At 70.5% G+C, this 55,584-nt stretch carries 54 protein-coding genes, 2 tRNA genes and 1 pseudogene; 30 read left to right on the top strand and 27 right to left on the bottom strand.

The window, feature by feature from the left end; all coding sequences use genetic code 11:
- The first annotated feature begins 55 nt into the window (after positions 1–55).
- Positions 56–505 carry an NfeD family protein gene (locus KUG39_RS00285; RefSeq protein ID WP_216911961.1) on the top strand — a complete coding sequence of 150 codons (450 nt, stop codon included), beginning with the start codon at positions 56–58 and terminating at the stop codon, positions 503–505.
- A 25-nt stretch (positions 506–530) separates the two neighbouring features.
- Here the strand turns inward: KUG39_RS00285 and KUG39_RS00280 are convergent, their stop codons facing one another.
- Entirely contained in the window at positions 531–1,043 is a 513-nt protein-coding gene (locus KUG39_RS00280; RefSeq protein ID WP_094583973.1) for a DNA recombination-mediator protein A, read from the bottom strand.
- Between the two features lie 39 nt (positions 1,044–1,082).
- A complete protein-coding gene (locus tag KUG39_RS00275; RefSeq protein ID WP_216911959.1) occupies positions 1,083–2,189 on the bottom strand; it encodes a phosphotransacetylase family protein in 1,107 nt (368 codons plus the stop codon).
- A gap of 63 nt (positions 2,190–2,252) precedes the next feature.
- Between KUG39_RS00275 and KUG39_RS00270 the strand changes: the two genes are divergently transcribed.
- Positions 2,253–2,984: an NAD-dependent epimerase/dehydratase family protein gene (locus KUG39_RS00270; RefSeq protein WP_216911957.1), complete on the top strand. Its 732-nt coding sequence runs from the start codon at positions 2,253–2,255 to the stop codon at positions 2,982–2,984.
- A 27-nt stretch (positions 2,985–3,011) separates the two neighbouring features.
- Here the strand turns inward: KUG39_RS00270 and map are convergent, their stop codons facing one another.
- Positions 3,012–3,872 carry a type I methionyl aminopeptidase gene (gene map, locus KUG39_RS00265; RefSeq protein ID WP_094583970.1) on the bottom strand — a complete coding sequence of 287 codons (861 nt, stop codon included), beginning with the start codon at positions 3,870–3,872 and terminating at the stop codon, positions 3,012–3,014.
- Positions 3,873–4,015: 143 nt separating this feature from the next.
- On the opposite strand from map, the gene KUG39_RS00260 reads away from it, so the two are divergent.
- The 6 genes from KUG39_RS00260 to gltX all read left to right on the top strand — a co-directional run bounded on the left by KUG39_RS00260 (position 4,016) and on the right by gltX (position 6,960).
- Entirely contained in the window at positions 4,016–4,297 is a 282-nt protein-coding gene (locus KUG39_RS00260; RefSeq protein ID WP_190612165.1) for a peptidase, read from the top strand.
- A gap of 42 nt (positions 4,298–4,339) precedes the next feature.
- Entirely contained in the window at positions 4,340–4,816 is a 477-nt protein-coding gene (gene rplS / locus KUG39_RS00255) for a 50S ribosomal protein L19 (protein WP_286191169.1), read from the top strand.
- Positions 4,817–4,882: 66 nt separating this feature from the next.
- Positions 4,883–4,955 (top strand) — tRNA-Trp (locus KUG39_RS00250).
- Positions 4,956–4,991: 36 nt separating this feature from the next.
- Positions 4,992–5,180, top strand: a complete 189-nt coding sequence (locus KUG39_RS00245) for an SH3 domain-containing protein (RefSeq protein WP_006043540.1) — start codon at positions 4,992–4,994, stop codon at positions 5,178–5,180.
- Between the two features lie 239 nt (positions 5,181–5,419).
- A tRNA-Asp gene (locus tag KUG39_RS00240) sits at positions 5,420–5,493 on the top strand.
- 24 nt (positions 5,494–5,517) lie between these two features.
- On the top strand, positions 5,518–6,960 hold the full coding sequence (gene gltX / locus KUG39_RS00235; protein WP_216911955.1) for a glutamate--tRNA ligase: 1,443 nt from the start codon (positions 5,518–5,520) through the stop codon (positions 6,958–6,960).
- A 3-nt stretch (positions 6,961–6,963) separates the two neighbouring features.
- On the opposite strand, the gene KUG39_RS00230 is transcribed toward gltX, so the two are convergent.
- Complete coding sequence (locus KUG39_RS00230; protein WP_190612129.1) at positions 6,964–7,206, bottom strand: hypothetical protein; 243 nt, start codon at positions 7,204–7,206, stop codon at positions 6,964–6,966.
- Positions 7,164–7,763, bottom strand: coding sequence for a DUF1643 domain-containing protein (locus tag KUG39_RS00225; protein WP_216911953.1), 600 nt, complete (start codon positions 7,761–7,763; stop codon positions 7,164–7,166). Before KUG39_RS00225 ends, KUG39_RS00230 begins: the two co-directional genes overlap by 43 nt.
- A gap of 62 nt (positions 7,764–7,825) precedes the next feature.
- On the opposite strand from KUG39_RS00225, the gene polA reads away from it, so the two are divergent.
- Genes polA through KUG39_RS00200 form a run of 5 tightly spaced genes read left to right on the top strand, consistent with a single transcriptional unit; the run spans position 7,826 to position 15,667 of the window.
- Positions 7,826–10,783, top strand: a complete 2,958-nt coding sequence (polA, locus tag KUG39_RS00220; protein WP_216911952.1) for a DNA polymerase I — start codon at positions 7,826–7,828, stop codon at positions 10,781–10,783.
- A gap of 43 nt (positions 10,784–10,826) precedes the next feature.
- The gene (gene rfbD / locus KUG39_RS00215; RefSeq protein WP_286192801.1) at positions 10,827–11,726 is read left to right on the top strand and encodes a dTDP-4-dehydrorhamnose reductase; all 900 of its coding nucleotides are present in this window, start codon (positions 10,827–10,829) and stop codon (positions 11,724–11,726) included.
- A 29-nt stretch (positions 11,727–11,755) separates the two neighbouring features.
- Complete coding sequence (rfbB, locus tag KUG39_RS00210) at positions 11,756–12,919, top strand: dTDP-glucose 4,6-dehydratase (protein ID WP_216911951.1); 1,164 nt, start codon at positions 11,756–11,758, stop codon at positions 12,917–12,919.
- Entirely contained in the window at positions 12,916–14,415 is a 1,500-nt protein-coding gene (gene cysS, locus KUG39_RS00205; protein ID WP_216911950.1) for a cysteine--tRNA ligase, read from the top strand. Before rfbB ends, cysS begins: the two co-directional genes overlap by 4 nt.
- Before the next feature lie 4 nt (positions 14,416–14,419).
- Positions 14,420–15,667, top strand: coding sequence for a glycosyltransferase family protein (locus KUG39_RS00200; protein ID WP_216911949.1), 1,248 nt, complete (start codon positions 14,420–14,422; stop codon positions 15,665–15,667).
- A gap of 20 nt (positions 15,668–15,687) precedes the next feature.
- Here KUG39_RS00200 and KUG39_RS00195 read toward each other — a convergent pair whose 3' ends face one another.
- From KUG39_RS00195 to KUG39_RS00160, 8 genes are all read right to left on the bottom strand, one after another.
- On the bottom strand, positions 15,688–16,557 hold the full coding sequence (locus KUG39_RS00195) for a beta-1,6-N-acetylglucosaminyltransferase (RefSeq protein ID WP_216911948.1): 870 nt from the start codon (positions 16,555–16,557) through the stop codon (positions 15,688–15,690).
- Between the two features lie 41 nt (positions 16,558–16,598).
- Positions 16,599–17,477, bottom strand: a complete 879-nt coding sequence (locus tag KUG39_RS00190) for a polysaccharide pyruvyl transferase family protein (protein ID WP_216911947.1) — start codon at positions 17,475–17,477, stop codon at positions 16,599–16,601.
- 42 nt (positions 17,478–17,519) lie between these two features.
- Entirely contained in the window at positions 17,520–18,215 is a 696-nt protein-coding gene (locus KUG39_RS00185) for a hypothetical protein (protein ID WP_216911946.1), read from the bottom strand.
- Entirely contained in the window at positions 18,212–19,510 is a 1,299-nt protein-coding gene (locus KUG39_RS00180) for a glycosyltransferase (RefSeq protein WP_216911945.1), read from the bottom strand. Before KUG39_RS00180 ends, KUG39_RS00185 begins: the two co-directional genes overlap by 4 nt.
- A complete protein-coding gene (locus tag KUG39_RS00175; protein ID WP_216918172.1) occupies positions 19,507–21,261 on the bottom strand; it encodes a glycosyltransferase in 1,755 nt (584 codons plus the stop codon). Before KUG39_RS00175 ends, KUG39_RS00180 begins: the two co-directional genes overlap by 4 nt.
- Positions 21,262–21,676: 415 nt before the next feature.
- Positions 21,677–22,555: a methyltransferase domain-containing protein gene (locus KUG39_RS00170; protein ID WP_353617255.1), complete on the bottom strand. Its 879-nt coding sequence runs from the start codon at positions 22,553–22,555 to the stop codon at positions 21,677–21,679.
- Positions 22,556–22,914: 359 nt separating this feature from the next.
- Positions 22,915–23,244, bottom strand: a complete 330-nt coding sequence (locus KUG39_RS00165) for a hypothetical protein (RefSeq protein WP_143593990.1) — start codon at positions 23,242–23,244, stop codon at positions 22,915–22,917.
- Positions 23,241–25,181 carry a hypothetical protein gene (locus KUG39_RS00160; RefSeq protein WP_216911943.1) on the bottom strand — a complete coding sequence of 647 codons (1,941 nt, stop codon included), beginning with the start codon at positions 25,179–25,181 and terminating at the stop codon, positions 23,241–23,243. Before KUG39_RS00160 ends, KUG39_RS00165 begins: the two co-directional genes overlap by 4 nt.
- A 55-nt stretch (positions 25,182–25,236) precedes the next feature.
- Here KUG39_RS00160 and KUG39_RS00155 point away from each other — a divergent pair, with 55 nt between their 5' ends.
- The 5 genes from KUG39_RS00155 to KUG39_RS00135 are packed head-to-tail and all read left to right on the top strand — an operon-like array spanning position 25,237 to position 33,773.
- Complete coding sequence (locus tag KUG39_RS00155) at positions 25,237–28,164, top strand: glycosyltransferase (RefSeq protein ID WP_286192800.1); 2,928 nt, start codon at positions 25,237–25,239, stop codon at positions 28,162–28,164.
- Positions 28,164–28,994, top strand: a complete 831-nt coding sequence (locus tag KUG39_RS00150; RefSeq protein ID WP_216911942.1) for a peptidylprolyl isomerase — start codon at positions 28,164–28,166, stop codon at positions 28,992–28,994. The genes KUG39_RS00155 and KUG39_RS00150 overlap by 1 nt, the downstream gene beginning before the upstream one ends.
- Positions 28,991–31,948 (top strand): ABC transporter transmembrane domain-containing protein, encoded by a 2,958-nt coding sequence (locus KUG39_RS00145; RefSeq protein ID WP_216911941.1) that lies wholly within the window; start codon positions 28,991–28,993, stop codon positions 31,946–31,948. The genes KUG39_RS00150 and KUG39_RS00145 overlap by 4 nt, the downstream gene beginning before the upstream one ends.
- Complete coding sequence (locus KUG39_RS00140) at positions 31,948–33,501, top strand: beta-barrel domain-containing protein (protein WP_216911940.1); 1,554 nt, start codon at positions 31,948–31,950, stop codon at positions 33,499–33,501. The genes KUG39_RS00145 and KUG39_RS00140 overlap by 1 nt, the downstream gene beginning before the upstream one ends.
- Positions 33,498–33,773, top strand: coding sequence for a hypothetical protein (locus KUG39_RS00135; RefSeq protein WP_094583944.1), 276 nt, complete (start codon positions 33,498–33,500; stop codon positions 33,771–33,773). The genes KUG39_RS00140 and KUG39_RS00135 overlap by 4 nt, the downstream gene beginning before the upstream one ends.
- Positions 33,774–33,812: 39 nt before the next feature.
- Here the strand turns inward: KUG39_RS00135 and KUG39_RS00130 are convergent, their stop codons facing one another.
- Positions 33,813–34,829, bottom strand: a complete 1,017-nt coding sequence (locus tag KUG39_RS00130; RefSeq protein ID WP_216911939.1) for a hypothetical protein — start codon at positions 34,827–34,829, stop codon at positions 33,813–33,815.
- Between the two features lie 147 nt (positions 34,830–34,976).
- On the opposite strand from KUG39_RS00130, the gene KUG39_RS00125 reads away from it, so the two are divergent.
- Positions 34,977–36,173, top strand: coding sequence for a glycosyltransferase (locus tag KUG39_RS00125; protein WP_216918170.1), 1,197 nt, complete (start codon positions 34,977–34,979; stop codon positions 36,171–36,173).
- Here the strand turns inward: KUG39_RS00125 and KUG39_RS00120 are convergent.
- The gene (locus KUG39_RS00120) at positions 36,151–37,524 is read right to left on the bottom strand and encodes a glycosyltransferase family protein (RefSeq protein WP_216911937.1); all 1,374 of its coding nucleotides are present in this window, start codon (positions 37,522–37,524) and stop codon (positions 36,151–36,153) included. The two genes, KUG39_RS00125 and KUG39_RS00120, sit on opposite strands and share 23 nt — an antisense overlap.
- A gap of 226 nt (positions 37,525–37,750) precedes the next feature.
- On the opposite strand from KUG39_RS00120, the gene KUG39_RS00115 reads away from it, so the two are divergent.
- Genes KUG39_RS00115 through KUG39_RS00105 form a run of 3 tightly spaced genes read left to right on the top strand, consistent with a single transcriptional unit; the run spans position 37,751 to position 40,746 of the window.
- Positions 37,751–38,515, top strand: coding sequence for a hypothetical protein (locus KUG39_RS00115; protein ID WP_216911935.1), 765 nt, complete (start codon positions 37,751–37,753; stop codon positions 38,513–38,515).
- A gap of 18 nt (positions 38,516–38,533) precedes the next feature.
- Positions 38,534–39,577: a glycosyltransferase family 2 protein gene (locus tag KUG39_RS00110; RefSeq protein WP_216911933.1), complete on the top strand. Its 1,044-nt coding sequence runs from the start codon at positions 38,534–38,536 to the stop codon at positions 39,575–39,577.
- Positions 39,574–40,746, top strand: a complete 1,173-nt coding sequence (locus tag KUG39_RS00105; protein ID WP_216911931.1) for a glycosyltransferase family 9 protein — start codon at positions 39,574–39,576, stop codon at positions 40,744–40,746. Before KUG39_RS00110 ends, KUG39_RS00105 begins: the two co-directional genes overlap by 4 nt.
- A gap of 32 nt (positions 40,747–40,778) precedes the next feature.
- On the opposite strand, the gene KUG39_RS00100 is transcribed toward KUG39_RS00105, so the two are convergent.
- Positions 40,779–41,003, bottom strand: a complete 225-nt coding sequence (locus tag KUG39_RS00100; protein WP_094583937.1) for a hypothetical protein — start codon at positions 41,001–41,003, stop codon at positions 40,779–40,781.
- Positions 41,004–41,096: 93 nt separating this feature from the next.
- On the opposite strand from KUG39_RS00100, the gene KUG39_RS00095 reads away from it, so the two are divergent.
- Both KUG39_RS00095 and KUG39_RS00090 read left to right on the top strand, forming a co-directional pair.
- Positions 41,097–42,347 (top strand): 1-deoxy-D-xylulose-5-phosphate reductoisomerase, encoded by a 1,251-nt coding sequence (locus KUG39_RS00095; RefSeq protein WP_216911973.1) that lies wholly within the window; start codon positions 41,097–41,099, stop codon positions 42,345–42,347.
- Entirely contained in the window at positions 42,344–42,694 is a 351-nt protein-coding gene (locus KUG39_RS00090; RefSeq protein ID WP_216911929.1) for a (2Fe-2S) ferredoxin domain-containing protein, read from the top strand. Before KUG39_RS00095 ends, KUG39_RS00090 begins: the two co-directional genes overlap by 4 nt.
- Here KUG39_RS00090 and KUG39_RS00085 read toward each other — a convergent pair.
- From KUG39_RS00085 to KUG39_RS00070, 4 genes are read right to left on the bottom strand one after another with little or no spacing between them, the layout of a single operon-like run.
- Entirely contained in the window at positions 42,669–43,700 is a 1,032-nt protein-coding gene (locus tag KUG39_RS00085; RefSeq protein ID WP_216911927.1) for a YheT family hydrolase, read from the bottom strand. The two genes, KUG39_RS00090 and KUG39_RS00085, sit on opposite strands and share 26 nt — an antisense overlap.
- A gap of 16 nt (positions 43,701–43,716) precedes the next feature.
- On the bottom strand, positions 43,717–45,147 hold the full coding sequence (locus tag KUG39_RS00080; protein ID WP_198960033.1) for an NAD(P)(+) transhydrogenase (Re/Si-specific) subunit beta: 1,431 nt from the start codon (positions 45,145–45,147) through the stop codon (positions 43,717–43,719).
- A complete protein-coding gene (locus KUG39_RS00075) occupies positions 45,144–45,437 on the bottom strand; it encodes an NAD(P) transhydrogenase subunit alpha part 2 (RefSeq protein ID WP_015108787.1) in 294 nt (97 codons plus the stop codon). Before KUG39_RS00075 ends, KUG39_RS00080 begins: the two co-directional genes overlap by 4 nt.
- On the bottom strand, positions 45,434–46,591 hold the full coding sequence (locus tag KUG39_RS00070) for an NAD(P) transhydrogenase subunit alpha (RefSeq protein ID WP_199297209.1): 1,158 nt from the start codon (positions 46,589–46,591) through the stop codon (positions 45,434–45,436). Before KUG39_RS00070 ends, KUG39_RS00075 begins: the two co-directional genes overlap by 4 nt.
- Positions 46,592–46,707: 116 nt before the next feature.
- Here KUG39_RS00070 and KUG39_RS00065 point away from each other — a divergent pair, with 116 nt between their 5' ends.
- Both KUG39_RS00065 and KUG39_RS00060 read left to right on the top strand, forming a co-directional pair.
- Entirely contained in the window at positions 46,708–48,189 is a 1,482-nt protein-coding gene (locus KUG39_RS00065; protein ID WP_198960032.1) for a DEAD/DEAH box helicase, read from the top strand.
- 139 nt (positions 48,190–48,328) lie between these two features.
- The gene (locus KUG39_RS00060) at positions 48,329–48,619 is read left to right on the top strand and encodes a DUF8673 family protein (RefSeq protein WP_094583933.1); all 291 of its coding nucleotides are present in this window, start codon (positions 48,329–48,331) and stop codon (positions 48,617–48,619) included.
- Positions 48,620–48,682: 63 nt separating this feature from the next.
- On the opposite strand, the gene infA is transcribed toward KUG39_RS00060, so the two are convergent.
- Positions 48,683–48,952, bottom strand: coding sequence for a translation initiation factor IF-1 (gene infA, locus KUG39_RS00055; RefSeq protein ID WP_015108791.1), 270 nt, complete (start codon positions 48,950–48,952; stop codon positions 48,683–48,685).
- Between the two features lie 257 nt (positions 48,953–49,209).
- Here infA and KUG39_RS00050 point away from each other — a divergent pair, with 257 nt between their 5' ends.
- A complete protein-coding gene (locus KUG39_RS00050) occupies positions 49,210–49,830 on the top strand; it encodes a pseudouridine synthase (protein ID WP_216911925.1) in 621 nt (206 codons plus the stop codon).
- Here KUG39_RS00050 and KUG39_RS00045 read toward each other — a convergent pair.
- The 4 genes from KUG39_RS00045 to KUG39_RS00030 all read right to left on the bottom strand — a co-directional run bounded on the left by KUG39_RS00045 (position 49,799) and on the right by KUG39_RS00030 (position 52,387).
- Positions 49,799–50,017, bottom strand: coding sequence for a DUF8669 family protein (locus KUG39_RS00045; RefSeq protein WP_094583931.1), 219 nt, complete (start codon positions 50,015–50,017; stop codon positions 49,799–49,801). The two genes, KUG39_RS00050 and KUG39_RS00045, sit on opposite strands and share 32 nt — an antisense overlap.
- Before the next feature lie 51 nt (positions 50,018–50,068).
- Positions 50,069–51,031: an NAD(P)H-binding protein gene (locus tag KUG39_RS00040; RefSeq protein WP_190612155.1), complete on the bottom strand. Its 963-nt coding sequence runs from the start codon at positions 51,029–51,031 to the stop codon at positions 50,069–50,071.
- A 64-nt stretch (positions 51,032–51,095) separates the two neighbouring features.
- On the bottom strand, positions 51,096–51,194 hold the full coding sequence (gene petM / locus KUG39_RS00035; RefSeq protein WP_015108796.1) for a cytochrome b6-f complex subunit PetM: 99 nt from the start codon (positions 51,192–51,194) through the stop codon (positions 51,096–51,098).
- Between the two features lie 26 nt (positions 51,195–51,220).
- Positions 51,221–52,387, bottom strand: coding sequence for a N2,N2-dimethylguanosine tRNA methyltransferase (locus KUG39_RS00030; RefSeq protein WP_353617290.1), 1,167 nt, complete (start codon positions 52,385–52,387; stop codon positions 51,221–51,223).
- 25 nt (positions 52,388–52,412) lie between these two features.
- Here KUG39_RS00030 and KUG39_RS00025 point away from each other — a divergent pair, with 25 nt between their 5' ends.
- Together KUG39_RS00025 and ilvN are read left to right on the top strand one after the other, a co-directional pair.
- Entirely contained in the window at positions 52,413–53,372 is a 960-nt protein-coding gene (locus KUG39_RS00025; RefSeq protein WP_190612156.1) for an alpha/beta fold hydrolase, read from the top strand.
- A gap of 88 nt (positions 53,373–53,460) precedes the next feature.
- Positions 53,461–53,991 carry an acetolactate synthase small subunit gene (gene ilvN, locus KUG39_RS00020; protein ID WP_094583928.1) on the top strand — a complete coding sequence of 177 codons (531 nt, stop codon included), beginning with the start codon at positions 53,461–53,463 and terminating at the stop codon, positions 53,989–53,991.
- Positions 53,992–54,019: 28 nt separating this feature from the next.
- Here the strand turns inward: ilvN and KUG39_RS00015 are convergent, their stop codons facing one another.
- Both KUG39_RS00015 and KUG39_RS00010 read right to left on the bottom strand, forming a co-directional pair.
- On the bottom strand, positions 54,020–54,751 hold the full coding sequence (locus KUG39_RS00015; protein WP_216911924.1) for a peptidylprolyl isomerase: 732 nt from the start codon (positions 54,749–54,751) through the stop codon (positions 54,020–54,022).
- Between the two features lie 2 nt (positions 54,752–54,753).
- A complete protein-coding gene (locus KUG39_RS00010; RefSeq protein ID WP_094583926.1) occupies positions 54,754–55,320 on the bottom strand; it encodes a photosystem I assembly protein Ycf4 in 567 nt (188 codons plus the stop codon).
- A 153-nt stretch (positions 55,321–55,473) separates the two neighbouring features.
- Here KUG39_RS00010 and KUG39_RS00005 point away from each other — a divergent pair.
- Positions 55,474–55,584: pseudogene (locus tag KUG39_RS00005) on the top strand (photosystem II D2 protein (photosystem q(a) protein)); the annotation flags it as partial.

The following is a 55,584-nucleotide window of genomic DNA, read 5'->3' as shown; positions in this document are numbered from 1 at the left end:
GCCAACGGCCCCGTCGGTTTCGTTGTCCTCGCCTCCGTCCCATCGCCCCCGGCCGATGCCCGCACCCCCGATCCTCTGGCTCGCCCTGGCGGGGGTGCTGCTGCTGCTGGAGCTGGTGGGCGCCGACGGCGACGGCCTGCTGCTGATCGCTGCCGTGGCGGCCCTGCTGCTCACCCTGGTGGCCATCCTGGCGCCGGTGGTGCCGCCCCTGGGCCAGCTGCTCCTTTACGTCGTTCTGGTGGGCACGGGCTACCTCTGGCTGCGGCGCTGGTCGGCCCGCCGCCAGGCCCGCACCATCCCCCCCGGCGCCCGCGCCGAACTGGCGGAGGTGACCACGGCCTTCGATGCCAGCGGCGAGGGCCGGGTGCGCTGGCAGGGCCAGAGCTGGGCCGCCCAGAACCTGGCGCCCGACCAGCTCCTGCCCCCCGGCGCCCAGGTGACGGTGATGGGCCGGGAGGGAACGCGGCTGCAGGTGATGCCCCGCCAGGAGAACCTGCTGGGCTGAAACCCGGCGGGCCCGAACCGGGGGCTCAGTCGAAGAACATCAGGCTGACCACCTTGCCCATGTCCTCGGCGGTGCGGCAGCTGGAGAGCAGCGTCTCGCTGTCGTGGAAGGCGTAGCAGATCAGCTGGTCGCAGCGGTTGATGATCTCCTGGTTGCAGAGGCTGCTGGCCATGGGCAGGGGCAGCTCGTCGTTCTCAGGCTTCTCCACCAGGTGCAGCACCCGCTCCAGCTGGCTGCGGGATTCGCCCGGCTGGCGCTCCAGGCTCTGGGGCAGCAGCACGGTGAGCCGGGCCGGATCCACCTCCAGCACGCTGCGGATCACCGCCGCATTGACCCCCTGGGCCCCGGAGGTGATCAGGTTGTGGCCCTCCTGGGCCAGGGAGCGGGCCACCAGCTCCACCAGATGGATCGACACCACCGGCACATGGCGGCTGCCGAGGAAGGCGATTCTGCGTTTGCCCCGGTCCTGGAGCATGGCCAGCTCCTGGGCGAGCGTATCGATCCGGTCCAGGGCCGGAAGATCTAGGGACCGGGTCACCCGTTATCGACAACCAACGAACTGAAACTAGCAGCGCCCTCAGGCATGGACCGCCAGCCGCAGCCGGCCGAACAGCCGATCGAAGTGGCAGTTCTCTTCCACCAGGCGGATCGCATAGGTGGCCTTCACCGCTTCGTGCAGCCGCACATGGCCGATGGCGGCGTCGATCACCTCGACGGTGGTGAGGGTGTCGTGGTCGACCTTGAGCACCGGCACCTCCAGCTCCTCGGCCCGGCTGATCAGCTGGGGCAGCGGCTCACCGGCGCCGGTGAGGATCAGGCACTGGGTGGAGGCCTCGAGGGCCGCCAGCTGGATGTCGGTGCGGTCGGCGCCGGTGACCACGGCCATGTTGCGGCGGCGCCGGAAGAACTCCATCGCCGAATTGACGTTCATGGCGCCGATCGAGAGGGTCTCCACCAGCAGGTCGAGGCCGTCGTGGCAGCAGAGCACGGTGGCCTCGAGCCGGCGGGCCAGCTCCTCCACCGTGACGCTGCGCAGCAGGGGGCTGCGGGGCATCACGCCCAGCACCGGGATCCCCAGCCGCTCCAGGGCCGGCAGCACCGCCTCTCGCACTTCCGGCACCACCTCGGGCAGCACGGCGTTGAGCACCACACCCGCCAGCAGATCACCGAGCTGGTGCCGGGCCTCCAGCAGGGCGTCAACGCTGCGGCTGTCGCTCCAGGGGTGCACCAGCAGGACCTGGGCCTGCAGGGCCTGGGCCAGCTGCACCAGGCCCAGGCCGTAGAGCTGACCTTCGCTGAGGCTTCCAGCCCCCTCCAGCAGCACCAGCCGCTCGGCGTCGTCGTGGATGCGCCGCTGCAGGAGCGTCAGCCCCTCCCCCGGGGCCAGATCCCCGGCCAGCAGCCTGGCCCTGGCGGCCGCCGGCTCCAGCACGTGCAGCGAAGGGATCAGCTGCTCCGGCTCCAGCCCCAGGGTGGCGCCGATGAAGCGCACATCCGGATCCAGTAACGGGTTGCCCGGCGCCCCATCGGTGGGGGCGTCGAGGGGGTCGTCCATGCAGGTGGCCAGCGGCTTGCCGAAGGCGAGCGGCACGCCCTGGCGGGCGAGCTGGCGACCCAGACCCAGCACCACCGCCGACTTGCCGCTGAAGGGTTCACAGGAGCCGATCAGCAGGGGGATGGACATGGTGTGGCCTCGCCGGGACCCGCAGGTGCCGGGCAATCTAGGCAGCACGACCACCGCAGGCCCATGCCGGACCCCTTGAACGAAGCGCTCACCGTGGCCGTCACCGGTGCCAGCGGCGCCCTCGGCCAGGCCCTGCTGCGCCGCTGGCACCGCCGCGGCGCCCGGCTGATCGCCCTCACCCACAGCCCGGCCCCGCTGCAGCTGGCAGGACCGGAGGGGCAGCCGATCCCCCTGCGCCAGGTGCACTGGCAGGTGGGCCAGGAGGCGGCCCTGGAATCCCTGCTCGAGGAGGTGGACCTGCTGGTGATCAACCACGGCATCAATGTCCATGGCGATGGCAGCGCCGAGGCGACCGGCCGTTCCCTGGAGGTCAACGCCCTGAGCGCCTGGCGGCTGCTGGAGCTGTTTGCCGTCGTGGTGCAGCGACGGCAGCCCGCGGAACGTGACGGGAGCCGGCGGCCGGAGGTGTGGGTGAACACCTCGGAAGCGGAGATTCAGCCGGCCGTGAGCCCCCTCTACGAGATCAGCAAACGGCTGCTGGGCCAGCTGCTCAGCCTGCGGGCCCCGGAGCTGGCGCAGACATTGCGGCTGCGGCGCCTGGTGCTGGGGCCGTTCCGCTCGGCCCTCAACCCCGTCGGCGTCATGGGAGCCGACTGGGTGGCGGGCGAGATCCTCCGCCAGGCCGACTGGAACTGCAGCCTGATCATCGTCACCCCGAACCCGCTGACCTTCGTGCTGATGCCCCTGGCGACCCTGACGCGCTGGGCCTACATGAGCCTGCTGCTGCGGCGCTGAACGGGGCAGCGGCTGGGCAGGCCGGACCTAGAAGTCGCGGTCGGTGAGGATGTCGCAGCCGTCGGAGGTGACCACGATGGTGTGCTCCCACTGGGCCGAGAGGCTGCCGTCCACGGTCACCACGGTCCAGCGGTCCTTGAGGGTGCGGCAGGCCCTGCTGCCGGCGTTGAGGATCGGCTCCACCGCCAGGGTCATGCCGGCCCGCAGCTGCATGTTGGGCAGGTCGCGGGTGCGGTAGTTGAACACCGAGGGCTCCTCGTGCAGGTTGCGGCCCACGCCGTGGCCCGTGTAGTCCTCGACGACCGCGTAGCCGTGGGCCTCGACGTGGTCCTGGACGGCACCGGCCAGCTCCAGCAAGGTGCTGCCGGCCTTCACGGTGGCCAGGCCCTTCATCAGGGATTCCTGGGCCACCCGGCTGAGGCGGCGGGCCTCCTCGGGAACCCCCTCACCGACGCAGAGGGTGACGCAGCTGTCGCCGTGGAAGCCCTCGTAGTAGGCACCGGTGTCGATCTTGACCAGATCGCCGGCCTTGATCACCCGTTTGGCGCTGGGGATCCCGTGCACGACCTCGTCGTTGATGCTGGCGCAGATGCTGGCCGGAAAGCCGTGGTAGCCCTTGAAGCTGGGGGTGGCGCCCATGGCGCGGATGCGGGCCTCGGCGTGGCGGTCGAGATCGCCGGTGGTCATGCCCGGGGCGGCCATGTCGATGATCTCCCGCAGCACCGTGGCCACGATGCGGGAGGCCTGGCGCATGATCGCGATCTCCCGCGCCGACTTCACTTCCACCCCGCGGCGGCCCTTCTGGATGCGGGGACCGGCCTGGGTGAGAGGGGTGCCACCGCCCTTGACGCCGTTGGTGCTGGCCAGCAGATCGGCGAACAGGTTCATGCGATGGGAGTCGGGCCGGACATTCAAGTTATCAATAGCGTCCCTGCCGCCGTCGTTTCCCCGTGTCCAGCCCCACTCCCGCCGCCCCCCCACGGCCCGCCTCACCCTCCTGGGGCGCCCGCCTGCGGCAGGCCCATGCCTGGATGGCGCCGCTGGTGCTGGCACCCCTGCTGCTCTCGGCCGTCACGGGTGTGGGTTACCGCCTGCTGCGGGACTGGGGCGGGCTGAGCCGGGACCAGGTCCATCCGCTGATGGTGCTGCACGAGGGCGAATGGCTCCAGAGCTGGCTGGGCCAGGTGGGGGAGACGCTCTACGTGCTGCTCAACGGCCTGGGGCTGCTGTGGATGCTGGTCACCGGCGGCGCCATGGCCTGGGAGCGGCTGCAGCGGAGCTGGCGGCGGCGCGGGGGGAAGGGGGTCACCTGAGGCGGTAAGGTGTTGGTTTGGCCAGGCGCTCAGAGAAAAGGGATGGCAACCGAGACCGATCCGACCACCACCGATCCATCCACCGAGGTGGACCCGCAGACCGTGGACCAGGAGACCCCTGACGTGGCGGCTCCTGCCACCGTGACCGTCACCACCGGCAAGCTCAGTGCCCGTGCCCTGATCGAGGAGTTCGAGGCGGCCCAGCTGAAGAGCGACCTGCCCGAGATCTACGTGGGCGACACCGTCAAGGTGGGCGTGCGCATCCGGGAGGGCAACAAGGAGCGGGTCCAGCCCTACGAGGGCGTGGTGATCGCCAAGCGCCACGGCGGCCTCAACCAGACCATCACCGTGCGCCGCATCTTCCAGGGCATCGGCGTGGAGCGGGTCTTCATGCTGCACAGCCCCCAGGTCGCTTCCGTGAAGGTGGAGCGGCGCGGTAAGGTGCGTCGGGCGAAGCTCTTCTATCTTCGTGACCGGGTGGGTAAAGCCACGCGCGTCAAACAGCGCTTCGATCGCTGAAGCCTGGTTTCACGGGATTTCATTGCCCGCGTTTCCCTCTCACGCTTTCCAGGGGCCATCGGCCTTGCGCCGTTAGTTCAGTTGGTAGAACGCAGGTCTCCAAAACCTGATGTCGGGGGTTCAAGTCCTCCACGGCGCGTTCGATGGTCCCATTTGCAGTCTCGTGGTTCCGAACATGGAGTTGGATCTACAACCCGGTGATGTGGTCAAGGTGCTGGAATCGGCCGCCCTTGGCTGGGTCCGGGCCCGGGTCATCCGGGTCAAGTCCGGAGGTCGGGTCGTGGTCCAGAGCGACCAGGGGCGGGAGTTCACCGCCCGGGGCAATCAGGTGCGTCTGATTGAACCCGCCGGCTTCCGCCCCTGAGCCCAACGCTCCGGCGTCCCCTTTGGCCAGCGCCAGCCCCGTGCCCCGCACGGGGCTTTTTGTGTGGCCCAGTCACCAGGCCCGCCCCCTGCCCGGCCTTCCCGGGCGCCGTTGACGGACCGCGTTGACGGAGGGACCGGTGACGATGGATACTTCCTTGGTCGGCGTCCGCGCCGTCGTGATCGCCCATCGGTGCCGCATCCTCCCCCCGGGGCGGATCGAGCCTCGAATGACGGTCTGGGACTGTAGTTCAATCGGTTAGAGCACCGCCCTGTCACGGCGGAAGTTGCGGGTTCGAGCCCCGTCAGTCCCGTTCTCACCACCTGGAGCCGATTCCGTGGCCGCAGCGGTTCCCGTACGCGTTCGGCTGGCCCCCAGCCCCACCGGCACCCTCCACATCGGCACCGCCCGCACGGCGGTGTTCAACTGGCTGTTCGCCCGCCACCTGGGGGGCGCCTTCCTGCTCCGCATCGAGGACACCGACCGGGAACGGTCCAAGACCGAGTACACCGAGAACATCCTCGATGGCCTGCGCTGGCTGGGCCTCACCTGGGACGAGGAGCCGGTGGTGCAGAGCGCGCGCATCGAGGCCCACCGGGCCGCGATCGAGCAGCTGCTTGAGGGCGGCCACGCCTACCGCTGCTTCGCCAGTGACGCCGAACTGGCGGCCATGCGGGAGCGCCAGCAGGCCGAGGGCCGGGCCCCCCGCTACGACAACCTGCACCGGGACCTCACCCCGGAGCAGCAGCAGGCCTACATCGACGAGGGGCGCGAAGCGGTGGTCCGCTTCCGCATCGACGACGGCGCCACGATCACCTGGAACGACCTGGTGCGCGGCGAGATGCGCTGGGCCGGCAGCGACCTGGGCGGCGACATGGTGATCGCCCGCCGGGCCCCCGCCGATGCCATCGGCGACCCCCTCTACAACCTGGTGGTGGTGGTGGACGACGCCGCCATGGCCATCAGCCACGTGATCCGCGGCGAGGACCACATCGCCAACACCGGCAAGCAGCTGCTGCTCTATGCCGCCCTGGGACTGACGCCGCCCCAGTTCGCCCACACCCCGTTGATCCTCAACCAGGAGGGCCGCAAGCTCTCCAAGCGCGACGGCGTCACCTCCGTGGGTGATTTCCGCGCCATGGGCTACACCGCCGAAGCCCTGGTCAACTACATGACCCTGCTGGGCTGGTCGCCGCCGGAGGGCATCGGCGAGCGCTTCAGCCTCGAGCAGGCGGCGGCGGTGTTCTCCTTCGAGCGCGTCAACCGGGCCGGGGCGCGCTTCGACTGGGACAAGCTCAACTGGCTCAACGCCCAGGTGCTGCACGGACTGGCGGCCGGCGAGCTGCGCCAGCGGCTGCTGCCCCTCTGGCAGGCCCGGGGCTGGGGTGAGGGGGCCAGCGCTGACGTCGCCTGGCAGGAGGATCTCTGCGCCCTGCTCGGCCCCTCCCTCAGCCTGCTGGCGGACGGGGTCGACCAGGCCGCCCCCTTCTTCGAGACGCCGGTGCCGGACGAGGCAGCCCTGGCCCTGCGGGCCGACGACGCCAGCCGCGCCGCCCTGAGCGCCCTGCTGGAGCAGTTGCCGGAGGGGCCGCTCGAGGCCGAAGCCGCCCAGGCGCTGCTGGGGGCCGCCGCCACCGCGGCGGGCGTCAAGAAAGGGGTGCTGATGAAGGGCCTGCGGGCCGCCCTGCTGGGCAGCCTCAAGGGGCCCGACCTGCTCACCACCTGGCTGCTGCTGCACCGGCTCGGCAGCGACCGGGGGCGGATCGCCAGCGCGCTCTGATCCTCAGTCGTCGAGGGCGCCGTAGATCGGCTCCACCCGGATCGCCTGGACGCTGCCGGCCCGCAGCACCAGGAACTCGCTGGTCAGGTCGCTGATCGGCACGTTCACGAAGGTGTCCAGGGCCGCCGCGTTCAGCACGCCGCCATACCAGTTCTGGAAGTCCTCCAGGGTGTTGAAGTGCACCTCCTGGTGGTGGCCGCCACTCAGGAACAGGTGGATGGCATAGCGGCGGGGGGTGCGGGCCATGGGGCGCGGACGGCGGCGTCGGACTGCCCACAGGATGCCCCAAATGGCCGCAACAGGCTTGTGGCCGGCCGGTAGAGGGGATGGAGCGGGGCGCCGGTGGCGGTGAGGCCGAGACACACCAGCCGGGAGCGGTGGGGTTCCAGCAGCTCCAGCACCCGTTCGTCCTGGCCGGAACGGCGGCCGCCGTTGCCCCAGCCCAGCCAGATCAGCGGCGGCGGCGCGCCGGCCCGGGTGGAACCGCTGCGCCGCTCGCCGGCCCGCACCCTTCGCCGGATCCAGGCGGGGTTGGCGGCGCCCACCGGATCGGCGGCGAGGGCCAGGGCCGCCGGGCGGGGGCTGATGCGGGCGAAGATGTTCAGCACCTCCAGGCCGCCGTAGCCCCAGCCGGCGGCGAAGGCCATCAGCCGCCGCAGGGTGGGGTCGTCGTGGCGATGGTCGGCGCGGGAGGGGTTCAGGCCGATGAACAGCAGCCGGCTGCCCTGGGGCTCCCACACCCGCTCCAGCCACCAGCGGTACTGACGGCAGCGGCTGAAGGCGGCCCGGCCGGTGGCCTTCACGGCGCTTCCGGGCCGCCGGATGGCAGGCTGTGGCGGACGGCGGACGGATCCCGGGAACGGCCATGGAGCGGGACAAGCCCCTGTTGCTGCTGGTGGACGGCCACTCCCTGGCCTTCCGCAGCTTCTACGCCTTCGCCAAGGGCGGCGAGGGGGGACTGGCCACCAAGGACGGGGTGCCCACCAGCGTCACCTACGGCTTCCTCAAGGCCCTGCTCGACAACTGCAAAGGCCTGGGGCCCCAGGGGGTGGTGATCGCCTTCGACACGGCCGAACCCACCTTCCGCCACGAGGCGGACGCCGCCTACAAGGCCCACCGGGAGGAGGCGCCGGAACACTTCTTCGCCGACCTGGCCAACCTGCAGGCCATCCTCAGGGACTGCCTCGACCTGCCCCTGTCGATGGCGCCGGGCTACGAGGCCGACGACGTGCTCGGCACCCTGGCCAACCGGGCGGCGGGCGAGGGCTGGCGGGTGCGGATCCTCTCCGGCGACCGCGACCTGTTCCAGCTGGTGGACGACGAGCGCGACATCAGCGTGCTCTACATGGGCGGCGGCCCCTACGCCAAGAACAGCGGGCCCACGGAGATCCGCCGCGCCCAGGTGATCGAGAAGCTGGGGGTGCCGCCGGAGGGGGTGGTGGACCTCAAGGCCCTCACCGGCGACAGCTCCGACAACATCCCCGGCGTGAAGGGGGTAGGGCCCAAGACCGCCCTCACCCTGCTCAAGGCCCACGGCGACCTGGACGGCATCTACGCCGCCCTCGACGAGCAGAAGGGGGCCCTCAGGACCAAGCTCGAGACCGACCGGGAGAACGCCTTCCGCTCCCGGATGCTGGCGGAGATCCTGGTGCAGATCCCGTTGCCCGAGGAGCCCCGCCTGGCCCTGGGGCGGGTGGACCGCGAGGGGCTGGGGGCCCGGCTGGCCGAGCTGGAGCTGTTCAGCCTGGTGAAGCAGACCGAGGGCTTCGCCCGCCTGTTCTCTTCGGAGCCTCCCGAGCCCGCCGCCACCGCTGCCACGGCCCCGGCCCCGGACCCCGGCACCCTGGCGGACCCAACCGCGGCCGCGCCTGAGGCCCCGGACCCCACCGGCTCCCCGGAGGACGGGGGGGATCCGGCCCTGCCCGCCCTGCGGCCGCAGCTGGTCACCACCCCCGAGGCCCTGGCCGCCCTGGTCGTGCGGCTGATGGCCTGCACCGACCCGGCGGCACCGGTCGCCCTCGACACCGAGACCACCTCCCTCAATCCCTTCAAGGCGGAGCTGGTGGGGATCGGCCTCTGCTGGGGGGAGGGCCTGGCGGACCTGGCCTACGTGCCCATCGGCCACCACAGCCCACCGGCCCCCGACCTGCTCACCGCGGCCCCCCCGGCGCCGGAGCAGCTGCCCCTGGATGCGGTGCTGCTGGCCCTGGGGCCCTGGCTGGCCAGCGCCGGGCACCCCAAGGCGCTCCAGAACGCCAAGTACGACCGCCTGATCCTGCTGCGCCATGGGCTGCCCCTGGCCGGTGTGGTGATGGACACCCTGCTGGCGGACTACCTGCGGGATGCCAACGCCAAGCATGGCCTGGAGGCGATGGCGGCGCGGGAGTTCGGCCTCCAGCCGACGTCCTACGGCGACCTGGTGGCCAAGGGTCAGAGCTTCGCCGACGTGCCGATCGAGGCCGCGGCCCTCTACTGCGCCATGGACGTGCACCTCACCCGGCGCCTGGGCGCCGTGCTGGCGGAGCAGCTGGCGGCGATGGGGCCCCAGCTGCCCCTGCTGCTGCAGCAGGTGGAGCTGCCCCTGGAGCCGGTGCTGGCCCAGATGGAGGCCACCGGCATCCGCATCGACGTGCCCTACCTCAAGGAGCTGGCCGAGGAGCTCAGCACCACCCTGGCCCGGCTGGAGCAGGAGGCCCAGGCGGCGGCGGGGGTGGACTTCAACCTGGCCTCCCCCAAACAGCTCGGGGAGCTGCTGTTCGACACCCTGGGTCTCGACCGCAAGAAATCCCGCCGCACCAAGACCGGCTGGAGCACCGATGCGGCGGTGCTGGAGAAGCTGGAGGACGACCATCCGGTGGTGAAGCTGGTGCTGGAGCACCGCACCCTCAGCAAGCTGCTGAGCACCTACGTGGAGGCGCTGCCGGCCCTGGTGGAACCCGAGACCGGGCGGGTGCACACCGATTTCAACCAGGCGGTCACCGCCACCGGGCGCCTGTCGAGCAGCAACCCCAACCTGCAGAACATCCCCATCCGCACCGAGTTCAGCCGCCGCATCCGCAAGGCCTTCCTGCCCCAGGAGGGCTGGCGGATGATCAGCGCCGACTACTCCCAGATCGAGCTGCGCATCCTCACCCACCTCTCGGGCGAGCCGGTGCTGGTGAAGGCCTACAACGAAGGCGACGACGTCCACGCCCTCACCGCCCGGCTGCTGCTCGAGACCGACACGGTGACGCCGGAGGAGCGGCGGCTGGGCAAGACGATCAACTTCGGGGTGATCTACGGCATGGGGGCCCAGCGGCTGGCCCGTGAAACCGGCATGGGCCAGGCCCGGGCCAAGGAGTTCCTGAGCCTTTACAAGCAGCGCTACCCGAAGGTGTTCCTGTACCTGGAGCTGCAGGAGCGGCTGGCCCTCAGCCGCGGCTACGTGGAGACGATCCTGGGGCGGCGGCGGCCGTTCCAGTTCGATCCCGGCGGCCTGGGCCGGCTTCTGGGCAAAGATCCGCTGGACATTGACCTGGAGGTGGCCCGCCGCGGCGGCATGGAGGCCCAGCAGTTGCGGGCGGCCGCCAATGCCCCGATCCAGGGCTCCAGCGCCGACATCATCAAGCTCGCGATGGTGAGCCTGCAACGGGCGCTCAGCGAGGCCGGCCTGCCGGCCCGGCTGCTGCTGCAGGTGCACGACGAACTGGTGCTGGAGGCGGCCCCGGAGGCGCTCGAGGAGGTGCGGGAGCTCACCCGCCGCACCATGGAGCAGGCGGTGCAGCTGCTGGTGCCACTGGCGGTCGACACCGGCGTCGGCCCCAACTGGATGGAGGCGAAATAGCCACGCGAAGGTAGGCTGCGCGCGAGCTTTGCCTCCGCCATCGATGCCTGAACCGGTGCGGGTGCTGCTGACCGGCCGCCACGGCCAGCTCGGACAGGCCCTGCTGGCCAGCGTCCCCGCCGGTATCGACCTGATCGCGACGGGACGGGATGACCTGGATCTGGCCGATCCGGCCGCCTGCCGCGCCGCGGTGCACAGGCACCGGCCCGACTGGGTGCTCAATGCCGGCGCCTACACCGCCGTCGACCGCGCCGAGAGCGAACCGGAGCTGGCCGAAGCGGTCAACGCCGGCGCCCCCGGGGCCTTCGCCGAGGCCCTGGCCGAGTCCGGCGGCCGGCTGCTGCAGGTGAGCACCGATTTCGTCTTCGACGGCGAGCAGGGCCATCCCTACGCCCCGGAGCAGGCCCTGGCCCCCCTTGGCGTCTACGGCGCCACCAAGGCCGAGGGGGAACGGCGGGCGGCGGCCGCCCTGGGCGCCGATCGCCTCTGCCTGCTGCGCACCAGCTGGGTGTACGGGCCGGTGGGGGCCAACTTCTGCCTCACCATGCTGCGCCTGCACCGGGCGAAAGCCGCCGCCGGCGAGTCCCTGGGGGTGGTGGCCGACCAGGTGGGCTGCCCCACCGCCACCGCCGGCCTGGCCGAGGCCTGCTGGCGGGTGATCGGACGGGGGGTGAGCGGGCGTCACCACTGGAGCGACTGCGGTGCCGCCAGCTGGTACGACTTCGCCGTGGCCATCGGCATGCTGGCGGCGGCCCGGGGGCTGATCGACACCCCGGCCCGGGTGCGGCCGATCACCACCGCCGACTACCCCACCCCGGCCCGTCGCCCCTCCTATTCCCTGCTGGATGGCACCACCACCCGGCACGCCCTGGACCTGGAGGGGCAACACTGGCGGGCCGCCCTCGCTGAGGTGCTGGCGCGGATTCCCCTGCCCCAGGCCTGAACACCCCGACCCCGTCTCGCCCCACAACGATGGATCCGTACCCCTCCCTCGACCTGCCGCTGCTGCTTGCCGGCCGCCGCCGCATCCTGGTGACCGGCGGCGCGGGCTTCATCGGCGGGGCGCTGGTGCGGCGGCTGCTGCGGGACAGCACCGCGACGGTGTTCAACCTCGACAAGATGGGCTACGCCAGCGACCTGCTGGGCATCTACAACGCCGTGGCGGAGCTGGGGCCGGCGGCGGAGCGGGCCGACGGGCCGCGGCACCGGCTGCTGCAGGTGGACCTGGCCGACGGGGAGGCCACCGCCGCCGCGGTGCGGCAGGCCGATCCGGACCTGGTGCTGCACCTGGCCGCCGAAAGCCACGTCGACCGCTCGATCGACGATCCGGGCGCCTTCCTGGTCAGCAACGTGATGGGGACCTACCACCTGCTGCAGGCGGTGCGGGCCCACTGGGAGGGGCTGCCGGCGGAGCGGCGGGAGCTGTTCCGCTTCCACCACATCAGCACCGATGAGGTGTTCGGCTCCCTGGGGGCCACGGGCCGGTTCTCCGAGACCACCCCCTACGACCCCCGCAGCCCCTACTCGGCCAGCAAGGCGGGCAGCGACCACCTGGTCCAGGCCTGGCACCACACCTTCGGACTGCCGGTGGTGCTGACCAACTGCAGCAACAACTACGGGCCCTGGCAGTTCCCCGAGAAGCTGATCCCGGTGGTGATCCTCAAGGCCGCCGCCGGTGAGCCGATCCCCCTCTACGGCGACGGGGCCAACGTGCGCGACTGGCTCTACGTGGAGGACCACGTCGAGGCCCTGCTGCTGGCCGCCACCAGCGGCGAGGTGGGCCGCAGCTACTGCGTCGGTGGCCATGGTGAGCGCACCAACAAGGAGGTGGTGCAGGCCATCTGCGCCCTGCTCGACGAGTTGCGGCCCGACGGTGCCCCCCACGCCGGCCTGATCACCCCGGTGGCCGACCGGCCCGGCCACGACCGGCGCTATGCCATCGACCCCGAGCGGATCAGCACCGAACTGGGCTGGCAGCCTCGCCACGACTTCCAGCAGGGCCTGCGGGCAACGGTGCAGTGGTACCTGGCGCACGACGACTGGTGCGCCAACGTGCGCAGCCGGGCCGGCTACGGCGGCGGCCGCCTGGGCCAGGCGGGTGCTGGCGCGGGAGCCGTGGCGGGAGCGGGCCATTGACCCTGCGGCTCACCAACACCCTCACCCGCACCTGCGAGCCGTTCGAGCCGCTGCAGCCGGGCAGGGTGTCGATCTACTGCTGCGGCGTCACGGTCTACGACCTCTGCCACCTGGGCCACGCCCGCAGCTACATCGTCTGGGATGTGCTGCGGCGTTATCTGCTGTGGAGCGGCTATGCCGTCACCTTCGTGCAGAACTTCACCGACATCGACGACAAGATCCTCAAGCGGGCCGAGGAGGAGGGCAGCTCCATGGAGGTGGTGAGCGAGCGCAACATCGCCGCCTTCCAGGCCGACATGGCCGCCCTGCACATCCTTCCCCCCGACCGGATGCCCCGGGCCACCCGCAGCCTGGACGCGATCCGTGAACTGATCGGCGAGCTGGAGGCCAAGGGGGCGGCCTACTCAGCCGATGGCGACGTGTACTTCGCCGTGATGCGGCAGGCCGGCTACGGCAAGCTCAGCGGCCGCACGCTGGAGGAGCAGCAGGAAGGGGCCAGCGGCCGCACCAGCGAGGCGGAGGAGGCCCGCAAGCGCCACCCGTTTGATTTCGCGCTCTGGAAGGGGGCCAAGCCGGGCGAACCCAGCTTCCCCTCCCCCTGGGGCGCAGGCCGGCCCGGCTGGCACATCGAATGCTCGGCGATGGTGCGCGAGGAGCTGGGCACCACGATCGACATCCATCTGGGTGGTGCCGACCTGATCTTTCCCCACCACGAGAACGAGATCGCCCAGTCGGAGGCGGCCAGCGGCCAGCCCCTGGCGCGCTGGTGGCTGCACAACGGCATGGTCAACGTGGGCGGCGAGAAGATGTCCAAGTCGCTGGGCAACTTCACCACCATCCGCGCCCTGCTGGAGAGCGGCGTCAGCCCGATGACCCTGCGGCTGTTCGTGCTGCAGGCCCACTACCGCAAGCCGCTCGACTTCACCGCCGAGGCCCTGGCGGCGGCCGCCACCGGCTGGAAGGGGCTGGACGCCGCCCTCGGCCTGGGTGAGCGCCACGGGTCGGCCCTGGGATGGGGGACCGCAGCGGCGGCCGGGAGCGCTGTGGCGAGTGCCGCCGAGATCGGCGAGGAGCTGGCCGGGGCTCGGGAGCGCTTCGCCGCCGCCATGGACGACGACCTCAACACCTCGGCGGCCCTGGCGGTGCTGTTCGAGCTGGCCCGGCCGTTGCGGGCCCTGGCCAACCGCCTGGAACGGGGGGGGAGCGACGCCGAAGCCGCCGGCGAGGCGGCGGAGCTGGAGCCCCGCTGGCGGCTGCTCCTGGAGCTGGCCGGGGTGCTGGGGCTGGAGGCGGAGGCGGCGAGCGCAGCGGCGGTCGGCACCCCTGCCGAGGCGGCGGAGGCGGCGACGGCGATCCAGCAGCGGATCGAAGAGCGCCGGGCCGCCAAGGCCGCCCGCGATTTCGCCACCGCCGACCGCATCCGCGCCGACCTGGCCACCGAGGGCATCGAGCTGATCGACCGACCCGGCGGCGTGACCGACTGGGTGCGGAGCTGAGCCGATGGCCAGCGTCTCGGTGGTGATCCAGTTCTTCGAGGACTTCGATTTCATCGAGCGGGTGGTGGAGCGACTCGCCTGGGTCGACGAGATCGTGGTGAACGACGGACCGTTCCAGTTCACCCGCGAGCTGCTCGAGCCGCTGGTGGGGCGGGATCTGGAGCAGTCCAGTCAGCGGGCCGCCGGGCTGTTCGCCGGGCTCGCCCGGCGGCTGGGGGTGCCGATCCACTACCACCACGGCGTGTTCGCCGGCGAGCGGGAGAAGCGGATCCACGGCTACGCACTGGCCGGCGGCGATGTGGTGCTGTCGGTGGATGCCGATGAGCTGCTGCTGCTGGATCGGGCGGCGGTGGAGCGCTTTTGGGCCAGCCCGGCGGTGGTGGCCAGCTTCGACTGCGTCAATTTCACCTACCTGAATCTGGTGTGCGGCAAGCCAGGCAGCCCGCTGGTGGCCCGCAAACCGTTCGCCTTCAAGCGCGGGGCGATCACGGCCGAGCGCCACCTCGATTACCTCTGGCTGGTGGGGGTTGAGCAGGCGGCGGTGGCCAGCGAGGACTTCCTGCCGGAGGCCCTCTGCGGCGGCGCCCACCTCACCACCGTGCGCAGCGCCTATGGGGCCAGCATCAAGTTCGGCTTCTACAACTGCCTCTACTTCCACCTGCACGGCGAGCGGGGCCTGGAGGGGAGCTTCCAGGCGGCGCGGCAGTTCTTCGCCCAGGGGGACTTCGACGCCCAGGCCCAGGCGGAGGTGTACGGGCGGGCGATGGCCGATGCGATCGGCTTCCCGGACCAGCAGTTCTTCCGCGCCGCCGACCCTGCCCGGGTGCCCGAGGCGATCCGCCACCTGGCGGAGGAGACCTGTGGGCCCTACAACCACGGACTGCCCCACCGGCGGCTGAGCGGCCGGCTGGTGCCGGGAGTTCCCCTCTATGCGCTGCTGGAGCCGGGAAGCCGCTGGCATGTGTCGCTCTCCATCGCCGGCGAGGCACGGCTGCGCGTGTTCCCACTGGTGCTGGACGGTCCACCGCTGGACCTGGGAAGCTCTGCCGTGGAGCAACGCTGGACGGCAGAGGCGCTGAAGCCCCACGCCCTGCAGATGGAGGCGCCGCGAGAGGGCCTGGCGGGCGAGCGGATCGGTGATCTGGTGGAGCTGGTGGTGTGGAGCGGAGCCGAGGTCGTAGCGGCCTGGGCACGGGCGTCACTGGCGCCCCAGTTCAGCCTGCAGGTGGTGGATGTTGATGGGGGCGGGTGAGCGCCAGCACCGGGCAGGCGTCAGTTCAGTAACTCTCGGTACTCATCTTCAGAACCGAACAGCACCTTTCGGGCGAACAATCGGTCCGTGAGGTCCTGTTGCCTGAGCTCCGCAACAGACTTGAAGACATAGGGCTTGGGATCTCTGGCGAAGTCATCGAACATCGGGTGGGGCAACACCTCGGCCGCGGGGAAGCTCAATCGGAACAAGGTCTGGACATAGGTTTCATCAGGCACGGCCGAGTATCGAAAAGAGTCGCGCAGCAGCACATTGGACGTATGCAGCGACAGGATCGTTTCGCATTCCTTCCTGGGGAGAACCCACCATTGCTTGCCGCAGTAAAGATCCTTTAGCGGGTGCTTGCCATAGGTCATGATGGCGCGCAGCCGATTCAGCTCCGCCAGTTCGGCCTCGCCAACGGATCGCTGCTCATTCAGGAACCATCGGGGGTTACTGAATTTCGAATCCATGAAGAAGAACTTGTCGTAGCGCTGGCGGAACAGATGGTCGTCAGGAACTCTCCAAGTGTTGATGCGGGGCAGCCCACTCTCCTTGATGCTCGATACCAGCCGTTCAGCATTGACGAGGGGGTAGGAGTCATCCGAGATCAGGGCAAAGAAACCGGCATCGGAGGTCTCCAGGGCGAGTTTCAGAAGATTGAAGGTGGCTTCGACCATGGAAAAGCCAGCCCAGTAAACATCGGTGCGGGATTCGCACAGGGTGATGTTGCCAGGCAGTTCTTCACCCAGCTGCTTCCGGTAGGCAGCCAGATCAGCCTTGGCATCGACATGGACGAACAAGGAGATCTCCGGAGAGACCGAAAGCGCTCTGGACGTCGCCGCCAGGGTACTCGGACAGCCATGGGCCAACACCAGGATCGCAACAGTCATGGACCAATGGGGGAGACTGAGAGGGCAACCAATCCCATCCGTTAAGCAGGCTGGTGGGCGGTCAGGTAGCCAGCGTAATCGGAGTGGAATGTGACCAGATCGGACGGCAGCAGGCCCCGCTCCAGGATCGGTCTCAGCACAGCATTCAACTTACCGTAGTTGTTTTCGATGGCATGCACAGGGCCCTTCGTGAGCAGGCGACCAATGACAACGTGCAGGCGATCGCTGACAACCGAATCAAACAGGGAAAGCGTCGAAAGGAACAGGGAGGCCTGCGTCAGGATCGAAGACTTCACACTTCCCACGGCATCAACAACCACAGACAGATCGACGTTATCTGGCGGCAGGGAGCCCGCCTGATGCTGGCTCTCAGAATCCATGCGCAGGGCCTTGAGGACGTAGGTGCCCTGCGGACAGGCAGACCTGGCCGCTGCCCTCAATGGAGCGATGCTGTTGAGTCCGAACTGGGTCATGTCCACAGCGGTGGCCATGTCAGCGGCAAAGTGGACAGGGATCCGTGTGTGAGAACTGGCGAAGTCGCAACTAGCCTGATCGCGACAAAAGATGATGCCGCTGGTCAGGGCACCGAGAAGATCGGGGTGCGATCGGATGGTGTGAGGGAGGATGACGACGGGCTTGCCGGCCGCGGCCGCCTTCTTGAGAAACTGGGCCGCACCGTCATAGTTTGGCACCAGATTGCCACCACCTCCGTAGATCAACACATCAAAGCTGGGGGAATCCAGTGGCCTGCCATTCAGCATCGACCACTGCACACCACTTTGATCCAGAGCACAGATGCAGCCTGCGGAGATCAGGATGTCTCCCAGATTGCCTCCATTCGGTTCGAAGGCATAGCGTGCATTGCCATAGGTCTCCACGATGGCCTGAATGACCTGGCTTGGAGCAAGAAGAGACGTCATGGAAGGAAGCTTGGGAGTGGCTCTGGGGTGGTTCTGGTCAGATCAGTCACCATGGCCGAACAGGATGGCCAGGGCCTCAAGCCTGGAGGGCGTGGCCTCCTTCAACATCAGCAGGCGATGCAACTCCCGGCGAACGGAATCGATGGGGGGCGAAAGCTGCCTGATCAAGGGTTGGGCTTCCTCGCTGAAGCTTCTCCAGCAGGAGGTTTCGATCGAAACGCCGGATTGCAGATAGAAGCTCTCAAGGCGTTGGAACGCCGCACTGGAGTGCTGAAAGAAGGCCGTGGCATGCGGAATGATCTGCGTGGGGGTCTGTCCCGCTGAGACAATGCATTCAGCCAACTCAATGGTGGCATCCAGCGCCGTACGGATCATGCCGATCCCTGCCTGCCAATCCGTGCCGGCAGGATTCGACTGGCCAGCCGTCTGATCTGGAACGAAACTGCCTTGCAGACTCTCCACCTGCCTGCTGATCCCATCAGGATCGGCAAGCAGGCAAATCGAGCTGGCACTCTCGACCAACCGCTTCCAATAGGGGGGGGGATAACGATAGCCAATCACGAAATGATGCTGACGGCTGCTTTTCATCCCTTCGATCCAGGCGCCCGGATCGGGTTCATCCAACTGCTGCGCCGGGGGATCCACACAGCCATGGCCGTTCTGCAAAGCCAGGCGCTGGATGAAGCTGAAAAACACCGAGTCAATGCCCATCGGCTGGGCCACCGTGAGGTGAATCATGCCGCCCCTCCAAGCGCAAGGGCCTTGGAGTAACTCTCCAGAGCCCTACGTGGGTTCAGGCGGCTGGCCGTCTGATGGGCGGCGTGGGCCATGGCCAGATACCTGTCATGCTCCATCTCCAGAAACAGCGCCATCTTGGCGGCCAGATCGGTGGAGTCCCTGGCCACGAAGTTGAAGCCATCGACACCGTGCTGCACGCGCTCCGCCAGACCACCGATGGAGGCGGTGATCACCGGCTTGTAGCAGGCAAAGGCTTCGGTCACCACCAGGCCGAACACTTCGGGCCACGTGGAAGGCACTACCACGACATCCACGCCGGCCATGCGGCGGATCAGCTCATCATGGGTGTAGCCGCCCAGTTCCACCACCTCGCCATGGTCCCAGGCATGGCTGTCGCTGATCAGCGCGTCCACCTTTCTCTGGTAGTCGCCGGAAGCGAAGTTCTTGTTGCCGCCATTGATGACGATCTGGAAAGGACGCAGGGGCTGGCTGCGGTTGAGCAGATCACCAGCCTTCAGCAGCACATGGATTCCCTTGTTGTCGACGAACTGGCCGAAGAACCCGAAACGGATCGGCTTCTGATCCGAGGCCTCCGGTGCTGGCGCCTCCGCCGGGTAACGCTCCAGGTCGATCGGATGGTTGATCACATGAACACGCTCTGCATCAATGCCCATCTCCTTCACCAGCACACCTCCGAGATGCCTGGCCGGGACGATGTAGGTGTCGGCCATCTGGAGCAGGTCAACGTTGTACTTGTGCCGGGCCATGAAGGTGTCGGCGCTGATGTGGGGGAAGCACATGGCACAGAGTTCCGGCTCGGCCTTGCTGCACAGGCCACCGTTCGTCTTCTTCACCATCTGGCCATCAGCCAGACAGGCAAACAGCATTTCATGCAGTCCCACGCTGATGTGCACCTCGGGAAGGGCAAAGCGAAGCAGCCCCAGCAGATCGATGCCGACGTGCATGTAGTGGGAAAGGAAAATGGAGCGGGGCTCGAGCTTTCGCAGGAAGAGGGTCAGGTCTTTGATCGCTCTGGAATCGACACAGTTATGCCAGAAATAGTCGTATTCACCGGTGAAGAAGTAGTATTCATCCTCCGCTCCCGGCACCTTACGCAGATAGGCTGAGGCCTTGGTATGCAGGTTCGTCTGGGGGGAGGTGGCACCAATGAAGCACACCCTGAGATGCGAGTATTTGCGCAGATTGAGGAACAGGTCATAAGCACATTGCTGTGCGCCGCCAGGCACCACCTTGGGGTGGAACAGGCTAAGAATCACCAGATCGTAGCGGCTCATAGCGAATACTCCACCGGCAGCTCCATTCCCTCAAGCACCCGCCGCCATTTCAGGGAAAACAGCAGCCGATTGATATGACTGGTGGTGCCGCTGAGGTGATACGGCGCCACCGATCCCGTACCTTCCGCGTGATAGAAGGTGATGTCATCCCAAACCCGCACGGGGATGCCCTCCTGGCGCGCCCGGAGACAGAGATCGAAATCCTCGAAATGGGCATACACGATCTCTTCGCTGAACCCTCCCAGGTGATGAAATAACGGCGCGCTGATCGCCATCAGGGATCCGGAGCAGGCGATCACTTCGGCCCGCGTCTGATTGCGGCCTACCGAGAATCCATTGAACAGCGGAATCGCTCCGGCCTTGGCAGTGGTGAGGCGCGTGGCCGTGAGACCCTCCTGCATCAGGGTGCCATCGGTGAAATATTGAAAGGCGCTGTGGATGGCATTCGGTTCGCCCAGCGCCCGGCCGACCAGCTGCTGGTAATCCCCCACGGAATCCGCGAACAGGTCGTTGTTGTGGAACAGCAGGCATTCACCGCTCGCATGCTGCGCCCCGAGATTGCATCCGGCCGAGAAGCCGAGGTTCGTAGCTCGGTTCAGGATGCCGATCCGCAGGTTGGGACGAATGTCGGCAAAGCGATCGAGGATGTGGAAGGTTTCCGAGAACAGCTCGGGTGAATTGTTGACGACGATCAACTCAAGGGGCAAGCAGGATTTTGCCAGCTGCAGGATGGCCGGCTTGGCGGCCAGGAAGGAGCCCAGCTGAACAAAGATCACCGAGGCCACAGGCGGCTGATCAAGGGGTGTGCGCGTCAGCCAGTGGACCTCCACATCGTCCCGTTCGGCGGCCACATGGCCGGCGAACAGCCCGGATGCTGCCACGGCCGTCTGGGGGGTGAACAGGCGCAGGGAGTCCGGCCAGCGGTTGCCGCTGTCGATCGACACCCGGAAGACACCGAGCGCCGCCTCGAAGAACCGCGGTGCGCTGGTTTCCTCCGCCACCTCCGCCAGGCAGAGTTCCACCGAGGTGGCGCGAGCCTTCCCGTCCCCTTCGGGTTCCACGATCAGCGGCAGCCGGCCCAGTTCCGACCAGCGCCGGAAGCCGGAGCAGTCGATCAGGGCGGCAAAGCCGTGGCGCTGATGCTCCGGCAGACCCAGGGCCTGGCACACATCGGGACGGTGATAGAAGGTGGCCGATCCCACGGCGTGGGCGCCGGGCATCAGCGGGTCGCTCAGCCGGAACAGGCTGCCGCTGCCGAAGGCCTCCCGGCACCAGCCGATCAGCAGCAGCAGGGAGCCACAGCGCAGACTGCGATCCAGGTGCACATCAACGGCGGCCCCGGTCTCGCAGACCTGGGCCGTGATCGCATCGAGGCGGCCAAGGGGAACATCACCCTCCGCGGTGGTGCGGTCGGCCTCGATCGAGGCCCAGGTGAAAGTGGGCTGGATCCCCCTGGCCTCACGGAAGCAGAGGTAGGCCTCGTCGGGCTGGCCCAGGGCCTTGTGGATCAGACCCAGCTCGAAGGGAATCCACGGGCTGGTCGCCTGCTCGCGGAACGGCCGCAGGATCGCCAGCGCCTCTTCGGTGCGTCCACTCTGGCGGTAGGCGTGGGCGCGGATGAACGCCAGCATCGGATCCGACGTGTCCTGGGCCGTACAACCCATCCAGCCATCGATCATTGCCATGGCCTCGCTGAACTGGTCTTCATCCACCAGCTGCTTGGCCTTGCGGAAGATAGCCTCCGAACTCAACTGCTCGAGGCCGGGCTCGGTGAAGACGCGGGTCGCCGGAGGACTGGCCGTTGACTCCGACTTCTTCGGGTTGCCCGACACGCTCAGGGGTACCGGAGCCGGCAGAGAAGCTGAACGATCGGAGAGCTGATCCTTGGTGCGGTGAGGACTCGAATAGGTACCCAGACGATCCCAATCCTTCAGGGAGCCTGGATTGCACAAAAGACTGATCTGAAGTGCTTTGCGATCGGGTGAGTCAACAGGCACAGTTCAGAACAAACCAACAGATGGCTGGCATGAATATGTAAATTTACATTAGTCGATCATGTCTGAGTCGTCACCTGTTTCTGGTGGTTCATCGGATGTTGGAAGGATGATCCAGGGCTTAATCTTGCATGGGAGAGGTGTTAACCATGGGATCGGATCCGCTGCGGGCCTACCGCTGTGCCTCGATCACCAGCACCCCGGGGAGATCGGATCCGAGCACCCCGTACTTCCAGCTGGCCATGTGGTGAATCCGCGCCTCGGCGAAGCCCGCGGCGCGCAACTGGTCGAGCACTTCCCAGCCAGGAATCCGGTACACGAGCGAGCCGCCCACCGGCCGGATCGGATCGCCATGGCGCTCGGGCTCCCCGATGAGTTCCGGCAGACCCGTTTCCGTGTTGTGCCGGGCCTTCACGATCGATTCCCGCTGACCGAAGGCCAGCGGGCAGGTGGCCACCAGCCGCCCACCCGGCCGCAACACCCGGGCGATCTCCCGGAAGGCGACCTCCAGCTGGGGCACGTGCTCGAACAGCTCGTTGCACAGCACCACGTCGAAGCGGGCCTCCGGGAACGTCAGGGCGCAGAGGTCCTGGTGCAGGAGATCGCTGCCGGCCAGTTCCGCGCCCTCCAGGTATTCGCTGCAGACGAGCGAGCCCGCCCCCAGCCGGCGCTGCAGCCACAGGGCCAGGCCGCTGAGCGCCTCCGCCAGGTACACCTCCTGGCGGGCCAGGGCGTCCAGGGATCCACAGGCCTGCTCCAGCACCCGAAGCACGGCCCGGTTGCGGCTCAGCAGGCCGTTGGCCACCAGGGATTCCCGATAGTTCGGCCCCTGGATCTGCAGCGCCTCCGGCGGGATGTGCTCGCCCGTGAGGGGTTCGAGCAGTCCCAGCGTCTGCGTCACGGCGACGCACTCGTCCAGCAGGCTTCCCTGCTGGAGCAGGTCGGCGAGCTCCGGCTGAAACGCTTCGAAGCTGGTGTAGCTGCGCTGCAGATCGTGCAGGGCGAGCACCTTCTCGCCGGGCATGAGCTGCGGGCGGATTCCTGCCTGCACCAAGGCTTTTTCGCCAGTATGGGCTGAAGGCTAGGGAGGGGTGGCCGGCGGCGCCATCATCCCGTTCTTGGCTTTGCTCGGCCTGTCCGTCCTCCCCGGCATCAACCGCTCTGTCGTCTGATGCCGGGCCTGACCATCTGCGGGGGCTGAGCAGCCGATCGGGGACGTCCGACGCTCCGCGCTGGAACGGCTCCGCAACGGCTGCAGACCCGCATCACAGGGGGTTGCTTGCCTCGCGTTGGCGCCAATGAAGTCTGTACAGGCTGTACACAACCCGGAACCATTCGCAGCCCGAACACCTCTGGTCCGAATCAACGGGAACTGGGTGTGGCTCTCCGTGCTCGACCCCGATCCGGCCGTCATCCCCAGCCGGCACGGCGCCGCAGCGCGTCCGCCGCCGCTGGGGCCCCGGCCAGCTCCAGGCCCTCCGCCAGGCTGAGCAGCGTCGCCTGACGCTGGCTCAGGGCCACAGCCTCCTTCGTCGCCCCCAAAGCCTCGGCGTGGGCAAAGGCCAGCCCCGCCTGCTGCTGCTGCTGCCGCTCCTGGGCTGAGGGCTCGATCCGCTGGCTGAGGGCCACCCCGTAGCGCAGCCACTCCGCCGGATCGTGACTCTCCAGCGGGTGGGCCGCGATCACCGCCTGCCAGTCGGTGGTCATGCCGGTTGGGTCGTTGCCGGTTGGCTCACTCATGGTCGGCAGTCCTCCAGCCACCCCACCAGGGGGGAGGTCACGGCCACCGCCAGCACTCCGAAGCGGCTGCCGATGGCCTGGGCCAGGGGCAGGCGATAGGCCCCACCGGTCGCCAGCAGCACCGTGAACGGACGCTCCCGGTGGAGGGCCTCCAAGTCCGCCAGCAGCGCTTCCAGGCTGTGCTCGAAACCGGCCGCCGGCCGGTGGGGGTGGCGGCTCTCCGGCACCTCCAGACAGCGCAGACCGAAAGCCCCGCCCGCAAACAGGCGGCCGGCCCGGTGGGCCTCCTGAAGCGCCTCGCAGCCGTGCCCCACCAGCACCACCTCGGCTCCGCCGAGGAGCTCCAGCAAGGCGGAACCCTGGGGGGGTTGGCGCAGCCGGCCCGGCCGGCCCTGCAGCTCCCAGGGCAGCCAGAGGCCCTGGGTCGCGGCATCTGCACTCCACACCTGGGCCTGCAGCAGGGCCTGCAACGCCGGCCGGGCCCAGTGGCGCAGGCTGTCGAGGGGCGCCTGGGTCGTCGCGTAGAAGCCGCCTTCCACCTCGAAGCGCCGCAGCACCTCTATCGCCCCCGGCAGGGCCGTCCCGGCATCGGTCGCACCAGTGGCCCAGAACGCGTCGTCGTGGTGGCGGCGCCGCAGCTCGGCCAGGGCCTCCTCCAGGGGTTCGGCGGGCCCGCCGGCGTGACGCAGCACCAGCAGCTCCAGCGGATCCAGCTCCACCACCAGGGCGCCGGGGCGCCACTCCACCGCCGGCAGCGGGGCGATCTGCGGCCCCAGCCGCTCCTGCCAGAGCGTCGCCGCCCGCCGCAGCACCCTCAGGGCGTCATCGCCCGGCGGCAGCCCACCCTCCCCCAGGCTCTCCACCAGGCTGGTGATCGGATTGTCGGCCGGCCGGCCGCTGGTCTGCCAGGGCTCCAGAAACGCCGCCAGGGCCCCGGTCGCCCCCTCCCCGTCGCCCGTGAGGAATGGCGCCAGGGAAAACACTTCCCGCGCCGGCGACAAATCGGCCGCCGTCGCCACCAGTCGCAGGGGCGGCAAGGCCGCAGCGGCGCCAACCCCGTCGTCGTCATCGTCGAGCCACTCCGCCTCCAGCACCTCGCCGGGGGCGCCGCCCGCCACGCCGCGGCCCTGGGGCAGCAGCTCCAGGCTGAAGCGCGCCCGCAGCAGCGCCGCCTCGAAGGCCGGTCGCCGTTCCGCCGCCACCGGCAGCCGGCCCACCCTTGCCACCAGCTGGGCCAGTTCGCTGGCGCTGATCCCGCCGGCGCCCGGCAGCCCCTCGATCACCCGGGCCATGGCGCTGCGGCAGCCCTCCACAACCCAGTCCGGAAGGGGATCCAGCAGCCGGCTCAGCCGCAGAAACAGATCCAGGCAGGGCCCGGCGGCGGCCCCATCGGTGCCGATCCGCTGCTGGAAGGCCAGGGCACCGTGCTGCACCAGCTGCTGCTCCAGCACAGGCAGCCAGTCGGGCACGGGCCAGGGGTGGGGCGCCGCCCGCTCCAGCACCTCCGCCATGCGCAGGCAGAGCGCCCCGTCGCCGGCCCGTTCGGGGGCCCCGAAGTCCGGCGTCTGGCCATCGCGGGGGATCACCTGCCCATGGACCTGCACCGTCAGCTGGCCCAGCAGATCCCCGTAGCGCTCCCACAGCACCGCCGCCACCTCCGGCCGCGCCGGCGCCAGCTCGATCACGTGCGCCAGCAGGAGGTCGTGGGCGGTCAGGGCCGCCTCCGGCTCCTGTCGCTCAAGCGCCTCCCGCAGGGCCACCGCCGCCAGCTCGGTCAGTTCCCCCAGAAGGGGATCCTCCGGCGCCCGACCCGCCGTCTCGGCCCGCAGCGCCGCGATCAGGCGGTGGTGCGCGGCAGGGGGCAGATCCAGCTGCCGCAGCACCCGCAGCGGCACCCAGACGCCAGGCTCGCCGCCACCGCCGCCGGCGCTGTCCATGGCGACACGAGACAAAGCGGTAGGGCGGCAATAACGTTCCGCCAACGATTCCAGCATGGCTGCGATGCTCGCCGAGCCGCCCGGCACCCTGGAAGATTCCACCGCCTCCCTGGCGGAGCTGCGGCGCCCTGGGCTGGTGGGCCGGCTCGAGGGCTGGAGCCCCGAGGGCGGCCTCAGCGGCTGGGCCTGCCCCTGGCCCCTGCAGGGCCAGGCGGCCCCCCTGCGTCTGCATCTGGTGCTCGAGGATCTGCTCGATCCCGGCCAGCGACGGGTCATCGCCGAGCTGATGGCCATCCAGGCGCGGCCCGACCTGCTCGCCCTGGGCATCGAGCAGCCCTGTGGCTTCCGCTTCTGGTGGGGCCCCACCCACCCCCTGCCCCCCTTCTCCCAGGGACTGGTGCTGCGGGTGCTCGCCGACGGGACAGGGACCGAACTGCCCGGCAGTCCCCTGCGGCTGGATGCCGCCACCCACGGGCGGATCGAGCACCAGCGCCGCCACGGTCCCATCCGCGAAGGCGCCCTCACCCAGCTGCAGATGCCGCTCCTGCACGGCTGGGGCCGCGGTCCCGAGCCCCTGCAGCTGCGCCTCGACGGTGGCACCTGCCTGCCCATCACGCCCCCCGAGCCGCTGCCGGAGGCTCCCTGGCCGTTCCAGCTGCTGCTCCCCGCCGCCCTCGCCGACGGCGCCGTGCACCATCTCCAGCTGGAGACTGCCGCCGGCCTGGTGCTGGACCAGCGCTACGAGCTGCTCCCCTTCCACCTCACCCCCTGGGCGGCCCTGCAGCGGCATGCCCGGCCCCCCTTCCCTGACGAGCTCTCCCCCCTCGCCCGCGAGCGCTACCGCAGCCTGCGCACCTGGCTCGCCTGGGCCGACAGGGACGGCACGCCCCTGCCCCCCGACCTGCCCCTGCTGCAGCGCCTGCTCGAGCTCCCCCTGCCCCGCACGGAAGGGGCGCCGGTAGCCGTCGGCCCCAGCGAACCGGGACCCGACGGCAGCGCCACGGTGCGCCAACCCCTGCGGCTGCCGATCGCGGCGGATCCGCGCGTGTCGATCGTGATCCCGGTGCATAACCAGTACGGCGTCACCCGCCGCTGCCTGGCGGCGATCGCCTATGCCCCCACCCGCATCCCGTTCGAGATCGTGGTGGTCGACGACGGCTCCAGCGACGGCACCGCCGAGGCCCTGACCGCCGACGCCCCCGGGGTGCGCCTGATCCGCCACGACTTCGCCCGCGGCTTCAACCAGGCCTGCTGCAGCGGCGCCGCCGCCGCCCGCGCCCCTTTCCTGGTGCTGCTCAACAACGACACCGAACCCTGCGCCGGCTGGCTGGAGGAACTGCTCGATCCCTTCGAGCGCTGGGCCGACACCGGCATGGTTGGGGCCCAGCTGACCTACCCCGACGGCACCCTGCAGGAGGCCGGCGGCATCGTCTGGGGCAACGGCGAACCCTGGAACTACGGCCGCGGGGGCAACCCCCACGACCCCCGCGTCGCCTACGCCCGCCAGGTGGACTACGTCAGCGCCGCCGCCCTCGCCATCCCCCTCCAGCTCTGGAAGCGGATCGGTGGCTTCAGCCCGGAGTTCTCCCCCGCCTACTACGAGGACACCGACCTGGCCTTCAAGGTGCGCCAGGCGGGCCACACCGTGCGCTACAGCCCCCTGGCCCGGGTGATCCACCACGAGGGCCTCAGCTGCGGCACCGACACCCAGGCCACCAGCGGGCTGAAGCGCTTCCAGGCGGTCCACGGCCCCGTCTTCCAGCAGAAGTGGGCCGCCGCCTTCGAGGGCAGCCGCGAGCCCGGCCACGCCGCCGCCGAAACCATCAAGGACCGCGGCATCCTCGGCCGCGCCCTCTGCCTCGATCAGGAAACCCCCCGGCCCGATCGCGATGCCGGCAGCCATGCGGCCCTGGTCGAGATGGGGCTGCTCCAGGAGCTGGGCTGGAAGGTGACGCTCCTGCCCCTCAACCTGGCCTGGCTGGCCAGCTACAGCGAGGAGCTCCAGCGCCGCGGCATCGAGCTGATCCATGCCCCGTTCGTGCTCTCGCTCGAGGCGTTCCTGCGGGAGCGGGGCCGGGAGTTCGAGCTCATCTATCTCACCCGCCACACCGTGGCGGCCCAGGCCCTGCCGCTCATCCATCGCTATGCCCCCCAGGCCCGGCTGATCTTCTGCAACGCCGACCTGCACCACCTGCGCCAGCTGCGCGCCGCCCGCGCCGAGGGACTCGAGGGCGACGCCGCCCGCCGCGCCCTGGAAGCGGTGGAGGAGGTGAAGCGCCAGGAGCTGGCGGTGATGCGGGAGGTGCACCTGACCTTCAGCTATTCGGAGGTGGAACGGGCGGTGATCGAGGCCGAAACCCTCGGCGAGGCCGCCACCGCCCCCTGTCCCTGGGTGGTGCAGGGCCCGGAGGCCCCCGCCCCCCTCGAGGGCCGCAGCGGCCTCGCCTTCCTGGGCAGCTACGGCCACCCCCCCAACCGGGACGCGGTCGAGGCCTTCCTGGTGCAGGTGTGGCCCCTGCTGCTCCAGCAGCGGCCCGAGCTGCGCCTGCATCTGTACGGCAGCGGCCTCGACGACACCACCGCCGCCCGCTGGGGCGCCGAATCCGGGGTGATCGTCGAGGGCTGGGTCGCCGATCCCGCCACCGTGTACGCCCGCCATCGCCTGTTCGTGGCCCCGCTGCGCTCCGGCGCCGGCCTCAAGGGCAAGGTGGTGGCCGCCGCCGCCCACGGCATTCCCCAGGTGCTCAGCCCCCTGGCCGCCGAGGCCACCGGCCTGCGCCACGGCCAGGAGGTGCTGATCGCCCGCAGTCCCGCGGACTGGCGGGAGGCCGTGCTGCACCTCATCGCCGACGACGACGCCTGGCGCGCCATGGGTGCCGCCGCCTTCACCTATGCCCGCACCACCTGGAGCCAGGAGCGCGGCCGGGCCCTGATGGCCGACGCCCTGGCCCGCCTCGATCTGCCCCACCGGAGCCCCGCGTGATGAGCACCGCCCGCGACACCCTGCCCGAACCCCTGTCCGGCCTGCGGGAGCCGGCCGTGGTGGAGCTGCCCCCCGGCCGCCCCTGGCTGGCCCTCTCCGAACTCAACCGCCTGATCCGCCAGCAGAGCCAGGCCCGACCCCTGGCCCGCGCCTGGGTGCTCGACCAGCTCGTGCACGCCATTCCCCTGCCTATCGAGGAGGAGAAGGCCCTGATGGCGGCGTTCCTGGAGCGCCGGGGCATCACCGACGACGACCAGGTGCCCGGCTGGCTGCAGGAGCGCGGCCTGGTCTTCGACGACCTTCGCATCCTCGCCACCCAGAAGCAGCGCCTGCAGCGCCTGGTGCGCAGCCGCTGGAACGAGGAGGTGGAGGTGCGCTTCCTGCAGCGCAAGCCCGAGCTCGACCAGGTGGTCTATTCCCTGCTGCGGGTCGAGGGCGAGGACCTCGCCGCCGAGCTCCATCACCAGATCGCCGAAGGGGAAGCCGACTTCGCCGATCTCGCCCCGCTCCACTCCAGCGGCCCCGAGCGCCACTGCCGCGGCCAGATCGGCCCCCTGCCCCTGGCCACCGGCCACCAGAGCCTGGTGAGCCGCCTGCGCCGCGGCCGCCCCGGCCAGCTGTTCGAACCTTTTCAAGCGGGCGAGAGCTGGGTGGTGCTGAGGCTCGAACAGTTCCTGCCCGCCGAGTTGAACGAAGCCACCAGGGAACGCATGATGGGCGAACTCTTCGAGGAATGGCTCGAGCAGCGGGTGCGGCTCCTCCTCGAAGGCCAGCCGCTGCCGCCCCTCGACGCGATGCTCGCCCTGCTGCAGGAGGACGGCACCCCATGACCTCCTCCCCCGGGGCCATCAGCGGCCTGCTGAACGACTTCAGCCCCTTCGACCGCCTGCCGCCCGCCCGCCGCGACGCGATCGATCCGCTGCTGGAGCCCCTCCGCTTCCGCATCGGCCAGACCGTGCTGCGCCCGGACGTGCTGCCCGAAGGCCTGCTGCTGCTCTGCAGCGGCCAGCTGCGCAGCCTCGGCCCCAGCCCCAACGGCCGTGGGCTGCGCACGATCGAACGCCTGGGTCCCGGTTCCCTGGCGGGCTGGGCCGGCCTGCTGCGCGGCGATCCCTGCGAACATCTGCGCGCCACCACCGACGTGGAGGCCCTGCAGCTCCCCGCCGCCGCCTTCCGCGACCTGCTTGGGGGCCATCCTGACTTCGCCGCCTGGTTCGCCAACCGGCCCAGCGCCGCCGAGCTCCACACCCTGCTGCTGGCCCTGGCGAAACGGGATCCCCTCGGTGAAGCTCTCCTCGACGACTGGCCCCTGCCCGCCGACCAGGTGCGCGTCCGCAGCCTGCGGCCCGGCGGCCCCACGGAGCTGGGCCTGCCCCCCGGTTTCCGCTGGTACGCCAGCAGTGGCCTGCCCCTGGCCGAGCCCTGGTCCGACCGACCCCTGGCGGCCCCCGGCCCCGAGGCCCCCTGGCTGCGGCTGGTGGGCCTGGCGATCCCCCACGAGGCGGAAACCCCGATCACCCTGGGCGCCGACCCCCTCCCCCCGACCCTGCTCCCCAGCGTGGAGGGGGCCGGCGCCAGCTACGCCCCGCCAGTGGAGCCCCCACCCCGTCGGGCCGCGGACCGCAGCGGTCAGCTGGTGCTGGGCCGGGCCAGCGGCCCCCGCGCCGTGCCCATCGCCCTCTGCCAGGCCCTGGCCGATTACTTCGGGGTGCCCCTGAACCGCGATGCCCTGGCCGATCAGGTGGACGCCATCCTGCAGCGCCAGGACCGGCTCAACCTGGTCAACATCGGCCAGATCATGGACACCCTCGGCCTGCGGGTGGTGCTCTCCCGGGTGCCCGCCAGCCGCCTGGGGCGGGTGCCCGCCCCGGCCCTCCTGTACCAGAACGGCCATTTCGGCCTGCTCGACGGCGTCGAAGCCGATGGCCGCGCCCGCCTGCTGGAAGCCGAACTCGGCGCCCTGCTGGTGCCGGCCGAGGAGCTGGTCACCCACGAGGGGGGCCTGGTGGAGCTGCTGCTGTTCGACCGCAAGCCCGATGCCAAGCAGCGCCGCTTCGACTGGAGCTGGTATGCCCCCTTCCTGCGCCAGCACCGCCGCGAGCTGATCGAGGTGCTGGTGGCCTCGGTGGTGATCAACGCCCTGCGGCTCGTCTTCCCCCTCGGCCTGATGGTGCTGATCCAGAGCGTGGTCGCCAGCCGCAACATCGGCGCCCTGGTGAGCATCGCCAGCGTGATGCTGCTGGCCGCCCTGGTGGAGAGCATCTTCAAGACCCTGCGCAGCTTCCTGTTCACCGACCTGGCCAACCGGATCGACCTGGACGCCAAGGCGACGATCCTCGACCACCTCGTACGCCTGCCCCAGGGCTTCTTCGATGCCCGACCCGTCGGCCGGATCACCTTCTACTTCTCCCAGCTCGACCGCCTGCGCGATTTCCTGCTCGGCCAGACCCTGCCCACCCTGGTGGATTTCGCCTTCAGCCTCATCTACATCGCGATCCTGTTCGCGATCAGTCCCCTGCTCACCCTGGTGACCCTGGCCACCCTGCCCCTGATCGCCGCCGTGGGCCTGGTCAGCAATCCCCTGGTGCGCAGCCAGATCAACCGCACCATGGCCCAGGCCGTGCGCGCCTCCAGCTTCCTCACCGAAGCCATCACCGGGATCCAGACGATCAAATCCCAGAACGCCGAACTCAAGACCCGCTGGGAATTCCAGAACCGCTACGCCGCCTACATCGGTGAGGATTTCAAGCTCAAGGTGACCCGCGAATCGATCGCCAACCTCTCCAATTTCCTCAGCAACCTGGGGCAGCTGGTGGTGATCGCCGTGGCGATCTGGCTGATCATCAAGGGCGACCTCAGCCTCGCCGCCCTGTTCGGCTTCAACATCCTCTCCGGCTACATCCGCCAGCCCCTGGTGCAGCTGGTGGGCACCTGGCAGGACTTCCAGTTCAACACCCAGGCCCTGCGGATGGTGGCCGATGTGGTCGACCGCGACACCGAGCAGACCCGCGAGCAGGCCAGCAACATCCCCCTGCCCCCTCTCCAGGGCCGGGTCCAGTTCGTGGATGTGGGCTTCCGCTTCAGCGACCAGGGCCCGATGGTGCTCGACGGGGTGGATCTGGAGGTCCCCGCCGGCTCCTTCGTCGGCCTGGTGGGCGGCTCCGGCAGCGGCAAATCCACCCTGCTCAAACTGCTCTCCCGCTTCTACGCGCCGGAACGGGGCAGCGTCCTGATCGATGGCCTGGACATCGGCAAGGTGGAGCTCTACTCCCTGCGCCGGCAGATCGGTGTGGTGCCCCAGGATTCGCTCCTGTTCGACGGCACCATCCGCGAGAACCTGCTGATGGTGAAGCCCGATGCCACCGCCGCCGAGATGATGCGCGCCGCCCGCATCGCCTGCGCCCACGACTTCATCATGCAGATGCCCCAGGGCTACAACTCCAGCGTCGGCGAACGGGGCGCCGGCCTCTCCGGCGGCCAGCGCCAGCGCCTCGCCCTGGCCCGGGCCGTGCTCCAGAACCCCCGCCTGCTGATCCTCGACGAAGCCACCAGCGCCCTCGATGCCACCACCGAGCGGCAGGTGTGCATCAACCTGTTCGAGGCCTTCCGGGGTCGCACGGTCTTCTTCATCACCCACCGCCTCTCCACCGTCCAGCCCGCCGACCTGATCGTGCTGATGGACCGCGGCGCCGTGATGGAGCAGGGCAGCCACCGCCAGCTGATGCAGCTGCGCGGCTGGTACTACGCCCTCTACCGCAGCCAGAACCAGGAGGGACTCAGCTGATGGCCACCCCACCCCGCTCCGCCGATCCCGCCTCCCGGCTCGTGGCCCTGATGGAGGACTGCGTCGGCTGGCTGCGCTCCCCCCGGGCCAGTCGCCGCCCGGTCATGCCGGTGCGGGTCGATCTGGTGGGCCGGAACGCCCCGCCCAGCGCGGCTTCCCCCGGGGTGGCCCCACCAGCCGCGACCACCCCAGCCACCCCCGGGGCCCCGGCCGAGGGGAGCCCCGTGGCCGCCCCGGAGGCGGACCACCCCTTCGGCGCCGGCCTGGCGGCCGCCGACGGCGACGCCCCGCGTGAATGGTCGTTCCGCGAGACGGTGGTGCTGCGCAAGAGCCGCCGCAGCTCCAGCCTGCTGGTCTGGGCCGGGGTGGGGGGCGTGGTGGCCCTCGGCCTCTGGAGCGTCGCCGCGCCGATCGCCGAAACCGTGGCGGTCCCGGGCAAGCTCGAACCCTCCACCAGCGTCAAGGACGTGGATTCGCCCGTCCCCGGCGTGGTGGAGGCGGTGCTGGTGAAGGAGGGCCAGTCGGTGAAGAAGGGCCAGCCCCTGATCCGCTTCGACCTGCGCGAGCCCCGCAGCAAGCTGGCGGCCGCCGAGAGCATCCGCGAGCGGTTGCTCAACGAGAACCTCGTCGCCCGCGCCACCCTCGGCGAGGACACCGCCACCGCCGGCCTCACCGCCAACCAGCGCAGCCAGCTGAAGGATCGCGCCCGCGAACTCAACAGCCGCCTCGAGGCCGCCCGCGAGGAGCTGGCCAAGAGCAGCACCCGCCTGGCCGGCTACCGCGATTCCCTGCGCATCTACAGCGACATCGAGCGCCGCTACCAGTCCCTGGTACGCGACGGCGCCGTCAGCGAGGTGCAGCTGCTCGAGGCCCGCAACCGGATGCAGGACCTCCAGACCAGCGTGGCCGAGGAGGAGCGTGAGATCGCCCGGCTCCGCTCCCAGCTGGTCAACACCGGCTCCGGCACCGACGTGGAGCTGCGCACCACGATCGAGACCAACCTGCGCCAGATCAGCGATCTCGACGCCCAGATCCGCCAGGCCCGCCTGCAGATCCAGTACGGCGTGCTGACGGCTCCCACCGATGGCCTGGTGTTCGACATCGAGGCCAGTGCCGGCAGCGTGGTCGGCGCCACCGAGACGACGCCCCTGCTGAAGGTGGTTCCCCAGGACTCCCTGCGGGCCAAGGTCTACCTGCCCAACAAGGCCATCGGCTTCGTCCAGGTGGGCCAGAGCGCCGACCTCTCGATCGAGACCTTCCCTGCCAACAGCTTCGGCTACGTGCCGGCCACGGTGCAACGCATCGGCTCCGATGCCCTCACTCCCGAGGAGCAGACCCAGGTGCTCGGCACCCAGGCGGAGGGTCTCCACTTCCCGGTCATCCTCCAGCTCCGGCGCCAGACCATCCCCCTGCCCGACAAGGGCAGCGTGCCGCTCCAGGCCGGCATGGCCCTCACCGCCGACATCAAGCTGCGGGAACGGCGCGTGATCAGCCTGCTCACCGGCCTGTTCGAGGATCAGCGCCGCAACCTCCAGCGCCTGCGATCCAATTGAGCACCAGGCCCCAGGGCGACTGGTGGCGCTTCGTGCCACCCGAGCAACGCCGGCGCCGGCGCTTCAAGGCCTGGCGGCTGCGCTGGAAGGAGCGGCTGCGGCAGCGCTGGCTGGCCATCACCATCGCCTTCCTGGCCTACGGGCTGGTGCTGCTCTGGCTGCTGCTGCACCTGCCACCCGTGGTGACCCTGCTCGCCCTGGCCCCGATGCTGCTGGTGCCGCTGCTCGGCTACCTCACCTACTGGCTGCTGTGGAAGGAGTTCCACGAATGAGGCCGGCCCATGGCCATGGGGCCAGCGGGCCGGGGTCCCTCAGCCCTTCACGTAGAGGCTGGGCAGGGCCCCCAGCAGCCACTGGGGCATGAACTGCTCGCCGCCGGCGAAGCCGATCTTGCCGGGGGGGTAGAAGGGCAGCACCGCCAGCACCACCTGGGTGGCCTTGGGGCGGGTCATGTTGCGCACGTAGTGGGCCAGCTGGGAGCGCAGCTGCCGGTCCTCCTCCGCCAGGGGGGTGGCGGCATAGCCGCTGCGCAGGAACTTGCGGTAGAGGTCGCCGAAGGTGCTCTCGAACAGGGGCTGCAGCCGCTCCTCGGGCGTGTCCAGCCAGATCTGGCCCAGCTGGCGCCGGAAGCTGCCCAGTTCCTGGCGGATGGCGCCATCGTCGGGGTCGATCTCGAACAGGTTCACCAGCCCGTTGAGGCGGGTGAGGAACTCCTCGCTGCCGGTGAGCTGGAGGGCCTGGGCGCCGGTGAACGACGACAACTGGGGCAGCGGCGGCACTGTCTCGGGCTCCACACCCGCCGCCCGCACCGCCCCCGCCGGTGCCAGGGCCTTGCGCTCCAGGGGGCTGGGCTGGCGCAAACGGGGCAGAAGTTCCGGCTCGAACAGGCTGGCGTAATCCTCAAGAAGCCAGCTGGGCAGATTCTGTTCGCAGTTGCGCACTTTCATCTTGCCGCGGCGGAAATAGGGCATCACCGCCAGCACGATGTTGGCCATTTCCGGGCGATCGAAGCCGCCTGACAGGCGCTCGGAGAGATGGTCCCTCCAGGCCTCCTCATCGCGCAGCAGCGGTTGGCTGGCCAGCTCACTGCCGATCATCCGGCGGTAGCTGTCACCGACCGCGGAGCCATAGAGAAGCTCCAGGGCATCGATCGGGGCACTCAGCCAGAACTTCGACAGGCACTGGCGGGCCAGCCGGGCCTCCGCCAGCCGTGAGGGGGTGGCTTCATGGGCGTAATCCATGAAGATCGTGCCCAGCCGCGCCGCCGACCAGGGAGTGATCTGGGGCCGGCGATCCATCTCCATCGGGACGGTGCCAGGATCACTCACCAGAGTATCCAGAAGACCACCATCTTTTTCAGGCTTTCTTTCACCCCAACTCACCGTATCCCGGCGTCCGAACAGACGGCTCCAGAGCGACATGACGCAGGTCAGGTACTTGCAGCGGGATTGTAATAGCGTTGTCAGATGGAACTGTTGCTGATCCATCAGAACCATCCCGGCCAGTTTCGTGATCTGACACCCGCCCTCGAACGCCGCGGCCATCGCGTGCTCGGCCTGGGCGCCACACCCAGGGCCGGAGTCCCCCGGCTCCACTACGACTGGCAGGCGCCGGTGCTCCCCGCCGGGCTGGCCGACCCGCTGCTGGAGGCCAACCTGCGCCGGGCCGCCCGGGTCCAGGAGCGCTGCCTGCAGCTGCGGGAGCAGGGCTACCGCCCCGACGCCGTGATCGGCCACAGCGGCTGGGGGGAGCTGCTCTACCTGCGCGACATCTGGCCGGAGGCGGTGCTGATCGCCTACCCCGAGCTCTACGCCACCCCGCTGCTGCTCGGCTACGGCTTCGATGCCGACCTGGGCGAACCCTCCCACGCCCTGCGGGCCCAGTGGCGCCGGGGCAACCTGATGGGCCTGGCGGCGGTGGCCGACGCCGACGCCTGCGTCGTACCCACCCGCTTCGCCCGCGACACCTTCCCGCCGCACCTGCGCAGCCGCTTCCAGGTGCTGCACGAAGGCATCGCCCTGCCAGCCCCCGCCTCCGGCCCCATCAGCCTGCGGCTGGAGGGCGGCCCGACCCTGACCAAGGGGGATCCGGTGATCACCGTCGCCAGCCGCAACCTCGAGCCCCTGCGCGGCTTCCGCAGCGTCCTGCGGGCCCTTCCCGCCGTGCTCGCCGCCCGGCAGGACGCCCGGGCCGTGATCGTGGGAGGCACCGACAGCGGCTACGGGGCGCCCTCGTCCCATCCCGACGGCCACAAAGGGGAACTGCTGGCCCTGCTCGGCCACCAACTGCCCCTGGATCGGGTCCATTTCCTGCCGCCCCTGCCGCACCGCGAGCTGCTGGCCCTGTTCCATATCAGCGCCGCCCACGTCCACCTCACCTACCCCTACGCCCTCTCCTGGAGCGTGCTGGAGGCGATGGCCTGCGGCGCCCTGGTGGTGGGCTCCGACAACCCGCCGCTGGATGAGGTGATCCAGCACGGCCACAACGGGCTGCTGGTGCCCTTCAACGACCCCGACCGGCTGGCCGAGGTGTTGTTGGCGGTGCTCGCCGATCCGCCCGCCTTCGCGGCGATGGCCGAAGCCGGCCGCGCCACCGTCGCCGCCCGCTACGAGGTGAACCGGGCCGCCGAGGCCTTCGAGGCCCTGATCCTCAGCCTGCGGCTGCTGCCCTGAACGCCGCCGCTGCCTCGACCGCCGCCGCCTGCAGCACCGCCGCCACCACCGGGAGCCAGTCCCGATCCTCGCCCTGGCGGAACAGGCGCAGGCTCGGGTACCAGGGGCTGTCCTGGCGCTGCCGCAGCCAGCGGGGATCGGCGCTGAAGGGGAGCAGCACCCAGGCCGGATGGCCCATGGCACCGGCCAGGTGGGCCATGGCCGTGTCCACCGTGATCAGCAGATCGGTGCTGGCCAGCACCCCGGCCGTGGCCAGAAAGTCGCCGTCCGGGGGGATGGCATCGCCGAACAGGGGGGCCACGGGCTCCGCCATCTCCCGGTCTTCGCCCTGCTGCAGCAGCACCGGCTCCCACCCCTGGGCCACCAGCCCCTCCACCAGCCGCACCAGGGCGGCGGCCGGCAGGGTGCGCTTGCGGTACTCCCGCCGGGTGAAGCCGTCGGCGAGCTTGCGGCCGCTGGCCCAGGTGAGACCCACCCGTGGCGGCCGGCCCCAGCCGTCGGCGGGCTTGGCCGGGGCCAGCCCCCGCAGGTAAGTCCCCCGGCCATCCGGCCCCGGGGGCTGGGGACAGGGGGCACCGCCGAGGGCCGCCGGCAGCGACAGCAGGCTCACCAGGTCCCGGGCAGGGGCTGGCTCCAGCCCGTCGCCGCCCGTGCCAACCCCAAGCGAATCGTCGCCGCCCGGCTCTGGCCTGGCGCGCACCTCCGGCGGCTGGGGCAGCCAGGCCAGACCCCGGCGCAGCAGCGCCACCAGCGACGGTTCCACCTCCAGCACCACCGACTGGCCCCGGGCCGTCGCCTGCTCGAGCAGCGGGGGGATCCAGCGCAGGTACTGGAGGCCATCACCCAGGCCCTGCTCGGTGCGCACATGCAGCACCGGGGCGCTGGCCACCACCGCCGCCACGCCACCCTCCGGTCCGGGGCCCATGCCGGGCAGCTCGAAGCGGCGTTCCGCCAGGCCATAGGCCTCGTCGTAGGACTCCAGGCCGATCAGCAGGGTGGCATGGTTGCAGGCCAGGGCCGGGCCATCCCCCCGCTGGCGGCTGGCCCGGAAGGCCCGGTCAGCCGCCTCGAAGCGGTTCAGATCCCGCAGGCTGTTGCCCAGGCCCATGAAGGGGGCGGGGCTGTCCGGCAGCAGCAGGGACGCCCGCCGGTAGAGCTCCAGGGCCTCCTCCGGCTGATCCGAGAGCCAGAGGGCATTGGCGGCCCGCAGCAGCAGCGGAGCCGGCGCGTCAGCGGAGCCGACCAGCTCCTGATAGATGCAGGCGGCTTCACACCATTCCTGCCGGCGCTCCGCCGCCTCCGCTTCCTGAAGGACCTGATCCAGGTCGAAATCGCCGGGAAGGACTGACATGACAGGAATCCTGAACCTGCAACCAGGCTGCGGCAACAATGTATCTCCTGAAGGCCTTGGTGCAGACAGCATCGATGCAACAAAGTCAGAACAAAGTCGGCGTTAAGGTTTCAACCTTTCGTGGTGAATTGTTCAAGAAGTATGACGGAAAACGAAGCCTGGGATACACATAACCCCCAAACCAGCCCCCTAGGGTCTCGATCAAATAACCGGCATCTTTTGTCGAATGGCTTCCTCCGATACCCTTTCGATCTTCGTGCCAGACCCCGGCACGACGCTCACCCAGACCACCAGCAGCGGCGCCCGGGTCTTCACCAGTCAGACCGGTGACGTCACCAACTCGCGGGTCTTCCCCAACAAGGGCCGCAGCATTGAGGATGTCGGCATCAGGGAGTCCTCTTCCGGTGACACCCGCACCACGTTTTCAGGTGCTTCCAAGGACACTTCCTACCTCGGAAACGCCGATGACAACACCGTTATCTTCACTGGCGACGCCAGAAACACGTCCATCAGCACCGGCGCTGGTGACGACACCCTGATCGCCACCGACATCAACAGAGGCACCATCTCCCTGGGCAGTGGTGACAACACCGCCATCACCGGAGCCCTGAAGAACACCACCTTCACCGCCGGCAGCGGTGCCGACAGTTTCACCATCACCGACAGGGCCGATTCCGTCCGAATCAGTGCCGGTGCCGGCGACGACACCCTGATCTTCGGCGGCAGGGTCTCCGACTCCACTGTCCTGCTCGGCCAGGGCGCCGATGTGCTGGACTTCTCCGCCCGGGTGCAGAACACCTGGATCGATCTCGGCAACGATGCCAACGTCGATCAGGTCTCCTTCTTCAGCAAGGGGGACATCGGCAGCGGCACCCAGATCTTCGGGGCCGGCGATGGCGACCTGCTCATCATCGGCGGCGAAGAATACGTCTTCGATGACAGCCAGACGGCCTTCATCTCCACCAAGGGCGACTCCATCACCTTCGGCTGATGACCCCAGCAGCCACCCGTGGTCACCTTGGAACAGGCCCGATTCGCCCGTAACTACGTCACCTGCCTGGAGAAGGGGGACCTGGCCGCCGCCAGGTCCCTGCTCCTTCTCTGGAGCAAGACCTACTTCTCCGACCTGCCCGCCTGCCCCAGCCGCCGCGATCTCACCAATCCCGACCTCTGGGGCTGCCTGGCCCAGTACGCCTCCCTCAGCGGAGACCGTTCCCCCGTCGACGACTTCTGGCGGCGGCTGGATGGCGTCACCCCCCACACCACCGCGACGGGCGCCATCCCGCTGCTGGGGGTCCCGATCCTCAACCGCCCCGATCTGCTGCAGCGCCTGCTGGACAGCCTCGACCACCCCGTCGAGACCCTCGCCATCGTCGACAACAGCATCGGCTCCGGGCTGGCCGACAGCGACGCGCTGCAGCGGCTGCTGGCCCGGCTGGAGCGCCAGCCCCCCGCCGGCGTCGCCCGGGTGCGGGTGGCGCGGCCCTTCGTCAACCAGGGGGTCGCCTCCAGCTGGAACGCGATCCTCTCGTCCTTTCCCGAGGCCGGTTTCGCCCTGCTGGTCAACAACGACGTGGTCTTCGCCCCGGGCGTGCTGGCGGAAGTGGTTGGGCGCGTCGATCCCTCCCGTCCCCAGTTCCTGCCGCTGCTGCCGGCCCCCCAGGAGTTCTCCGCCTTCGCCCTCACCCCGTCCGCCTGGAATCGGGTGGGCCTGTTCGATGCCAACTTCCACCCGGCCTACTGCGAAGACCTCGACTACGCCGAGCGCCTGCGCGGCTGCCCCACCATCGAGTGGATCGCCCCGGAGGCCCTGCAGCGGCGGCAGCAGCAGGCCAACCCCGTCGCCAGCGCCACCATCGCCAGCGACGCCCGGCTGAAGGCCTGCAATCGCACCACCTTCCTGCTCAACAGCCTCTGGCTCCACAGCCGGCGACGTCTCGACCAGCCCCACCGCGGCACCTGGATGCGCCGCTGGCTGAGCCAGTGGGACCTCGAAGCGGCCCCTGCGCCGGCCCCTGAACCCGTCGGTCCTGTCGGCGCGGGGCGGCCGTGAACACCCTGCCCCGCCTGATGCGCCGCTTCCGGGACGAGGATCTCGGCCCACGGCCCCGGATCGTGGTGCTCGGCGCCGCCAAGCTGGGCAACTATGTGGTGCTCCAGCCGCTGCTGCGGGGGCTGCGCCACAAGTATCCCGATGCCCTGATCACCTACGTGGGCAGCCAGCGCACCCGGGAGCTGGAGCGGCTCAATCCCTGGATCGACGCCAGCCTTCCCCTGGCGGAGCAGGGCCCGGCGGCCCTGCCGGCCCTGCGGCAGTGGCGCCGGACCCTCCCGGAGCAGGGACGGGGCGACGGGGTGGATCTGGTGATCAACGCCGACGGCCACGCCTCCCACAGCCCCGCCTGGGCCCAGGCCCTGGAGCCCCGTTTCGTGGTCGGAGCGGCGCCGATCCCCGACGGCGACCACCCCCTCCACGCCCTCGCCCTGGATCCCCACTGGGCCAGTCCCTCCCTGGTGGAGCGCTACCGCGGCTGGATCGGCAGCAACAGCATCCGCGAACTGCACTGCCGCATCGCCTGGGTCGACACGGCGTTCGAGCAGCTGGAGCTGCCCGCCGAGCCCGCTCCGCCAGGGCTGCCGCCGGTGCTGATCGCCGTGAACGGCGAGCGGCCCGCCAAGCTCTGGCCCCTGGAGCACTGGCTGGTCCTGCTCGAGCGCCTGCACCGGGAGATGGGCCTGCCGGCCGGATCAATCGGCCTGATCGGCGGCCCTCCCCCCGCCGAAGCGCGCCGGCCGGGCGACAGACTGGAGCGGGCCCTGCTGGCCCGCACCGGGGTGCGGGATCTGCGCGGACGCCTCAGCCTGCCGGCGCTGGTGGGCGCCCTGGCCCGTAGCCGGCTCTGCATCGCCGTGGATTCCGGCCCGCTGCACCTGGCCGCCGCCGCCGGCTGCCCCACGGTGGCCCTGTTCGGCACCGACGCCGACGGCATCGGCGCCAGCCCCAGGGATCTCTGGGCCCCCCGGGCCGACCACGTCTGGGTCAGCCGCAGCCGGCAGCGCTGCGGCGGCTGCCTCCAGGTGCGCTTCGAGAACCCCGCCTGCCCGCTGGAGCGGCACGCCTGCATGGACGGCCTGCCGCCCGATGCGGTGTGGCCCCTGGTGCAGCAGGCCTGGCAGCGGAACGGGACCCGGAACGGAGCCCCCTGCGGCACGCCCAGCTGATCACCGCCGGGACGCCCTGCACCCCTCGGCCGTCACTCAGGCTGCTTGCCCGCCATCAGGGTTTCGATCTTGCGGATCCGCTGCAGGGTGGTCTGCCACACCTCCAGCTGGAAGGCCCGCTCCCCGTCGCCCGCCGCCACCGCCCGGCGGCAGTCCTCCACGAGCGCCTCCAGGTCCTCACGGCGCTCGAAGGCCTCCCAGAGCTGGCGCTCGATCCGGGCCCGCTCGATGAAGTTCCAGCGCTGCAGCCACGACATGGGAAGGGATCGGTGTGGCCCCAGTTAAGCCAGCGAGGACGGCGGCCGGGGATGGGACACTGGGAGCCCACGAACCCGATGGGGGAGCCGCGCGTGAAGGCCATCAGCGTTCTGGGCTCCACCGGATCGATCGGCACCCAGACCCTGGAGATCGCCGAGGAGTTCCCCGACCGCTTCAAGGTGGTGGCCCTCACCGCCGGCAACAACCTGGATCTGCTGGTGGAGCAGATCCTGCGCCACGCGCCTGAGGTGGTGGCCCTGGCCGATGCCGGCCGGCTCGGCGAACTGGCCGGCCGCCTGGCGGACCTCGAACCGGCCCGGCGTCCCGCCCGTCTGCCCGAGCTGCTGGGGGGCTCCGACGGCCTCTGTGCCGCGGCGGCCTGGTCCAGCGCCGATCTGGTGGTCACCGGCATCGTTGGCTGCGCCGGCCTGCTGCCCACCCTGGCGGCGATCCGCGCCGGCAAGGACCTGGCCCTGGCCAACAAGGAAACCCTGATCGCCGCCGGCCCGGTGGTGCTGCCCGAACTGCAGCGCAGCGGCAGCCGGCTGCTGCCCGCCGACTCGGAGCATTCGGCCCTGTTCCAGTGCCTGCAGGGCACCCCCTGGGCGGACACCGCCCGCCTCTCCACCGGCGTGCCGACCCCGGGTCTGCGGCGGATCCAGCTCACCGCCTCCGGCGGCGCCTTCCGCGACTGGCCCGCCGCCGATCTGGCCAAGGCCACGGTGGCCGATGCCACCAGCCACCCCAACTGGAGCATGGGCCGCAAGATCACGGTGGATTCGGCCACCTTGATGAACAAGGGGCTGGAGGTGATCGAGGCCCACTACCTGTTCGGCCTCGACTACGACCACATCGAGATCGTCATCCACCCCCAGAGCATCATCCACTCGATGGTGGAGCTGGCCGATTCCTCGGTGCTGGCCCAGCTGGGCTGGCCCGACATGAAGCTGCCCCTGCTCTACTGCCTCAGCTGGCCGGAACGGCTGGAAACCCCCTGGCGGCGGCTCGATCTCACCGCCGTGGGCCAGCTCACCTTCCGCGCCCCCGACCGGGAGAAATACCCCTGCATGGCGCTGGCCTACGCCGCCGGCCGGGCCGGAGGCACCATGCCGGCGGTGCTCAACGCCGCCAACGAGCAGGCGGTGGCCCTGTTCCTGGAGGAGGCGATCCCCTTCCTGGCCATCCCCGAGCTGATCGAGCGGGTCTGCGACCGCCACCGCGCCGATCACCACGGCACCCCCAGCCTCGACGACGTGCTGGCGGTGGACGGCTGGGCCCGCCAGGCCACCCGCGAAGCCGCCGCCGCGCTCCGCAGCCATCCGGCGCCGGCCCTGCCGGCGTGAGCGGGGTCCAGCACCACCTGCTGCTCTGCGCCACCCCCACCAAGGCGCTCTGCGGCGATCCGGCCGTCGGTGCGGCCAGCTGGAACCGCCTCAAGCAGCTGGTGCGGGACCTGGGCCTGGAGGACCCCGGCCGTCCCCATGGGGTGGTGCTGCGCACCAAGGCCGACTGCCTGCGCGTCTGTTGCGAGGGCCCGGTGCTGCTCATCTGGCCGGAAGGCCTCACCTACGGGGGTGTCACCCCCGAGCGGATCGAGCGCATCGTCCACGAGCACGTCATCGGCGGGGTGCCGATCGAGGAGTGGATCGTGCGGCGCACACCCTTCAGCCGTCCGCTTCCGCCTGACTGAGGCGCTTCAGCCAGCTCACCGCCAGGCGATCGGCCCAGCAGGCCAATCCGTCGCCGGGGGCATGGAAGCCGTTGTGGCCGCCATGGGGCGTGATCACCACCGTGGGAACCGGTGCTGCGCCGGCGCCGGCGCGGCCGGACAGCGCGGCCGCCAGCTGGCGCAGCGGACTGGCCGGCACCCAGGGGTCGTCGCCGGCATGGAGCAGCAGGGTGGGGGGCAGGGACCGGCCCGCGATCAGGGGCGCCAGGGGACTGGCGGCGTCGTAGTAGGCGGCCACCGAGCCGAAACCCCAGCGCGGGGCGGTGATGGCCGCATCGAAGGCCCGGATCGTGCGGGCCCGGCCGGGTCCCGCCAGCGCTCGGCGTTCAGCCTCCTGCAGCCCGCCCGGGTCGGCCAGGGTCTGCTCCCGCAGGCGCTGCATCAGCCAGCGCTGGTACACCCTGTTGCGGCGGCGCTCGAACTGGACGGCGCAGACATGGAGCTCCAGCGGGCTGCTGACACAGACCAGGCCATCGAAGGCCAGCCCGGCCAGGCTGCCGTTGAGCAGCACCGTGCCGCCCAGGGAGATGCCGGCGCCGAACAGGGGCCGGCCGGCGGCGAGCTGCCGGGCCAGGGCCACGGCGGGGCGCAGATCCTCGTTGCAGCAGGCGCAGTAGGTGCCCCGGGCGAGCGGCCGGCCCCGCCCGGCCCCCCGCAGGTTGAGCCGCAGCACGGCGAACCCCTCGGCCACCAGGGCCAGGGCCAGCCGGCGGGGGCCGGGGCCGTCACTGGAGCCCCCCAGCCCGTGCATCACCAGCACCAGGGCGGCCGGCGCGGCGCCGGAGGGGCGGTCCAGCAGCCCCAGCAGCTGGCCGCCATCGGCCAGGGGGATGGTCAGCGGTTCGGCCCGATCGGGGGGGAAGCGCAGGGGACGCAGGGTGTCCCGCAGGGTCTGCAGATCCCCCCCGATCCAGGGGGAGCGCTGGCGGAAGGGGCTCAGGCCGAGGTGGTCGGGGAGCTGGGACACGACCGGGGCCCCACCCTCAGGCCGCCACCTTCACCTTGCCCACGCCCATGGAGCGGAGCTCGCTGAGCAGGCCGTTGAGCACCGCCTTGGCATCCCCGAACACCATGGCGGTCTGGGGCATCTCGAACAGGGCGTTGTTGATGCCCGCATAGCCCGCACCGAGGCTGCGCTTGACCACGAACACCTGGCGGGCCTGGTCCACCTCCAGCACGGGCATGCCGTACAGGGGGCTGGTGGGGTCGTTCTTGGCCTGGGGATTCACCACGTCGTTGGCCCCCAGCACGATCACCACGTCGGTGCGCGGGAACTCGGGGTTGACCAGATCCATCTCCAGCAGCTGCTCGTAGGGCACGTCGGCCTCTGCCAGCAGCACGTTCATGTGGCCGGGCATGCGTCCCGCCACCGGATGGATGGCGTAGCTCACCTCCACCCCATGGCTCTCGAGCAGCTTGGCCAGCTCCCGCAGGGAATGCTGGGCCTGGGCGACGGCCAGGCCGTAGCCAGGCACGAACACCACCCGCTCGGCCTGCTCCAGGGCCATGGCGCATTCCTCGGCGCTGCAGCTGGTGATGCGGGTGTAGCCCGCCTCGCTGCCGCCGCCGCCCACGGCCCCGGCGCTGGCCCCGAGGGCACCGCCGAAGAGCACCGACACCAGGGAGCGGTTCATGGCGGTGCACATCACCTGGGTGAGGATCAGGCCCGCCGCCCCGACCATGGCGCCGGCCACGATCAGCAGCTGGCTGCCCACCACGAAGCCGGCCGCCGCCGCCGCCACCCCGGAATAGGAGTTGAGCAGGGAGATGACCACCGGCATGTCGGCCCCGCCGATGGGCAGGGTGACGCCGATGCCCAGCAGGGTGGAACCGCCGATCAGCAGCCACAGGGGCAGGCCGCCGGGATCGCCGGGCAGCAGCAGGGCCGACACCAGGCAGAGCACCGCCAGGGAGATGTTGACGCCGTGGCGCAGGCGGCTCTGGGTCCAGCCGGGGGTGTCCAGCCAGCCCTGGAGCTTGGCCATGGCCACGATCGAGCCGCTGAAGGTGATGGCACCGACGAACACGGACACGGCGATCGACACCAGGGCGACGATGTCGGCGTCACCGGTGTCGAAGATGGCCACCCCCATGGCCACCAGCAGGGAGGCCATGCCGCCGCAGCCGTTGAACAGGGCCACCGTTTCCGGCATGGCGGTCATCGGCACCCGGCGGGCGGTGAACAGGCCGGCCAGGCCTCCGGCGGCACTGCCGGCGGCGATCCAGAGCCAGGCGATCGGATCGGGGCGGATCTGGATCAGCAGGCCGACCACGGCCAGCCCCATGGCCAGGGCGGCCAGGCCGTTGGCCCCGCGCGCCGAGCTCACCTTCGAGAGACCCTTGATGCCGAGGGCGAGCAGGAGAACGGCCGCCAGATCGATGCCGGCGGCGAAAGCATCCATGGAGAAAGTCATCGGCTGTCGCCCTTGCGGCGGAACATGGCGAGCATGCGATCGGTGACGAGGAAGCCGCCGATCACGTTGTAGAGGGCGAAGCCAAGGGAGAGGGCTCCGATCACCAGCAGGGCCGTGTTGTCCCCGGCCTGCTGGATGAGGGTGAGGGAGGCCAGCACGGTGATGCCGCTGATGGCGTTGGCCCCCGACATCAGCGGGGTGTGCAGGGTGGGTGGCACCTTGCCGATCAGCTCCAGCCCCAGCAGGCTGCCCAGCAGGAGCACCCAGAGGGACTGCGTCAGAAGGCTCATGAACGGGCTCCGATGGGGGACAGGCCGGCGGGCTGGACGATGTCGTCCCGGCGGCAGACACCGGCGTGGGTGAAGAGGCAGCCGTCGAGGATCGGATCCTCCGGATCCAGCCGGAAGCCGTCCTCCCCGAGCACGTGCTCGATGAGGGCGGCGATGTTGCGGGCGTAGAGGGCGCTGGCGTGGTTGGGGACGGTGCTGGGCAGGCCGTCGGCCCCGATCAGCAGCACGCCCCGGCGCTCCACCGTGGCCCCTGGGATCGTGCCGAAGCAGTTACCGCCCTGGGCCACGGCCAGATCGACCACCACCGCGCCTGGCCGCATGCCGTCGAGCATCGCCTCGCTGATCAGGCGCGGCGCCGGCCGGCCGGGCACCAGGGCCGTGCAGATGACCATGTCGGCCAGGGCCAGCTGGTCGGCCAGCTGCTGGCGCTGAGCCGCCAGGAAGGCCTCGCTGGCCTGGCGGGCGTAGCCCCCCACCTCGGCCGGGGCCTCCTCCAGTTCGGGTGGGTCGATGAAGCGCCCGCCGAGGGATTCCACCTGCTCCTTCACCGCCGGCCGCACGTCCGAGACGTAGACCACGCCCCCTAAGCGGCGGGCGGTGGCCAGGGCCTGCAGGCCGGCGACGCCGGCCCCCAGGATCAGCACCCGGGAGGGCTGGATCGTGCCCGCCGCCGTCATCAGCATCGGCACGTAGCGATCGAGGGCCGCCGCCGCCAGCAGCACCGCCTTGTAGCCGGCGATGTTGGCCTGGGAGGAGAGCACATCCATCGACTGGGCCCGGGTGATCCGGGGCAGCAGCTCGAGGGCGATGGCGGAGGCCCGCCGGTCGTTGAGGGTGTCGACCAGGGCCGTGGCGCCGTAGGGGGCCAGCAGCCCCACCAGCAGGGCCCCGGCCTGGAGGCGGGCCAGCGCCTCCGGACGCGGGGGCTGGACACAGAGCACGGCGTCGGCCATCTCCCAGTCCCTGGCCTCCCCGTCCCACAGGTCGGCACCCACGGCGGCGTAGTCGGCGTCGAGGAAGCCGGCCGCCTGGCCCGCCCCCCGCTCCACCTGCAGGGTCGCCCCCTTGGCCACCAGCCGCCTGACCGTTTCGGGGGTCGCGGCGACCCTCCGCTCACCGGGAGCCGTCTCCCTGGGAATAAGCAATTTGACCAACGCGAGGCCACCCACAGTTCTTCCGCGATAGACAGACCCGCCGCTGACGGCAAGCAACCGTCAGCCAATGTGCGGACACGCCCACCCGGCCCTGGACGGCCCAGCAGAATCGATGGATGGCGCCACCGTCCTTCGATCTGGGTCTGCGCCGCCAGGCCGGGGCTCCCGGCACCTCGCCGGCGGCCGGCGGCCCCGAACCGCGGGCCTGGCAGCGGCGCCTGATCCAGCTGCTCCGGGCCCGGCTGGTGGCGGCGAGCCCCGGCGGCCAGGACGTGCTGCTCCACGCCGGTCCCGGTGCCGGCAAGACCCTGGGGGCCCTGCTCGCCTTCCGGCAGCTGCAGCGGGAAGGGCGGCTGGAGCGGTTCGTGGTCTTCTGCCACCGCAGCGCCATCGGCCGCCAGTGGGTCAACGCCGCCGCCCGCCTCGGCCTGGACCTGCGGGAATGGGACGCCCCGGGGGGAGCCCCGCCGTCACCCGCCGGCCAGGGCCTGCTGCTCAGCTACCAGGCGGCGGCCCTGCACCGCCTGCGCCTGGAGCAGGAGCTGGGCGGCCTGCTGGCGGGCCGGCCCTGGCTGGCGATCGCCGACGAGGTGCATCACCTGGGCGTCGATCCCCTGGAACCGGAGGCCACGGCCTGGGGCCATGCCTTCGGCAGCCTCAGCGGCGGCGCCCGGCTGCGGCTGGGGCTGACCGGCACCCCCTTCCGCGCTGACAACCTGGGCTTCTGTGCCGCCCGCCGGATCCGGATGCACGACCAGGACGGGCCGGCCGAGCGGATCATCCCGGACCTCTGCGTCGAGCCCCGGGCCCTGATCGCCGCCGGTGACGTGCGACCCCTGGAATTCCGCTTCCAGGACGGCTGGGTGGAACACGGGCGTCCGGAGGATGGCCGCGAGCGCGAGACCTCCCCCCTGTCGGCGGAGCAGCGGGAGAGCTGGCGGGCCCGCAACCTGCGTCGGGCCATCCGGCCGGGGGATCGGGGCGGGATCGCCCTGCGGCTGCTGCTCCAGGCCCGCCGCCGCCTGGAGCGGGTGCGGCTGGAGCATCCGGGGGCGGGCGGGCTGGTGGTGGCCCGCGACATCGGCCACGCCGGCGCCATCGCCGACCTGCTGGCCCAGGAGGGGGACCGGGTGCACCTGGTGCACTCCCAGGATCCGGAGGCCGCCCGCCACCTGGCGGCCTTCCAGGCCGGAGACGCCGACTGGCTGGTGAGCATCGACATGTGCGCCGAAGGCTTCGACGCGCCGCGGCTGCGGGTGGTGGCCTACCTCACCACCGTGGTCACCCGCAGCCGCTTCGTGCAGGCGATCACCAGGGCCGTGCGCATGGACGGGGATCGCTCCGGTCAGGAATCCATCCCACGGCGACCGTCCTACGTGTTCGCACCGGCCGATCCGCTGCTGATCGGCTACGCCCGGGGCTGGACCGTGAGCGAGCCCTACGTGATCCGCCCGCGCCCGCCGGAGACGGCCGCCGCCGGGGGCAGCTCACCGGGCAGTGGCGAGCGCCTGCCCCTGCAGGCCCTGGCGGACGACGCCGGGCGGATGATCAGCGTGAGCGGCCCCGTGCTGCCGAACATCGGGCGCCGGTCAGCCTGAAGTCGCCCATCGGCTTAATTTTTGGCTTTGATTGGCTTGTTGCAGGCGCTTTTCCTGCAACGATGTGACAACCAACACCGTCGTTGCGCCCACCAGCCGCCAACGTGGGCACCACAGGACATCCACCGAGATCACCCCGATGGACAGGCCAAGAGACGACGCCAGCGATCACGACGGTTTTTCCGATACCCCCCTCGATGCGGCCGTGCATCGACGTGTGACCGTGGCCGTCTGCTGGGCCCTGGCCCGCAGGGCCGCCCTGGACGGCCGTGAGCTGTTCGAGGACAGCTACGCCATCAACGAGGAATTCCGTGAGTGGCTCCTCACCCTTGAGGACCACCCCGAACTGCTGCAGGCCAACGTGCTGATGGTGCCCAGGGACCTGCACCTGGATCGCCGACCGGAAACCGACGGACTGCTGGAGATCTGAGGTCTCCGGAGATTGAACGTCTCCGAAGTTCTGGGGGCGGGGATCTGGCTGGCCGGGCCGGGCTCAGCGGCGCCGGGGACCGCCCGGGCGGTTGCCGCCGGGCCGGGGGCCGGTGGCGCCGGCATTGCGTTCCCGGTAGGTGATGCGCCCCCGGGTCAGGTCGTAGGGGCTGATCTCGACCAGCACCTTGTCGCCGGCCAGAAGCTTGATGCGGAACTTGGTGAGCTTGCCCGCCGCCCGGCAGAGACACTGGTGACCGGCAGGCTGCTCAAGGGTGACGAGGTAGAACCCGTTGCCCTGCTCCTTTTCGATCACACCGGACGTTTCGATCATGCGGGAAGGCTGGCGTAAGGACAACAACAGTCCACCAGCTTAGGCGCCTAGCGTGACCTACCTCCCGGCGCCAGCCCCGACGCCGGGTCGCCCCCCCGCCACACGCAGGCCGGGTGCGGAGCGATAGGGTCGGCCCGCCGCCCGCCTCCAGTCCCCATGATCCTTCCCCCCATCGCGATGGATCTGGGCCTGCTGCTGATCTCGATCGGCGTGGTCAACCTCTGGCGGGCCAGGGAAAGCTCCTGACTGCGGAGGCGGTGAGCACCACCCTGCTCTTCCACAAGCCCTACGGGGTGCTCAGCCAGTTCACGCCCGAACCCGGCAGCGCCTGGGGAAGTCTGGCGGACCACATCGATTGCCCCGGCGTCTACGCCGCCGGACGGCTGGATGCGGACAGCGAGGGACTGCTGGTACTCACCGACGATGGCCGTCTCCAGGCCAGGCTCACGGATCCGGCCTGGGGACACTGGCGCCGCTATCTGGTGCAGGTGGAGGGAATCATCACCGAAGCGGCCCTCGACAGCCTCCGCCGGGGGGTGATGGTGAAGGGACGCCGCACCCTGCCGGCCCGGGCCAGGGTGGTGGAGGACCCCACTCTGCCGGAGAGGGATCCGCCGATCCGGCACCGCCTGCGGGTGCCGACGGCCTGGCTGGAGGTGGAGCTGAGGGAGGGGCGCAACCGGCAGGTGCGGCGCATGACCGCGGCGGTGGGCCTGCCCACCCTGCGGCTGCTGCGCACGGCCATCGACCTGATGGATGGGGGCCCGCCGCTGGATCTTGCCGGGCTGGCCCCGGGCGCCTGGCGGGAGGTGAGCCCCGGGGAGCGGCAACGGCTGGGGGCGCTGCTCAGACCGTCAGGGCGTCCTTCAGCTCCCTGACGGTCTGCAGCTGGCCGTAGTAGTAGTTCGCCCGGGCACGGCGGTCGGGATCCTCGAGGGTGTCGAAGGCATCGAAGCCCAGGGAGGCCCAGAGCTCATGGCCGCAGGCGCGCGTCAGTTCGGCGATCGCCTCCTCCTCCAGGTTGGCCAGACGCCGCTGCAGGTTCTTGATCTGGGAAATCGCCATGGCCGCCGCCAAACGCTGCAATAGTACACACGAACTGGCGGGCCGGGCTGCTCAGAACGGCAGCTTCTTCTTGGCTTCCTTGTCGAGGTCCGACTCCATCTCCCGCAGGCGCCGCAGGATCGTGTCGTAGTACTCCTTCAGGTAGTCCTCCAGGCGGGTGGTCTCGGCCGCATCGAGGCCGAAGGCGGCATAGCTGGCCTCCATCGGCGCCGTGAGGGGCTCGCCTCCCCCCACCACCTCGGCGAAGGCGAGGCGCTCGGCCACGTTCAGGCTGGCTTCGAAGAATCCCGTGATCGCCTGCATCAGCTGCAGCAGCACCGGTGGCACCCGGAACACCCGGGCCTCGCGGCCGCTGTAGCGCTCGCAGAGCTGGGTGATCTCCCCGGTGGTCCAGGCCCGGGGACCGACGACGGGGAACGCCTGCCGGACCGTCTCCGGACGCTCCAGGGCGGCCACGGCGAAGCGCGCCACATCCTGGGTGTTCATGTAGGCGATCGGGGTCGGGGCCCCGCTCACCCAGACGGTCTGGCTCTCCAGCACCGGGATGGCGAACTGGCTGATCAGGCCCTGCATGAAGGCGACGCAGCGCAGGATCGTGTAGTCGAGGTCGGAGGCCTCGAGCCAGTCCTCCGTGCAGGCCTTGATGTCCATCAGCGGCACGCTGCGGTGGCGGGCCGCATCGAGCAGGGAGACGAACACCAGCCGGCGCAGACCGGCCCGGCCACAGGCCGCGAACAGGTTCTGCTTGCCGGCCCAGTCGATGTCGTAGGCGCTGCCGCCGTCGGTGGCCCGGGCCGTGGCGGCGTCGATCACCGCCTCCTGGCCCTCAAGGGCGTAATCGAGGCTGTCGGGCTCGAGCAGGTCACCACGGGTGAGGTCGCAGCCCCATTCCTGGAGAAAGGCGGCCTTGCGCGGCGATCGCACCACGCAGCGCACGACATGGCCCGCGTCAAGGGCGCGACGGGCGATCTGGCGACCGAGGGTTCCTGTTCCGCCGATGACAAGAACCTTCATGGACCCCAGCAAAGGAAGCGGGCTGAGCCTAGTGGTGCGTCCGGCGCCGGCGCGATCCGGGACTTCAGTCGTTCAGGAGCTTGAGCAGCAGGGCGCCGCCCGCCAGGCCGACGGGGATCAGCACCCAGAAGATGGCGGCGGTGCCGAAGATTTCAGAGGCCATGGCCCGGACAGGGGGGAACGGGGTACCTATCTAGCAGCCGTCGCGGCCACCAGGCCCCGGGCCGTGGCCACGATCACCGACCAGGGGGCCTCACTGCGCAGCTGGGCGGCCATCACGCCGCTGGCGGCGGTGGCGAACCCCTGCGCCGACAGGGCCGCCACCAGGTCGGCCAGCGGCGGGGGGCCCTGGCCCAGCCGGCGGGCAATGGCGTCCACGGGCCAGCAGCGGGGCGTGGAGGCCGGATCGGCCCGGAGCCGCTCCAGCAGCCGCCGGCCCGGGCGATCGAGGTGGGCACCGCCGGCCTCGGCCTCCTGGAGCATGGTCGTGAGCGTGGCGGGATCCTGGAGGGGGCCGATCCAGAGGGGGCCGCTCACCGCCAGGGGCGGGGCCTCACCGGATGGCGCCCCGGGGCAGTCACAGGGTCGCCACCGCCCCAGCCGTCCGAGGCTCTGCACCTGCTGGTCCCCGCAGCCGTGGCAGTGGGCCACCAGGCCCAGCTGCCCCTCCTCGCCGCGGGCGGGGTGGCGTTCCAGCCGCAGGGCGGTGCGGAAGGCCCGTCCTTCACTGAAGCTGAGCAGGGGGGTGATGCCGCGACCCATCGCCCAGGCGCTGCGGGCCAGCAGCCCCAGCTGCAGGCGCAGGGCGATCTCCCAGCTGGCGGGGTGGGCCCGGGCGGCGGCGCCGAAACGGCGCAGGGCGGCCTGGCGGTCATGGCCCGTGGCCGAGCGTCCATCGGTGCTGGCCAGGTAGAGCACCCCGCCGAAGGCCACCGCCTCGAGGGCCAGGGGAACCAGGGCTGCGGGACAGCCGAAGGCGTCCAGATCCACCAGCTCGAAGCGGCGCCCCTCGACCAGGCAGCCCGCCAGCAGCTGCTGGGCCGTGGCGGCACCCACCTGCTTTTCCACCGCCGCCGGCAGGCCGGCGAGATTCCGCTCCAGCAGCGGCAGCCGGTCGGGGTCGGCGTCGTTGGCCCACACCGCCGTGGCGCCCCCTTCGAGGCCATAGCGGAGGGCCCGGATGCCGCAGCCCGCCATGCCGTCGAGCACCCGCACGGGCCCGCCCGCCGCCCCGGCGGCCAGGCTCCGGACCAGCAGCACGCCGAAGTCCCTGGCCGGCCGGGAGGCGGGCCGGAAGAATCCGTCACCGGTCTCCAGCACGGCCGCCCCTTCGCAATAGTGATCAGGTCCGCTCACGTCCGGATCCTTGCCGCAGCCATCGGTGTCGTCCGCCGACCCCCAGCCTGCCTCCGGGGAGGGCCCGGCGCCGGAGGGGGCCGACTGGGGGGAGCACGCCCTCTGGACCTGGAAGGGCCACGGCTGCCACTGGCGCCGCCTTGGGGACAGCGGGCGGCCGGCCGTGGTGCTGCTGCACGGTTTCGGGGCCGGCAGCGGCCACTGGCGCCGCAATGCCGGTGCCCTGGCGGCGGCGGGGTGGTGCGTCTACGGGCTCGACCTGATCGGCTTCGGCGCCTCCAGCCAGCCGGGGACGCACCGCCATCAGGCCCTCGACAACCGCCTCTGGTCCCGCCAGGTGCAGGCGTTCCTGGCGGAGGTGGTCGGCGGGCCGGCGGTGCTGGTGGGCCACTCCCTCGGCGGCCTGGTGGCCCTCACCTGCAGCGTGTTCTCCCCCACCTGGGTGAGGGCCGTGGTGGCGGCCCCCCTCCCCGACCCCAGCCTGCTGATGGCCCAGCGGCGCCCGCCCCGGCGCCGGCCCTGGCGGCGGCGCCTGAAGCGGCGGGGGATCCAGCTGCTGCTGCGGCTGCTTCCCCTGGAGCTGGCGGTGCCCCTGCTGGCCCATTCCCCGTTGCTCGACCTGGGCATCCAGTCGGCCTACCACCACCCGGTGATCGGTGACCAGGAGCTGCGGCGGGTGATCGCCCGCCCCGCCAGGCGGCCCGGCGCGGTGCGGGCCCTGCGGGCGATGAGCATCGGCATGGCCCTGCGGCCGCATCGGGCCACGGCCGTCTCGCTGCTGCAGCGGCCGGGGCGGCCCACCCTGCTGATCTGGGGGGGCCAGGACCGGCTGGTGCCTGTGGAGGTGGCCCGGCAATGCCTCGGCCTGCGCAGCGACCTCGTCCTGCACGTGATCGCCCAGTGCGGCCACTGTCCCCACGACGAGACCCCCGACGCCTTCCACGGCGCGGTGCTGCCGTGGCTGGAACGCCTGGGGAACGGCTGACTCCAGGGCTCACCCCGGCGCGTAGCTTTGGGAGGACCATTCCGGTCGCCGTTCCGGTCCCCCGCAGCACTCCGCTCCCGACCCCGACATGAAGCACACCCTCTCGGTGCTGGTGGAAGACGAATCGGGGGCCCTCAGCCGCATCTCCGGTCTGTTCGCCCGGCGGGGCTTCAACATCGAGAGCCTGGCGGTGGGGCCGGCCGAGCACCGCGGCATGTCCCGGCTGACGATGGTGGTGGAAGGGGACGACCGCACCCTCGAGCAGATGACCAAGCAGCTCAACAAGCTGATCAACGTGCTCGGCGTTATTGACCTCTCCACCATTCCCGCCGTGGAGCGGGAGCTGATGCTGCTGAAGGTGGCGGCACCGGCCGAGAACCGCGGCGCCATCTTCGATCTGGTGCAGGTGTTCCGGGCCAAGGTGGTGGATGTGGCCGACGATGCCCTCACCCTCGAGGTGGTGGGGGATCCGGGCAAGCTGGTGGCTCTGGAGCGCCTGCTCGAGACCTACGGCATCCTCGAGATCGCCCGCACGGGCAAGGTGGCCCTGGAGCGGGCCTCGGGGGTGAACACCGAGCTGCTCAAGGCCACCGTCTCCGACAAGCGGGTCCCGGCCTGAGGGCAGGCCGGTTCCGCCGCAGGCGACCTCAGGGCTTCTTGTTCTGGACCAGGGTGCCGCCTTCGATCACCCGGGCCCTGATCAGCTTGTCCCCCTGCTGGATCCGGTCGATCACGTCCATCCCCTTGCTGACCCGGCCGAACACCGCGTAGCGGCCGTCCAGCTCGGGCAAGGCCTGCAGGGCCACGTAGAACTGGGCGCTGGCCGAGTTGGGATCGCTCGAGCGGGCCATGGCCACGGCGCCGCGCTCGTGGCTGAGGGCCAGCTGGCGGGTGACGGTCGGTGAGGTGATCTCCTCCCCGTAGCGGGGTTCCTGCTCGCCGTCGAGCTTGAGCTCCAGGGGAATGCGCCGGGACTCGCCACTGGCCGGGTCGACGAAGCCGCCCGAGCCGTAGTCGCTGGCGGGCACCTTGGGATCGGCGCTGCTGGGGTCACCGCCCTGGACCACGAACGGGACCGGCTCCTTCACCACCCGGTGGAAAACCGTGCCGTTGTAGACCCCCCGGCGGACGAGATCAACGAAGTTTCCGGCCGTGAGCGGGGCCGCCGCCCCATCGAGGGTCAGCTCCACCGGCCCCTTGCTGGTCTCCATCGCCACCACGGCCGTGCCCTTGAGGCAGGGGGTGGTGGCCGCTTCGCAGCCCATGGGTCGGTTGCCGGTGTCGGCGGCGCAGGCCGCCAGGCCGAGGGGCGTCAGGCCCAGCAGCACCAGAAGCAGCAGGCGCCAGCCGAGGCCGGCGGCTTTCGTGGCGGACCGCATCGTCAGATGCCCTCCAGGGGGACGCCCAGGAAACGGGCCAGGCGGGCACCGGCCAGCTCCAGATCCGCCAGGGGCATCGGCTCACCCACCCGGGTCAGGGGCATGTCCCTTCGGCCCTGCACCCGCAGGGCCAGGCGTCGCTGTGGGCTGAGGCCGTCCCGCACCTCCACCTTCACCGCCTGGATCTCCCGCAGGGGGATCACCACCTCGATCAGCTGGCGGAAGCCGCGGCGGCTGATGCGAGCCTCGCCGGCCTTCCGATCGAAACGGTTGAGGCCAGAGCCCACATCGATGCTGATCACGAGCCACAGGTAGGTGGCCAGCAGCAGCGCCGCCACGCCGTAGAGCCCCATCACCAGCCCCTGCGGCACCCAGACCAGGGCAGCGGGGTGGCCGATGGGCAGCAGGTCACGGCCGAACCGGCTGGAGGCGCTGGTGAGGACGAAGCCGATGCCACCGATGGTCACGGCCGCAGCCACCAGCAGGTTGGAGAGACGCCGGGAGCCGAGCACCGGCTGCTCCAGCACCTGCTCGTCGGCCGAAGGGGAAGCGACGCCGGGCGAAGCCATGCGGTCAGAGGGGGCGATGGGCCGCCATCCTGCCGCGAAGCGTGCCGGAGGCGTCAGTTTCAGCCCATGTCGCCCGGCGCGGGAGGCGGATCAACGTTGTTACCATCCCCCGGTAACCCACAGCCCTGCGGGTCATCCGCACCGCTTTCACCCATGACGATCGCCCTAGGGCGTGCACCGGCCACGCGTGGATGGTTCGACGTCCTCGACGACTGGCTCAAGCGCGACCGCTTCGTTTTCGTGGGGTGGTCCGGTCTGCTGCTG

This window comes from Synechococcus sp. CCAP 1479/10 (assembly GCF_019038515.1).
GTDB lineage: Bacteria > Cyanobacteriota > Cyanobacteriia > PCC-6307 > Cyanobiaceae > Cyanobium.
This window is presented reverse-complemented; position numbering and strand designations above follow the sequence as displayed.

Bases quoted from the DNA above. Each gene is read 5' to 3' on its own strand.
- KUG39_RS00285 (WP_216911961.1), top strand. From the start codon at position 56: ATGCCCGCACCCCCGATCCTCTGGCTCGCCCTGGCGGGGGTGCTGCTG.
- KUG39_RS00275 (WP_216911959.1), bottom strand. From the start codon at position 2,189: ATGTCCATCCCCCTGCTGATCGGCTCCTGTGAACCCTTCAGCGGCAAG.
- KUG39_RS00270 (WP_216911957.1), top strand. From the start codon at position 2,253: ATGCCGGACCCCTTGAACGAAGCGCTCACCGTGGCCGTCACCGGTGCC.
- map (WP_094583970.1), bottom strand. From the start codon at position 3,872: ATGAACCTGTTCGCCGATCTGCTGGCCAGCACCAACGGCGTCAAGGGC.
- KUG39_RS00260 (WP_190612165.1), top strand. From the start codon at position 4,016: ATGGCGCCGCTGGTGCTGGCACCCCTGCTGCTCTCGGCCGTCACGGGT.
- rplS (WP_286191169.1), top strand. From the start codon at position 4,340: ATGGCAACCGAGACCGATCCGACCACCACCGATCCATCCACCGAGGTG.
- KUG39_RS00245 (WP_006043540.1), top strand. From the start codon at position 4,992: ATGGAGTTGGATCTACAACCCGGTGATGTGGTCAAGGTGCTGGAATCG.
- KUG39_RS00230 (WP_190612129.1), bottom strand. From the start codon at position 7,206: ATGGCCCGCACCCCCCGCCGCTATGCCATCCACCTGTTCCTGAGTGGC.
- polA (WP_216911952.1), top strand. From the start codon at position 7,826: ATGGAGCGGGACAAGCCCCTGTTGCTGCTGGTGGACGGCCACTCCCTG.
- rfbD (WP_286192801.1), top strand. From the start codon at position 10,827: ATGCCTGAACCGGTGCGGGTGCTGCTGACCGGCCGCCACGGCCAGCTC.
- rfbB (WP_216911951.1), top strand. From the start codon at position 11,756: ATGGATCCGTACCCCTCCCTCGACCTGCCGCTGCTGCTTGCCGGCCGC.
- KUG39_RS00200 (WP_216911949.1), top strand. From the start codon at position 14,420: ATGGCCAGCGTCTCGGTGGTGATCCAGTTCTTCGAGGACTTCGATTTC.
- KUG39_RS00195 (WP_216911948.1), bottom strand. From the start codon at position 16,557: ATGACTGTTGCGATCCTGGTGTTGGCCCATGGCTGTCCGAGTACCCTG.
- KUG39_RS00190 (WP_216911947.1), bottom strand. From the start codon at position 17,477: ATGACGTCTCTTCTTGCTCCAAGCCAGGTCATTCAGGCCATCGTGGAG.
- KUG39_RS00185 (WP_216911946.1), bottom strand. From the start codon at position 18,215: ATGATTCACCTCACGGTGGCCCAGCCGATGGGCATTGACTCGGTGTTT.
- KUG39_RS00180 (WP_216911945.1), bottom strand. From the start codon at position 19,510: ATGAGCCGCTACGATCTGGTGATTCTTAGCCTGTTCCACCCCAAGGTG.
- KUG39_RS00165 (WP_143593990.1), bottom strand. From the start codon at position 23,244: ATGAGTGAGCCAACCGGCAACGACCCAACCGGCATGACCACCGACTGG.
- KUG39_RS00160 (WP_216911943.1), bottom strand. From the start codon at position 25,181: ATGGACAGCGCCGGCGGCGGTGGCGGCGAGCCTGGCGTCTGGGTGCCG.
- KUG39_RS00155 (WP_286192800.1), top strand. From the start codon at position 25,237: ATGGCTGCGATGCTCGCCGAGCCGCCCGGCACCCTGGAAGATTCCACC.
- KUG39_RS00150 (WP_216911942.1), top strand. From the start codon at position 28,164: ATGAGCACCGCCCGCGACACCCTGCCCGAACCCCTGTCCGGCCTGCGG.
- KUG39_RS00145 (WP_216911941.1), top strand. From the start codon at position 28,991: ATGACCTCCTCCCCCGGGGCCATCAGCGGCCTGCTGAACGACTTCAGC.
- KUG39_RS00140 (WP_216911940.1), top strand. From the start codon at position 31,948: ATGGCCACCCCACCCCGCTCCGCCGATCCCGCCTCCCGGCTCGTGGCC.
- KUG39_RS00120 (WP_216911937.1), bottom strand. From the start codon at position 37,524: ATGTCAGTCCTTCCCGGCGATTTCGACCTGGATCAGGTCCTTCAGGAA.
- KUG39_RS00115 (WP_216911935.1), top strand. From the start codon at position 37,751: ATGGCTTCCTCCGATACCCTTTCGATCTTCGTGCCAGACCCCGGCACG.
- KUG39_RS00100 (WP_094583937.1), bottom strand. From the start codon at position 41,003: ATGTCGTGGCTGCAGCGCTGGAACTTCATCGAGCGGGCCCGGATCGAG.
- KUG39_RS00080 (WP_198960033.1), bottom strand. From the start codon at position 45,147: ATGACTTTCTCCATGGATGCTTTCGCCGCCGGCATCGATCTGGCGGCC.
- KUG39_RS00075 (WP_015108787.1), bottom strand. From the start codon at position 45,437: ATGAGCCTTCTGACGCAGTCCCTCTGGGTGCTCCTGCTGGGCAGCCTG.
- KUG39_RS00065 (WP_198960032.1), top strand. From the start codon at position 46,708: ATGGCGCCACCGTCCTTCGATCTGGGTCTGCGCCGCCAGGCCGGGGCT.
- KUG39_RS00060 (WP_094583933.1), top strand. From the start codon at position 48,329: ATGGACAGGCCAAGAGACGACGCCAGCGATCACGACGGTTTTTCCGAT.
- infA (WP_015108791.1), bottom strand. From the start codon at position 48,952: ATGATCGAAACGTCCGGTGTGATCGAAAAGGAGCAGGGCAACGGGTTC.
- KUG39_RS00045 (WP_094583931.1), bottom strand. From the start codon at position 50,017: ATGGCGATTTCCCAGATCAAGAACCTGCAGCGGCGTCTGGCCAACCTG.
- KUG39_RS00040 (WP_190612155.1), bottom strand. From the start codon at position 51,031: ATGAAGGTTCTTGTCATCGGCGGAACAGGAACCCTCGGTCGCCAGATC.
- petM (WP_015108796.1), bottom strand. From the start codon at position 51,194: ATGGCCTCTGAAATCTTCGGCACCGCCGCCATCTTCTGGGTGCTGATC.
- ilvN (WP_094583928.1), top strand. From the start codon at position 53,461: ATGAAGCACACCCTCTCGGTGCTGGTGGAAGACGAATCGGGGGCCCTC.
- KUG39_RS00015 (WP_216911924.1), bottom strand. From the start codon at position 54,751: ATGCGGTCCGCCACGAAAGCCGCCGGCCTCGGCTGGCGCCTGCTGCTT.
- KUG39_RS00010 (WP_094583926.1), bottom strand. From the start codon at position 55,320: ATGGCTTCGCCCGGCGTCGCTTCCCCTTCGGCCGACGAGCAGGTGCTG.